The organism is Ruegeria sp. THAF33 (assembly GCF_009363615.1).
Taxonomy (GTDB): Bacteria; Pseudomonadota; Alphaproteobacteria; order Rhodobacterales; family Rhodobacteraceae; genus Ruegeria.
The window spans coordinates 2459846-2517329 of the sequence record NZ_CP045384.1; the positions used below are offsets into that span (position 1 = coordinate 2459846).

Sequence of the window (57484 nt, forward strand, 5' to 3'; positions counted from 1 at the left end):
GCAGATGTACTGAACACCTATGCCAATATTGCGGAAGCCAAATTTGAGGACAGCCTGATTTCAGCCAGGAAATTGCAGGATGCGGTCAACGCACTGATCGCCGATCCCTCGGACGCAACGTTGAACGCGGCGCGCGCGGCCTGGGTTGCTGCGCGTGTCCCCTATCAGCAGACGGAAGTCTATCGCTTCGGCAATGCCATCGTTGATGACTGGGAAGGCAAGGTGAACGCCTGGCCTTTGGACGAAGGTCTGATCGACTATGTCGACGCGGCCTATGGCGGCGCGACGGACGAAAACGAATTTGCCGTGCTGAACGTCATCGCCAACCCCAGCTTCCAACTGTCGGGCGAGACCATTGATGCCAGCGAAATCACCCCCGAACTGCTGAGCGACACCCTGCACGAAGCCGATGGTATCGAGGCGAATGTGGCAACCGGCTATCACGCCATCGAGTTCCTTCTGTGGGGTCAGGACATGAACGGCCATGGCGCCGGTGCCGGCAACCGACCAGCGACCGATTATGCGCAGGGCGAGAACTGTACCGGCGGCCATTGCGACCGTCGCGCGCAATATCTGAGCGCTGCGACCGAACTGCTGGTCAGCGATCTGGCCTGGATGGCGGATCAGTGGAAAGACGGCGGAGCGGCGCGCGCAGCCCTTATGGAGAACGAAGCAGCAGGCATCAGCGCGATCCTGACCGGCATGGGCTCTCTCTCGTATGGTGAGCAAGCCGGCGAACGGATGCGCCTTGGCCTGATGCTGAACGATCCTGAAGAAGAACATGACTGCTTTTCTGACAACACCCACAACAGCCATTACTATGACGGGTTGGGCATCCAGAACGTCTATCTGGGCAGCTATACCCGCATTGATGGCACCCCGGTCTCGGGCGCATCTCTGGCCGATCTGGTCATCGCCACGGATCCGGCGCTGGATACCGAGATGAAAGCGAAACTGGCCGCCACCATGCAGGCCCTGGGCAAGATCAAGACAACGGCCGAGGCGGGATTTGCTTATGACCAGATGCTTGAGCGCGGCAACGAAGGCGGCGAAGCCCTGATCATGGGCGGCGTCAACGGCCTGATCGATCAGACCAAAACGATCGAACGCATCGTAACTGCGCTGGAACTGGACGGGGTTGCGTTTGAAGGGTCAGACAGCCTGGATAACCCGGACGCCGTCTTCCATTAATCTTCAAGCGGGCCGGAGAGGGTTTCTTTCCGGCCCCTGCAAACCTTACTGATCGTCTGACAAGGCGGCGAAACGAGCCAAGACCAATGATTGTCTGCCACTGCACCAACATATCCGATCACGACATCCGTGCCACCATCGACTGGATGCGCACGGCGGATCCGCGGACCATCATCACCCCCGGTAAAATCTACCATGCCCTTGGCAAATCGGCGGATTGTGGCGGGTGCATGCCGTTGTTCCTAGACACGATGCGGGCCAGCGGTAATCTGGAAGTCCCCATGCAACTCCGCACTTTGCGTGCCGGAGCAACACAGGAGAAGGCTGATGAAAGGCGATCCGAAGGTCATCGAATATCTGAACAGGTCTCTGCGGCATGAGCTGACTGCCGTCAGTCAATACTGGCTGCATTACCGCCTGCAAGAAGATTGGGGCCTTGGCCATATGGCCAAGAAAAGCCGCGAGGAAAGCATCGAAGAGATGGGCCACGCGGACAAGCTGATCGAACGGATCATCTTTTTGGAAGGTCACCCCAACCTTCAGAAACTGGACCCGTTGCGGATCGGTCAGACGCCGAAGGAAACGCTGGAATGCGACCTGGCGGCCGAGATCGACGCCAGGGCACTTTACAAGGAAGCGCGCGAATATTGTCGGGAGGCCGGCGACTTTGTCTCCATGTCGCTGTTCGAAGAGTTGATGTCCGATGAAGAGGGACACATCGACTTCCTCGAAACGCAGCTCGACCTGTATGAAAGGATCGGCGAAGCCAATTATGCGCAACTCAACGCATCGAAAATGGACGAAGGCGAATAGCCTTCTTGCCTTGTCGGTGGTCGCCCTGGCGGCCACCCCCTCCCTGTCAGCCGAGCTGCGGGACCTGCATCTGAAATTCACCCCCCGCACCGACGAGGAACGCGCCCGCATTGCGGCCGTGACCGCGCGCCCGCAGGATTATGGCGTGTCGCAGCCGTTCGAAGAACTCTCTGCCGGGGCGGCGACTGTCCGGGTCCGCAACGACGCGGATGCGTTCTCGCAACCCTCGGGCAATCTGAGCTTCGAGCAGGAGCTGGATTTCAAGGTCGGCAACGGGTTGTTCAAGAAAATCTGGGTTTCATCACCATCATCCACATTGGCCTCTGACGGGTTGGGGCCGCTGTACAACGCGCGATCCTGCCAGCGTTGCCATATCAAGGATGGGCGGGGGCACACACCCAACGGCCCTGATGACAACGCGGTCTCGATGTTCCTTCGGGTCTCGATCCCCGGTGCGCCGGAAGACGGGTATGCCGGGATCGAAGACTACATCGCCACCCGGCCCGAACCCAACTATGGCGGGCAGATGCAGGATTTCGCGCTTGCGGGACATCCGGCGGAATATCGGCTGGATATCTCCTACGAAGAAGTCCCCGTTGAACTTTCTGACGGCGAGGCCGCGTCGCTGCGCCGCCCGTCTTACAGGGCCGCTGATCTGGGCTATGGCCCGCTGCACCCGGATGCGATGCTGAGCCCGCGGGTCGCACCGCAGATGATCGGGCTTGGCCTGCTGGAGGCGATCCCGGTCGAAGACCTGCTGGCCCGGGCTGATCCCGACGACGTGGATGGGGATGGCATCTCGGGCCGTCCAAACATCGTCTGGTCTGTTGAATACGGCGCCCCGATGATGGGCCGGTTCGGGCACAAGGCAGGCATGCCGACGGTCATGGAGCAATCCGCCGCAGCCTTTGCCGGGGATATCGGTATTTCAAGCCCGCTGTACCTGGCACCTCAGGGGGACTGCACGGACTTGCAGGTGAACTGCGTCGAGGCCCCGCATGGCGACACCGATACCCGCGCGTTCGAGATCGATCAGCAGGGTATGGACCTGGTGGATTTCTACAGCCGCAATCTGGGCGTGCCCGGCCGCCGTGATGTCGACGACCCCGAGGTGTTGCGCGGCAAAGAGGTGTTTCACACGATCGGCTGCGCATCCTGTCATACTCCGGCCCATGTCACCCACCGGCTGGAAGATCGGCCCGAGCACAGCTTTCAGCTGATCTGGCCCTATACCGACCTGCTGCTGCATGACATGGGCGAAGGTCTGGCGGATCACCGCCCCGAGGCCCGCGCGACGGGGCGCGAATGGCGGACGCCGCCTTTGTGGGGCATTGGTCTGACCGAACGCGTCTCGGGCCACACGCAGTTTCTGCATGACGGGCGGGCACGCAATCTGCTCGAGGCGATCCTGTGGCACGGCGGCGAAGCCCAGGCCGCGCGCGATGCGGTTGTGTCGATGCCGAAAACTGACCGCGACGCCCTGATCCGTTTTCTGGAGAGCCTCTGACCCATGCGTATTCTTACCTTTGTTGCCGCGTTGATGATGCCGCTTGCCGCACAGGCGCAGGACCGCGCACCGATCCTGATGGACGTTGCCGAGACACATATCCTGCCCAGGTTCGACAAGCTGCCGGAAACGACCGGGGCTCTGGTCAGTGCTTCGCGGGTGGATTGCGATCCGACCTCACCGGCGTTGCGCGCGGCTTATGATGCGGCCTTCGACAGCTGGATTTCCGCCAGTCACCTGCGATTCGGTCCGACCGAGGTCGATGATCGTGCGTTTGCCATGGCGTTCTGGCCCGACACGAAAGGGTTCACCACCAAAGCCCTGTCCCAGCATATCGCAACCGAGGATGACGCCGTGCAAGACCCGGAAGCCTATGCCGAGACATCCATAGCGGGGCGCGGGTTCTTTGCACTCGAACGGATGCTGTTCGATCCCGCCTTTGCAGAGCAGGGCAATGCGGATTACCGCTGCACGCTGATTCAGGCGATCGCGGCGGATATTGATGCCAACGCGCGGGCGATGGCCGATGACTGGCAAAGCTATGCCCCCAGCCTGACCCGGCCCGGCGAGAACGGCCGATACCGAACGCAGGACGAAGCGATGCAGGAACTGTTCAAGGCTTTGTCCACGGGTCTTGAATTCACGGCCGACACTCGGCTTGGTCGCCCGTTGGGCACGTTCGACCGCCCGCGCCCGAACCGCGCCGAAGCGTGGCGGTCGAAGCGATCCTTGCGCCATGTCGAACTTTCACTGATGGCCCTTCGTGATCTTGCATCGCGATTGGCCTTTGATCATCCCGATATCGCCGCGGATCTGGATGCTGCCTTTGCGCGCGCCATCGAGAATGCCCAGGCCATTGACGACCCGGCGTTGGCGGGCGTTTCGGATCCGCAGGCCCGGTTCCGTATCGAGGCCCTGCAACAGTCCATCCACGATATTCGCGCCATTGCGTCGACTGAACTTGGCCCGACCCTGGGCATCAGCGCAGGCTTCAATTCTCTGGACGGGGACTGACCCATGACATCGCGCCGCCGTTTCCTTGCAGGGCTTGCTGCAACCTCTCTGCCACCGATCCATGGATGGGCCTCGGTGGGCAGGCCGGAGTTTCTGGCCGCAGGGCTGTTTCCGGATGGTTCGTATCGACTGGCCGGGCTGGATGCACAGGGAACCCTTCTGTTTTCCGTGCCCCTGCCCGCGCGCGGTCATGCGGCGGCGGCGCATCCGGTCAAACCACAGGCCGTGGCCTTTGCGCGCCGTCCGGGCACCTTTGCCGTGGTGATTGATTGCGTGACGGGATCACCGATCGCGCGGCTGACGGCGCCGGAAGGTCGGCATTTCTATGGTCACGGAACTTTTTCAGCCGATGGCGCGATTTTCTTTGCCGCTGAAAACGATTACGAGGCCGGAGAAGGTATCATAGGCGTCTGGGACGCCGAAACATTTGCGCGCTTGGGCGAATTCCCGTCCGGCGGCGTCGGGCCGCATGACATGCGTCTGATGCCGGGTGGGAAAACGCTTGTGATTGCCAATGGCGGGATCGAAACCCATCCCGAAACCGGGCGCACGAAGCTGAACCTGCCGACGATGAAGCCCAATCTGACCTACCTTTCCCTGTCGGGCCTGGTTCAGGAACAGGTGTCGCTGGCGGCTGCCCTTCACAAGAACTCGATCCGCCATCTGGCGGTCCGTCGCGACGGGCTGGTGGGCTTTGCAATGCAGTGGCAGGGCAGCAAGGCCGAACATCCGCCCTTGCTGGGCCTGCACCGTCAGGGGGAAACCCCGCACCTTCTGTCAGCGCCTGAGCAGGATCAGAGCACGCTGCAAGGCTATGCCGGCAGCATCGCGTTTTCGGCGGATGGTGCAACCGTTGCCATAACCTGTCCGCGCGGCAATGCGCTGCATCGGTTCGACGTGGCCAGTGGCACTTTCAGCGATGCGTTCGAGCTTGAGGATGTCTGCGGGCTTGGATCGGGCCCAAGCGGTTTGGTTTTCACCACCGGAACCGGTGTGTTCGGCGCGTTGGCCACTGCGCACCCCGAGATCCGGACCCGCGCGAAGTGCCAGTGGGACAATCATCTCGTCCCGATCACCCCACCGGCATGAAATTCGGATTTTTCCGTCACATAGTTTAGGCTTGGAAGAATCAAACAGCTGCCGTATTGGCGGGCGCGAAACTGGCACCCCTACGTTAAGGACCGACTTGATTGAAACAGACGCCCGACGCACCGCATTCCATCTACGGAGTTGAGAAATGGGGCAAAGGCCTCATCGAGGTGACGGAGCAGGGCGAAATCGGTCTGCGCAATCCCTTGGCCCCCGAGGTTGGCGCGATCAGCCTGCCCGGTATTCTCAGCGATCTGGACGACCGAGGCATCAAGGCCCCGATGGTTCTGCGCGTGTCTTCCTATCTGGAACACGAGATCGCGCATCTGAACGAAAGCTTCCGCGACGCCATCGCCCGCGTCGGTTACAGGGGCAGCTATCGCGGTGTGTTTCCGATCAAGGTGAACCAGCAGGCCCAGGTCGTCGACCGGATCGTCGAATTCGGCAAGAAGTACAACTATGGGCTCGAGGCCGGGTCCAAACCCGAACTGGTGATCGCGCTGGCACATCGGCTGGCAAGCGAAGCGCTGATCGTCTGCAACGGCGTCAAGGATGCCGAGTTCATCCAGCTGGCCATCCTGTCCCGCAAGATCGGGTTCAACACGGTGATCGTTCTTGAAAGCCCGAAAGAGGCTGACACGGTGATCGAGGTCTACAAGGAATTGGAGGTCGAACCGCTTATTGGCGTGCGGGTGAAACTGACCAACCAGATCAGCGGCAAATGGGAAGAAAGCTCGGGGGACCGCTCGGCTTTCGGTATGAACACCGATCAACTGGTGGCCACGGTGGACAAGCTGCGCGACGCGGGCCTTCTGCATTGCCTGAAGTTGCAGCACTCGCATCTGGGCTCTCAGGTGCAGGACGTCAACGACGTGCGCCGCGCGGTGGGCGAGGCCTGCCGCTATTACACCGAACTGACGCGCGAGGGCGTGCCGCTGACCCATCTGGACCTCGGCGGTGGAATGGGTGTGGACTATACCGGTGAAAAGAAGGCGGCTGAAAACTCGATCAACTACACGGTCGAGGAATACTGCGCCAATGTGGTGGAAACCGTGGCCTATGCCATGGACGAGGCCGCGGTGGACCACCCGACGCTGGTCACCGAAAGCGGCCGCGCGGTGGTGGCGACGTCGTCGATGCTGGTGTTCAACGTGCTGGAAAGCACGCTCTATGATGCGCCCAACGGCCCCGAGGTTGAAGCCGACGATCACCACATGGTTTCAGACCTTGCCGCAGTGCACGGCTATCTCAGCAAAGACCGTCTTCAGGAATGCTGGAACGACGCCACCTTCTATCGCAACGAATTGCGCGCCCTGTTCCGCCGTGGATATGTAGACCTGCGCCAGATGGCCCGGGCGGAGCGGATCTACCTGTCGCTGATGGCCCGCCTCAAGGCGCTGGCGGCCAGTGACGATCTGGAAACCGACGTGGACGACCAGCTTGAGAAAGTGGCCGATATCTACCACTGCAACTTTTCTCTGTTTCAGTCCTTGCCAGACGTCTGGGCCATTGACCAACTGCATCCGATCGTGCCCTTGCAGGGCCTGAACCAGACACCCGACCGCCGCGCAGTCCTGTCCGACATCACCTGCGACAGCGACGGCAAGATCGACCGGTTCATCCTGGCCGACGGTGTTTCACCCAGTCTGCCGGTGCATACCCTGCCCGAAGATGATGAATATTTCATGGGCGTCTTTTTCGTCGGCGCCTATCAGGAAACGCTGGGCGATCTACACAATCTCTTTGGCGACACCAACGTCGTCACCATCGACCTGCGCGCTGACGGAGGGTTCGACTTGCTGCACGAACAAGAGGGCGACACGATCAGCCAGGTGTTGTCCTATGTCGAATTCGACCCCACCGACTGCGTCGCCGCTTTCCGCAAAATGGTGGACGAGGCGATCTCGACCGGTACTCTGAAGGCCAAGGACCGCAAAACCTTGATGAGCGCCTATCGCGACTCGATCAACGGCTACACCTATTACGAATAACCCCCTGTGAGAGGAGATTACCCCCATGGGTTCACTTAGTGGCAAAACACTGGTTGTCGGCGCGGGCGGCGTATCCCACGCCGCCGTGCACAAGATGGCGATGAATTCGGACATCTTCACCGAAATCACACTGGCCAGCCGGACCAAGTCAAAATGCGACACCATCGCCAAATCGGTAAAAGAGCGCGTGGGCGTTGACATCGCCACCGCCGAGCTTGACGCCTACAAGGTCGAAGACACGGTCAAGCTGATCAAGGAAACAGGCGCGGAAATCCTGGTGAACCTGGCCCTGCCCTATCAGGACCTGGTGCTGATGGACGCCTGCCTCGAGGCCGGGTGCCACTATCTCGACACTGCAAACTACGAGCCCGAGGACGAGGCCAAGTTCGAATATCACTGGCAATGGGCCTATCAGGACAGGTTCAAACAGGCCGGCCTGACCGCGATCCTCGGCTCGGGCTTCGATCCGGGTGTTACATCCGTCTTTGCCAAGTGGCTCAAGAAACACAAGCTGGACACGATCCGCCAGATCGACGTTCTGGACGCCAATGGCGGCCAGAACGATCAGGAATTCGCCACCAATTTCAACCCGGAAATCAACCTGCGCGAAGTCCTGGCCGAAGTGCGCCACTGGGAGAACGGCGAATGGAAGCACTCTCCCGCCATGACCCACAAGGTCGAGTTCGACTTCCCCGCCATCGGCCCCAAGAACATGTACCTGATGTATCACGAGGAACTGGAATCGCTCAGCACCCATTTCCCCGAGATCGAGCGCGCCCGCTTCTGGATGACATTCGGCGATGCCTACATCACCCATGCCAAAGTGCTGGAAAACGTCGGCATGACCCGCATCGACCCGGTGATGCATGACGGCAAGGAAATCATCCCGATCCAGTTCCTGAAAACCCTGCTGCCCGATCCCGGCGATCTGGGCGCCGAAACCAAGGGCAAGGCCTGCATCGGCGACATCGCCACGGGTCAGGCCAAGGACGGCTCGGGCGAGAAAACCTATTACATCTACAACATCTGCGACCACGAAGAATGCTATCGCGAGGTCGGCAGCCAGGCCGTCAGCTACACCACCGGCGTCCCCGCGATGATCGGCGCGGCACAATTGCTGAAAGGCAACTGGCGCGAACCGGGCGTGTGGAACATGGAACAGCTCGACCCGGACGATTTCATGGACATGCTGAACACCCACGGCCTTCCCTGGCAGGTCCACGAACTCGACGGGCCCGTCGACTTCTGATCCCTCGGGGCGGTCCGCGCGACCGCCCTGCTTCATCTGGCTGAAAATATCCCGGGGGGTCCGGGGGGCAGGCCCCCCGGCCTTTTCACAATCGGAGACGCCCGACATGTCCGACATGATGACCACACAGGCCGGAGACGCCGGCGCCTTCCGCCACTTCGACCTGACACGCGTGCCGTCACCCTGCTTCGTCGTCGACGAAAAGGCGGTGGAGCGAAATCTGGCGGTTCTGGCCGATATCGGTGAGCGCTCTGGCGCGCATGTCCTGTCGGCGCTCAAGGCCTTCTCGATGTTCGCTCTGGCCCCTCTGGTGCGACAGTATCTCGGCGGCACTTGCGCAAGCGGCATCTACGAGGCCCGGCTGGGCCGCGAGGAATATGGCGGCGAGGTCGCGACCTTCTGCGCGGGCTACAAGGATTCCGACATCGACGAGATCCTCGCGCTGTCGGATCACGTCATCTTCAACAGCCCCGCGCAGAAAGATCGCTTCTTAGCCAAGGCACAGGCCGCCGGGCGGCAGGTCGGGCTGCGCATCAACCCTGAACACTCCGAAGGCGAGGTTGCGAAATACGACCCCTGCGCCCCATGCTCGCGCCTTGGCACCCCGGTCAGCCAGCTGGACGCCAAGGCGCTGGAAGGCGTGGACGGGCTGCATATGCACACGCTTTGCGAACAGGGGTTCGAACCGCTGGCGCGCACCTGGGCCGCGGTCGAACCGAAGCTGGCACAATTCCTGAACGGCCTGAAATGGCTGAATTTCGGCGGCGGCCACCACATCACCCGCAGCGACTATGACCGCGACGGGCTGGTGGAGTTCATCAAACACATCCGTGCCAAATACGGCGTCGAGGTCTATCTGGAACCCGGCGAGGCGGTGGCGCTGGATGCGGGCATCCTTGTGGGCGAAATCCTCGACCTGCCGCACAACGGCATGGATCTGGCGATCACCGACATCTCGGCCACCTGCCACATGCCCGACGTGATCGAGGCCCCCTATCGCCCCGCCCTGATGGACGAGGCTGAAACCGGCCACACCTATCGCCTGGGCGGCCCCTCGTGCCTGGCGGGCGATGTGATCGGCGACTACACCTGGGCCGAACCGCTAAAAATCGGGCAGCGCTTTGCCTTCCTCGATCAGGCGCATTACTCGATGGTCAAGACCAACACGTTCAACGGCGTGCCCCTGCCCACCATCGCCCTGTGGAACAGCGAAACCGATGAGTTGAAGATCATCAGGGAATTCGGCTACGACGACTTTAAGGACAGACTTTCATGAGCATTTTCCTCGACAGCGAACTGACCGACGCCGAACGCAGCGAAGACGCCCGGTTCCGCGTGATCCCTGTGCCTCTGGAACGCACGGTCTCCTACGGCTCGGGCACGGCAAACGGCCCCGCCGCAATCATCGCGGCCAGCAATGAACTCGAACGCATCACCGGCCACGCCGAACCCTGCGTCGAAGGCATCTTTACCGAAGCCCCGCTGGATTGCGACGGCCCGCTGCCGGATGTCATGGAGCGCCTCGCCCAGCGCACCGAGGCCGCCATCCGCGCCGGCAAGGTGCCGGTCACGCTGGGCGGTGAACACTCGCTCAGCTATGGCGCGGTCATGGGGGTGACCCGCGCCCTGGGTCAGCCCGTCGGTATCGTGCAGATCGACGCCCATGCCGACCTGCGCAACGCCTACCAGGGGGAAAGGCACAGCCATGCCTCGGTCATGCACCTGCTGGCCGAGGAAGGTATCCCACTGGCCCAGTTCGGCGTGCGCGCCTTTTCCACCGAGGAAGCAAAAAGCCGCCTGAGGAATCGCGTCTTCCACGTGGATGCCGAAGAGTTGGTCACCGGCAACATCCATGCCGTCGACCTGCCCGAGGATTTCCCCGAACTGGTCTATGTCAGCTTTGACGTTGACGGACTGGACCCGGCGCAGATGCCCGCGACCGGTACGCCCGTTCCGGGCGGGCTGGGATACTATCAGGCGCTTCGCCTCGTCGAACACGCCCTGAAGGGCCGCCGCTGCGTCGGCTTCGACGTGGTCGAACTGGCCCCCGACGGCAATGCCGCCTGGGATTTCACCGCGGCGCAGATCGTCTATCGCCTGATGGCGAGCTGCTGAACAGGCAGGCGGGCCGGGCTGGCCCGCCTGATCCGGTTCCTAGCCGGTTTTGCCGTCATCGGCGGTTTCGTTCAGCTCCATATGGCCTTCGCCCCTGTTCAGGACGCGGCGCAACATGGGTTCAAAGAACTCCAGCGGCTTGGTCGGATAATTCGGGTCGAACGCCTTCTGATCGTATTCATGGCAGAAATAGCGACAATCTTCCCAATAAGGACTGTCGCGATATTTGTCGCGCGCGTTGCGGTCGCCGCCCAGATGGTGGTTGTAGTAATATCCCTGAAACACGCAATGATGCTTGAGAATCCAATACGTCTTTTCGCTGACGTAAGGCTTCATCATCGCCGCTGACAGCTCTCCGTGATTGTAGGGTGACAGGATATCGCCGGTATCGTGGATCAGCGCCGCCACCACCAGTTCCTCATCCGCACCGTCCTCGTAAGCACGTGTCGCGGCTTGCAGGCTGTGCTGGTAGCGGTTCACCGGATAGGGCGTCCATTCTTCGTCCAACGAGCGGATGGCATCGAGGATGCGATCTGGCAGGGCCGCATTATACGCCTCTTCGTACTCCATCACGGCGTCCCAGTCGGCTTTGGTGGCTGTCTCGAAACTGGTCCAGGTGGGTTTGTGGCTTTTGTCCAGCATGGCTGATCCTTTGGCATATGTCCTGAACGGAAGCGTAGTTCGAAACCAAGCTCCAAAAAAATGAATTGATTTTATCACAATGATCAAAAAATACTTTCGACATGCAATTCAAAGCTCTGGAAACCTTTCTCTGCGTGGCCGAAGCCGGTGGCTTTCATGCCGCCGCCCGCAAGTTGAATGTGACGCAGACCGCTGTCAGCGCGCGTATTCGCCTGATCGAGGAGGAAACCGGCAGGGCGCTGTTCACGCGCGGTGCCGGCGGAACGGTGCTGACCGAGTTCGGCCGGCAGTTCAAACCCTATGCGGAACAGATGTTGTCCCTTTGGGGCTTTGCATCGCGCGACCTGCCGGTACAGGCACAGAACCGCCCGGCGCTGCGGTTGGGGGGCCAGCTCAGCATCTGGGATCCGTTGCTGGTGGACCTGGCGGTTCGGTTTGAACAGCGCTTTGGCAAATTGCTTTTGACGCTCAACTATGACCACGACCTGAACATGGTAGAAGCGGTGGCAACCCATGTGCTGGACGCGGCGATCACACATGAAAAGCCGGCGGACCGGCGTGTCACATGGTACGCGCTTGAACCCGAGCTTTTGTCCCTGGTCCGGACGCCACAGGTTGACGGCACGGACGATGACATGATCTTCGTCAACCTTGAACTGGGCGAGGTCTATCAGGACCATGTCAGATCGGCTGCGCGACGGGCGTCGGGTCAGACAGTGTTTCTTGGCAATTGCATGATGGCGCTGCGATATGTTCTGCACCGAGGCGGAAACGGCTATTTCCCCGATTACGTCATTTCCGAACACTTGGCCTCGGGTGCTCTGGAGCGGGTCGAGGACAGTATCAGCTTGCCGCTGCCCATGTATCTGGTCACCCGCGGTGATCGCGAGGAATTTGACGACATTCACAGCTGTTTGGTGGATCTTCGCGGCTAGAACTCAGGCCGGCGTCGGCATGATCTGGGACGCGCGCTGCCGTTTTCGCATCAGCGGCCGACCAGCAACAAGCAGGAAAAGGCCCGAGATCAGCACCCCTATGATTGCGGGAAGGTACAGCAGAAACCAAAGCTCCGGGTCATCGATCACCACCGGGGAAACAAACCCGCGCACTCCTTCAAGCAGCACAAGAATGGTGAAGGCACCCAATATCTGCGGCCACAATCCAAACCGGGAAAAGCTGCCCAGCATCAGGGTTGAATACCCGGCCAGCGCCACGGCGATGCATATCGCGATCCACGAGAACCGCTGGTGCAGCTCTTCGATCAGCTTGCCTTGGCTGAACCCTTCCGTGGCTGAAACCTCATCCCGGTTGCGGATCAGGTCCGCCGTTGGAATAGCTTCGAGGCTGCGCCGGGCCATCGGATTTGTATTCGTCAGTTCCGAGATGTCGTAGGACGCGTCCTGGAACAGGGTCGATGACAACACTTTGCCTTCCTTGTTCAGGCGCAATGCAACCCCATCAACCATCACAAGGTGGATGCCCGCATCATTGTTGACCAGATAGGCGGTTACGCTTGAATAGCTGACCGCGTTTTCAGGATCGCGGCGGTCAGACACGAAAACTTCGTGGAGTGTGCCGTCCAGATCAATGCTGCCTATGTAAACCGTGACACCTTCGGCGGGGTGCAGAAACTCGCCTTCGTTCAGCAGTTGAGCCGTCACATCTCCGGCCACTTCGGCTTGCCGGATTTCCAGCTGTTCCACCGAGGCCGGGCGCAGGAACACGCTGATGATCGCCATCATCACCCCGGTAATCACACCGAACAGCAGCACCGCCCGGGCAAGCCGCCAAGGGCTGGATCCGGTGGCCAGCATAACCGTCAGCTCACTTTCGCGGCTCAGGCGATTTGTGGCATAGACGGCGGCGGCAAACACGGCCATGGGCATGACCGTGCGGATCAGGGTCGGCAAAGTCAGCGCGGTGAATTCCAGAAAGACCATTGCCGACTGCCCACCGCTGATGACCCTGTCAAACAGGCTGACAGACCGGGTGATCCAGAACACACCGACAAGCACCAAGGTGAAAAAGCCAAACAGAATCAGCAATTGCCGCAGGAAATATCCATCAAAACGCGACATGGGGCCTCGTGCGTGTGTTCGTTTGCAGCGGACACTAGGGCATTAAGTCGGCAGAGGAAACAGGCATTGGACGTCAGGATGCCCCTGTATGCAACCTTGGCGCATACCGGCTTCATCGCACATCCCCGTTTTGGCACCAGAAGGGCCGGGAGATTACGCTTTGTGAAAACGGCGGCTCATGGCACATTTTACGGATTGATTAGAATGGAGTTTGAATAATGGCACTGTTTTTTTCCCGCCGCACCTATAACGCGCAGAAGAAAAAGTTCACGTTTAAGCCGGCGGCAAAGACCAGATATGTTCACATCACCCAGCAAAGCCCCGGTGGAAAAATTCGTAAGGGAAGTATTGTCAAAAAAGCCAAATGGCTGGATCTCGTGCGACAGGAGGGCGGGGATTCGGCCGTCCTGATCTATGTTCACGGCTTCAACACCAGCCAGAAGGACATGCTGGACCGGCTGGGGAAAATAGAAACCAATCTCAGGGGCAACGGGTATCAGGGCGCGGTTGTTGCCTTTGACTGGCCCAGCGACGGATCGGTGCACACCTATGACTCGGACCGCTCCGATGCCAAGGCGGTGGCACCGCATCTGGTGGGGGACGGAATCTTGCCGCTGTTGGGAATGTCGCCGCGCCCCAAGGTGCATCTGATCGCTCATTCCATGGGAGCGTTGGTGGTACTGCGCGCATTCTCTGACTTCGGGGATTCGGCCGGGCCCGGCAACAAGATATGGTCGGCGGATCAGGTCATGTTCGCGTCAGCGGACATCGATTCAGAATGGCTGGAAAAGGGCGCATGGGGCGATCTGGTCCTGAAAAAACGGTGCAAGCGGTTCACCAATTACTACAGCCGGAAAGACAAGGTGCTGGCCCTGGCCGGCGGGATTGTTCACGGCGGTCGGCGTCGCGCCGGTCGTGTCGGGATGCCGAAGCTGACCTCGAAAGGTCATTGGGATATTTTCTGTGACCACCAATATCAACGAGACGTCCCCAAAGGACAGCGCAAGATGATGAAGTCGCATCGCTGGTGGTTCGACAGCGGCGGGTTTTATGAGGACCTCGCCCTGACGATCGACGGCCATTCGGTAAAAACGATGCCGACCCGGCACAAGACAAATATCGGGGATCTGGCGCTGCTGGCCTGACCGACCGGCCGCCACACGACTTTCTCTGGTGCAAAGCCCGATTTTGCGGGTTTTGCTCAAGCACCGGCTTTGGGCAGAATCTCTGCACGTTCTGATATCGTCAGTATGCGTTGCTGACCAGAAACGGAAAGGGCGCGCTCGACCTCAAGCGCGCCCCAGTCACAAGGGAGAAATTGAAAACCTGCGTTCTGTGCAGAACCTGAACGCCAACTCTTTGACATTCTCAGACAACCAGACTTTCCAACATCCGTCAGTGACGCTGTTCACACTCTGGGCCGGAATTTTTTGATGGCGTATAGGGTTTGGTTGCACTGCGGCTCACAATACCTGCACGCGTCCTGATTGCCGGTTCGCCCCGGCCATAGTCGAAAGCCGCACGCGCTGGAAACGCGCCAGGCACGATTGCCGATTGGTGTTTTGATGCGGATGGCAGGGGCAGCAGGGTTCGAACCCGCGACCTACGGTTTTGGAGACCGTCGCTCTACCAACTGAGCTATACCCCTGTGGTGAGCCCCAGATATGACAGCCGCGCGGCGGACTCAAGAGGCTTTTTCGAATTCCACACCACTATCTGAGCCGACAAACAAGTTGCGCAAAATGTGCAGTGCGCTAAGACAAGGTCCGGTCAGCAAAAGGAACCCCGTGTGAACCTCCGCAAGAAGATCGCAGACAGCGAAGCCGTGCTGAACTGGGTGGCCCGCCGGATTGCCACTTACATTCGATTGGTCAACCGAAACACACGCTGGCAGCGCATCGGATACGAAGAACTGGATCAGCTGGTCGAACAAGGTGAACCTGTCATCGTTGTGCTTTGGCACCAACGGTTGGCGCAGTCGCCCTATTTCTTCCCTCTGGACAAGGGGCGCATCTGTTCGATCACCTCCTCTGCCCGGGCGGGCAGCATGGTGGGCCGGGTACAAAAGCTGTTTGGCATGGACACGATCGCCATGGCCAGCAAGACACGCCACGTCGCCTTGTCACGTCAGGTTCTGGGCAAGATGAAGCAAGGTATCTCTATTGGGATCGCGGCAGACGGACCGCGCGGGCCGGAACGGGTTCTGTCGACGGTTCCGCTGGTATGGGCGCGCACCTCGGGCAAGCGCGTATTCGGTATCACCTTTTCCACGAAACATGGTCGCGAAGCGGGAACCTGGGATCACCTTCTGATGCCCCGCCCCTGGCGAAATGAAGGCGTGTTTCTGTGCCGGGAATGGACTGAAACAGTGCCCCGCAAGGCCAGCGAAGAAGAAATCGAGACCCTGCGCCTGAGCCTGGAGCAGCATATGAACGACATCACGGCAGAAGCTGACCGGATGGTCGGGCGCGAGCCCTGGTCACCTGACGCCTAACCGCCCCTGAGACGTTGCATCAGATAGACTTCGCTGCCTTCGGGAATCGGCTCGGTAAGCCCTGTGGCAATGACACGCCCGTCGATCGCGATGGAGACCCCCGCGTCAATGGGGGCCTGCAACTGCGGGTGGGCCCGGACCAGAGCCCGCAAAAGCTCTCCGGTGGTTTTGGCCTCGACCTCAACCACTTGCTGGCCCCCGGTCAGTGACCGGAGGCCGGACCAGAGGTGGACCTCAACCATTTTCCTTCAGGGCCGCCAGAATGCGCGGCGGAGACATCGGCAGTTGCTTCATCCGAACACCCGCCGCATTGGACACCGCATTGGCGATGGCGGCCAGGGGCGGCACGATGCCCGTCTCGCCCACGCCGCGCACCCCGAACGGGTGGCCCGGGTTGGGCACTTCGACGATCACCGTGTCAATCATCGGCAGGTCACTGGCAACGGGAATCCGGTAGTCAAGAAAGATCGAGTTCTGCAACCGGCCATCTTCGCCATAGATGTATTCCTCGTTCAGTGCCCAGCCGATGCCCTGCGCGGCGCCACCTTGGAACTGCCCTTCCACATAGGTCGGGTGGATCGCCTTTCCGGCGTCCTGAATGACCGTGTACCGGGTGATCGATGTCTTGCCGGTTTCCGGGTCGACCTCGGCATCGACGATATGGGTGCCAAAAGATACGCCCGCGCCTTCGGGGGTTGCTTCGAAATGGCCCGAAATCGGGCCTCCGGTTGATCCCATATCCGCCGTGATGTCGGCCAGAGGCATCGGGTCGAAATCCCCTGCATTGGGCCCCGAGGGCACCGCGCAGCCGTCTTCCCATTTCACCGCATCGACCGGGATGCCCCACTTGGCCGCCGCACGTTCGCACAGTTTCTCGACCGCGTGTCTTGCGGCCTTGATCGTCGCGAGGCCCGACGCGTAGGTCACGCGCGAACCATGGCTCACGTCGTTGTAACCCAGCGTCGCCGTGTCGGCGATGGTCACGCGGATGTTTTCATACGGAATGCCCAGAACCTCGGCCGCCATCAGAGCCATGGATGCGCGCGACCCGCCGATGTCGGGTGTGCCGACCATCAACTGCGCCGAACCATCCTCGGACAGTGCCAGTGAAACGCTGGTCTCGCCCCCGTGGTTGAACCAGAAACCGCAGGAAACCCCGCGCCCCTGCCCCGGCTTCAGCGGTGCCGAGTAATGGGGATGCGCTTTGGCAGCCTCAAGGGTTTCGACCAGACCGATGCGTTCGTAGGTCGGGCCATAGCTGGCCTTCGTGCCTTCATGCGCGGCATTTTTCAGACGCACATCAATAGGATCGAGGCCCAGCTTGTTGCAGAGCTCATCAATGACGGATTCAACGGCGAAGGCGCCCATGGGTGCACCCGGCGCGCGGTAGGCGGCCTGTTTCGGACGGTTCGACATCACGTCGTAACCGATCTGCTTGACGTTGGTCAGGTTGTAGGGCGCAAAGGCACACATGGCCGTCATATCGCCCGGGGCGCCGGGGAAGGCCCCGCCTTGCAGGCGGAAGACACCCTGCGCCGCCGTGATCGTGCCGTCTTTCTTCATGCCGATCTTCACGTCCATTGACGCAGAAGAGGTCGGCCCGGTGGCACGGAAAACCTCGGACCTGGTCATCACGATCTTGACCGGACGGTTGGCCTTGCGGCTGAGCGCCAGCGCGACGGGTTCGATGAAGACCGTGGTCTTGCCGCCAAAACCGCCGCCGATTTCAGACGCCGTGACGCGCAGCTGAGAGGTTTCGATTCCCAGCAGCGCCGCACAGGTCTTTTGCGCGATCCAGTGACCTTGGGTCGTGCACCACAACTCGCCCTTGCCGTCATTGCCCAGCATGCCCAGACAGGCATGCGGTTCGATGTACCCCTGATGGGTCGCCTCGGTCACAAAGCTGTCTTCGATGACCAGATCGGCCTCGGCAAACCCAGCCTCGACATCGCCGTGCCCGCTTTCGTGATAACGCACGACGTTCGGGTGCATCCCTTCCGGCACCGAATAATCCGCAGCACCTTCCCGGATCACCGGCGCATCCGGGGCCATCGCTTTGTCCACATCGGTGACGTGCGGCAGCACCTCGTATTCGACCTCGATCAGTTTCAGCGCGTCACGTGCCGCCAAGGCAGATGTGGCCGCCACCGCAGCAACCGCGTGCCCGTCATAGAGCGCCTTTTCCCCCGCCATGACGTTTTCCAGCACATTCCAGAATTCACCTTCGAGCCCGGGCTTGAATGGGACATCGGCGAAATCGGCACGGGTCACGACGGCTTTGACGTCCTTCGATGCCTCGGCTTTCGAGGTATCAATCCTGACGATCCGGGCATGGGCATGGGGTGAGCGCAGAATCGCGCCGTGCAACATGCCGGGGGCCGAGATATCCGCACCGAACTTGGCCCGGCCCGTCACCTTGTCCAGACCGTCAGGGCGATCGGGGCGGGTGCCAACGAAGGTGAAATCAGTTTTGCGATCGTCCAGAGCCATTATGACGCCTCCCGCATCTCAGCGGCCGTGTCCATCACGGCGCGAATGATCTTGTCATAGCCGGTGCAGCGGCACAGGTTGCCCGCCAGCCAATAGCGCGTTTCTTCCTCGGTCGGATTGGGGTTCTTCTCCAACAGCGACTTCGCCGCCACCAGAATGCCCGGGGTACAGATGCCGCATTGAAGCGCGGCATATTCGATCATCTTCTTCTGCAACGGGTGCAGGATGTCACCATCCGCAATCCCTTCGACGGTCTCGATCTGCTTGCCTTCGGCCTCGACACCCAGCATCAGGCACGAGCACACAAGGCGGCCATCGACGGTGACCGAACACGCGCCGCAATCGCCGGTGCCGCAGCCCTCTTTGGCGCCGGTCAGGTTCAGCTTGTCGCGCAGACAGTCCAGCAGGGTTTCCCGCGGGTCGCACAGGTATTCGACTGCGTCCCCGTTCACGGTGGTGGATACGTGGAGCTTGCTCATGCGTTTTCTCCCTTCGCGCGGGCATAGGCGATCTTTGCGGCACGCTTGGCCAGAACGCCAGCGACTTCGGTACGGAACGCGATCGTACCTCGTTTGTCGTCGATCGGATTGCAGGCGGCCGACGCGGCCGCGGCCAGTGCGTCAAGGGCGGCATCGTCCAAAGTGCTGCCGATGATCGCTTTGGCACAGTCTTCAACCAATAGAACGGTCGGTGCCACGGCACCCAGCGACACGCGCGCCTCGGTGATGACGTCACCATCCAGACGGAGGTTCACACCAACGCCCACCACCGCAATGTCCATTTCGGTACGGGGGATGAACCGCAGATAGGCGTCGCCCCCATTCTCGCCGCGTGCAGGGATGTTGACGGCCGAGATCAACTCGCCCTTGGCCAGCGAGGTCTTGCCGGGCCCGGTCGGGATGTCCTCGACCGCAACGTCACACGTGCCGTCGGGGCCAGTTACGGTGACGGTCACGCCTGCGGCCACCATGGCGGGCACGGAATCAGCCGCGGGTGAGCCATTGCACAGATTGCCCGTCAGCGTCGCGCGGCCCTGAACCTGAGTTGAACCGATCAGGTCCATCGCCTCGACCACACCGGGCCAGTCGCGGCCAAGCTCGGGGTGCTCGCTCATCTCGGCGCCGGTGACGGCCACGCCGATCGTCCAACTGCCGTCGGCATTGCGGGTGATGTCACGCACGCCGTCGATCTTCTTGATGTCGATGAGCGTATCGGGCGTCACCAGTTCCGAGCGCAGTTGCACAAGTACATCCGTACCGCCCGCCAGAAAACGTGTAATGCCCGTCGCGTTCGCGGCCAGAGCCGAAGCTTCGGCAAAGCTGGCGGGGCTGTGATAATCCATGAAGCTACCTCGTACCTGTTGGTCAGGAATATCTGGGTTCGCGGCGACGTTAATTCACCCCTCGTCCGGCGTCCATGGGCCGAGCGACCAAAATTCAACTTCCAAATGTCGCTTTTGGACAGGGTTCAGAGATCGATCTCGATCACACCATCAGGTTCCGCCGCGCGGCTTTGGCACAGGATCATGGCGCCTTCGCGCTGTTTGCGGGACAAAACGAAATCCCGATGCTCGACCTCGCCCGAAATGACACCGCATTTACAGACGCCGCAGATGCCGTCTGCGCATTTCACATCCACATGAATACCGGCTTCGTTCAGAACTTGCGCCGCGTCCTTGTCTGCGGGCACGGGAAGTGTCCGACCCGAACGCGCAAGCTTGAGCTCAAACGCGTGGTTTTCATATTCAGGCGTTTCAGGAACAGAGAAATATTCCAGATGACGCGCCTCTTCGGGAAAGCCCTGCTGCTCGGCCGCCTGAATCACGCCGTTCATGTAACGATCCGGCCCGCAGGTATAGACATGCCATCCATCCCGGTAGCCGGACAGAATCACATTCAGATCAGCGCGGGTGCCTTCATCCGAGAAATGGTAATGAACGCGATCCGCCCAGGGCATGGCGGCCAGGTCATCCAGATAACCCGCCCCGCCCCTTGTGCTGGCCGAATAGTGCAATTCGAAATCGCGGCCCAGCGCATGCAGGCGGTGGGCAAATGCGATCATCGGGGTGATTCCGATGCCGCCACCCATGAGGAATGTTCTGGTTGCCGTTTCATCCAATTCAAAGTGGTTGATCGGTTTGGATACGAAAACCTTTCGGCCCTCGGTAAAGATGCGATGCAACAGCGCGGACCCGCCACGCCCGTCATCTTCGCGCAGCACGCCGATCTGATAGGTCTTACGATCCGACGGGTCTCCGGACATGGAATATTGCCGCAGAAATTCAGGCGCGACCAGGACGTCCAGATGTGCGCCCGCTGTCCATCCCGGCAGGGGCGCACCGTCCAGCGATGCAAATTCGTATTTCGTGACATCCGCCGTCATCTTTTCAACCTTGGTCACGGCGACCCGCATCACAGGTGCATCACCGGCGATCTGATAGCGATGGATGATCGACATGTCCCCGCTTGCCTTGCGGGCCTTGTACTCGTCGGCCGTCACCATGGCCTCATAGGCTGCAATCCCGGCTTCTCGGTCCATTGCAAAGGGATAGGGCCAGGGGTGCGGAGCCAGATAAGCGGGATAGACGGCCAGGGTCTGATCCTCGTATTTCAGGTCCAGATCCTTTTGCAGATCGCGCCGGTTCAACGGGTGCGTCGTGGAGCGATAGGCGCCGTCGGGCTGCAACTCGATATCCCACCACCATTTCTTGATGTCGTTCAGCCCGCCATTGCCGACTGCATCGTCCAGCCTGGCCAGCGCGGGCGCGGCGGCGGGGATGTGCATCGCAGCCCAGCGGAACGGGCGTTCGGCGAAGATGCCTTCGAGGTTCCACGGGCAGGTCTTCATGCAGCGCCCGCACATCGCACCGCCCGGGGTCGTCACACGGTACGTGGCGCATTTCTGGCTGTCGGATTTCCAGATTTCGTAACCGTTGAACATCAGCTTAGGTCCGGCGGTGATCGCGCCCGAGGGACATTCGCGGGCGCATTTGTTGCAGGATGCGCAAAAGGTTTGCAGGCCGAAATCGATGGGTTTGTCATGCGCCATCGGCATGTCGGTCGTCACCACGCCTGATTTCAGGCGCGGGCCCAGATAGGGGTTCAGGATTACTTCTCCGATCCGGCTGACCTCGCCCAGGCCGGACAGCAACAAAAGCGGCGGTTGCAGCACCTCGCCATCCATCACCGTATGCGCCTTGGCCTTGTAGCCCAGGTTGCGGATCTGCTGGGCGATCACGCCGCCCAGCAGCGAAAAGCGTAGATAGGCGCGCATGGATTGGGCGACGCTGATCCAGTCGTCACCGCTGGCACCTTCCATCGTTTCATAGCCCTGATCGATGATCATGCTGATGGCCTGATCATGAGGCGGCACGATTTCTTCGCCCGTGGCGTCATGAGAATACCACGCCCATTCCGGGCAGCGGCTGAGGCCCACCGCATCGACCCCCAGGAAATAGGTCGCTGCCTTGATGTTCGCCGCATTGCGCTCGGCATCGGTGGGTCCGGCGACTTCGACGCTTTCACCATCCTGCAACAGAACGAATGCACCGAGCGCGCGACGCTGGGCAAAGCTGGGCGCGGCCTTGCGCACGTAGTACCCGCCTTTCGCGGCGTCCTGCAATGACTTGCCCATGTCGCCGAACTGGGCGCGGGCGAACATGTCGGCGCGCTTGGGAACGCGGGCAACATTCTCTTCGTCGATATAGGTTGTCGGAGCCTCGACCCGTTTGAGCTTTTCGAAGGGATGGGCCCCGTCCACATAGCGTCGTTTGGCATATGGGTCACGGTTGAGGGCGTTCTTGGCAAATCCCGTGCCCAGCCACCATGCCGGACCTTGGGTTCGAAACCACGGCTGTTGCGCCATGGGCCTCAGCGGCCGGTCATGCGCGATGGGCATCTCGGTCGTCACGGCTGCAAGGCCAAACCGGGTGCCCAGCCAAGGCGCAACCAGCTGGTCGCCCTCGACCGAGGCCAGACCGGCGGCCACGGCCAGCTTGCCCAGATCAACTTCGGACGACATCACGCTGTGCGTGCGGGCGTCAAAACCCAGCAGTCGGATATAGTTGGCGATGACCACGGCATTCTCGGTTGCCAGCAGGCAGGCACGATGATCCTGCGCGTCGATGATCCAGTCCGCACCGGGTTCGGAAGGGTCAGGGTCGCGATTGTGTTCGTAAAGAAAGACGATGGCGTGACGGTGGTCGTCAATCGGCTTGGGCGCGGCCTCCATACTGTCTTTCAGATCGGCCATGATGAGGTCGATTCCAGAGGCCAGCGTTTTGGTCTGGCGCGTGCGCAGCGCGTGGGCAAGCCGGTCGATATCGGGGTTGCGGCGTGGTTCGTCCAGCAGTGCATCCGACGGCAACGGCCCACAGCCTATCATCGATGCGTCGTTGAAATATCCAAATGCCTTCAGATGGTTTGCGCGCTCCTGCGGGTCTGAGGGGATCTCGGATGCAATCGGGTTCACCAACCCGTCGCGGATCGCGTCCAGCATCGCCTGAAACTCACCCATGGCGTTGACGATGCTGTCGGGCCGTTCCGGCCGGTGGAAACTCAATTCGCCCATGGTGGGCACGCGCGACAAATCCGGCATGGTATCTTGTCGTGTCAAACGCTCCAACGGGTATCGCCCCATGTGAACGGGCCGGTTCTTGTCCGAGAAAAAGCGGATTCCCATTGTACGCCTCCTGTTGCCATCCATCCCCTACCCCGTCATGGACAGCGAAACCATTCATGCATAATCATAAGCGGTATGAAGAAAATCGATTTCACTGATCTCGACGGCAAGGTTCTGCGCACCTTTCTGACCATTCTCGAGGAAAGCTCGGTTTCGAAAGCTGCGGATCGGCTGGGCGTCACGCAATCGGCCATCAGCCACACTCTGGCCAAGCTCCGGCTGGTGCTGGGCGACCCGTTGTTTGTCCGGTCCGGTCAGGGCCTGACCCCGACCGAGCGCGCCTTGTCCTTGAAGGAGCCCGCACAAAAGGTGCTGGACGGAATGCGGGCGCTGACCGAAGGGCGGCCGTTCGATCCGCAGTCCGAACAGATCAGGATCCGCATCGCCACCAATGACATGCCACGCGAGTTGATCTTTCCGCAGCTGCTTCGAGAAACACGTGCCGAAGACGCAGGTCTGCGGCTGGAATTCATTCCTTCAGGCGTTCCCGACCCCGAGCTTCTGCGCAGTGACAGATGCCAGTTGATGCTGACCCCGTTGCCACCGGATGGGCCGGATATCTTTCAAAAACGCCTGATGACCAGCCCGCTGATGCTGTTCTATGACGCCACACAGCGCACGCCACCGGACAGTTGGGACGCCTATTGCAACTGCGATCATGTCGAGGTTCGCTTTGCCGATGGCCGCAATGCCCGCGCCGTCATGCGTGGCGTCGATCAAAGCCAGATCAGGCCAGCGGTGGTGACCCTGCCTCATTTCAACGCCATCCCGGCCTTCATACTGGGCAGCGACCTGATCTCGACCGACACGGCGCTGATGAAACAGGGCCCGCTGGCCATGCTGGATTGCGCGCCACTGCCGTTCGAATGCGCGTCGGTGTCGATCTACATGGTCTGGCACCAGAGGTCGGCCAATGACCCGGCACATCGCTGGGTGCGGGCCCGGATCGAGGCGATCGCCGCGTCTCTTCAGACCTGAGACAACAGCCAGTCGCGCATGATCCTGACCAGTTGCGGCTGGCGCGGCTTGCGGGGCGCAACCACGTAAAACCCCAGATCTGCAACCAGAACATCCGCGAGCGGCTGAACAAGACGGCCCGAGGCCACCTCGGGCACGACAAGAGGCGCATTGGCCAATGCTATCCCCTGCCCCGAAACTGCCGCGTCGATCGCAAGACTGGTCTGGCTGAAGCTCATCATTCTGGGCTTTCCGCTTGCACCCACCCGTTCAAGAAACAAGGGCCACAATCCGTGGGTGTCGTTCAGCAATACCTGCTTCATCAAGTCAGAAGGTTTGTTGATTCCGCCCGCAACAGAAGGGCTGCATACCGGGATGAATTCGGTCGAGAACAAGGGCACCGCTTCCAGTTCCGCCGCAAACGGCGCTCGACCCTGCCTGACCGCAAGATCGACGCCATCCGAACTGAAATCCGCCAGACGCTCGCGCGCATCCACCTGAACCGAGATGTCCGGATACAGGTCCGTGAAGCCCGACAAACGCGGCACCAACCATTTCGAGGCAAAGCTGGGCGTTACCGACAATGTGATCCGCCGGTCCGGAGACAGGTCGGCGACGGCCTCTTCGATCAACCTGAAGGCACGACGCAGCGGCGCGTGAAACCGCCGCCCGGATTCGGTCAGTCGCAACCCACGCGACAGGCGATCGAACAGAACCTCGTCCAATCGTGCTTCAAGCCCGCGCACCTGCTGCGCGACGGCACCTTGTGTAACGCCGAGTTCCTCGGCGGCCAGTCGAAAGTTCAAGTGACGGCCAGAAGCCTCGAAAGCGCGCAAGGCGTTTAGGGGTGGAAGGGCGGTCATGCTGTTATCCTGTAGATTTTCTACAGAATAGAGGCAGCAGAACTGATTGGTCAAACCACTGTCCGACGGCCATCTTGGGATCAATTGAAAACGGAGATGTCAAATGGAAAAAGTAGCACTTATCACGGCGGGCGGCAGCGGCATGGGGGCGGATTCCGCCCGGAGGCTGGCGGCGGACGGGTTCAAGGTCGGCATTCTGTCCTCCTCGGGCAAAGGGGAAGCTTTGGCAAAGGAGCTGGGCGGCGTCGGCATTACCGGCTCGAACCAGTCCACCGAGGATTTGCAGAAACTTGTCGATGCCGCCATGGCCCATTGGGGGCGAATTGACGTTCTGGTCAATTCTGCCGGTCACGGCCCCCGCGCCCCGATCCTTGAACTGACGGATGAGGATTGGCACACCGGCATGGATGTCTATTTCCTGAACGCGGTGCGCCCAACCCGGCTTGTGACCCCGATCATGCAGGCGCAGGGGGGAGGCTCGATCATCAACATCTCGACCTTTGCCGCGTTCGAGCCGGATCCGGTTTTCCCGACGTCGGGCGTGTTCCGCGCCGGGTTGGCCGCCTTCACCAAGCTGTACTCGGACAAATATGCCGCCGCGAATATCCGCATGAACAACATTCTTCCGGGCTTCATTGACAGCCTGCCCGAGAAAGAAGAATTCCGCAACCGCATTCCGATGGGTCGTTATGGGCGCAGCTATGACGAGATCGCCTCGGTCGTCGCTCTGCTCGCCTCGGAGGGCGGCGGTTACATCACCGGACAGAATATCCGGGTGGACGGCGGTATCACCCGGTCTGTCTGAGCTTAGAACCGCGCCTTTACAAGATGCGTCAGCGCCGCGCCGGATTCAAAAAAGGCGCGGCGCACGCGCGTCCAGTTTTCGCGGTGTTCCGACACGGCGGGAACCGGCAGAAGCGAGGGATCACCGGCCAGAAGGCTTTCGGCCATCATGCGGCCGAACACCGTGCCCGGGCCGATGCCGCGACCGGAATACCCGTGTGCGGCCAAAGCGTTGGGGCCGATCTGCGTGATCTTTGGAATATGATCCGATGTCATTGCGATCCGCCCGTGCCACCCGTGTGCCAACGGCTGGTCGGCCAATTGCGGATAGAGCTCGGCCAGCTTGCGCCGGACCCAACCGGAATGTGCAACCCGGCCGGCATGTCCCAGATCCCCCATGCCGCCAATGATCATCCGACCCGCCTGATCCAGCCGGAATGACGTCATGATCAGCCCGGTATCCCAGCACCCTTCTTTCCTTGGCAGGATACTGGCGCGCAAATTGTCGGTCAGCGGGGCCGTGGCATACTGGAAATAGTAGACCGGCACATAGGCAGGCGCGGTATCCGGCAGCGCAAGATGATAGGCATTCGTCGCCTGAATGACCGATCTTGCCCGAACCGTCCCGCCCGGTGTCACCAGAACCCAGTGCCCGCCCTCATATGTCATGGTCTGCACGGGGCTTTGCGTGTGTATCCGCGCCCCGGCCTGTGACGCCGCGCGCGCCAAACCCACCGCATAGGCCAAAGGCTGAATGGTTCCTGCCCGTGGATCGAACAAGGCACCGTGAAAGGCCTGGCTGCCGGTGCGTTCACCCGCCTGGTCCGCCGACAATAGCTCAACCGGTGCTCCGGCTTCGCTCAACTGCGCATGACGCGTATGCAGGTCCTTCAAACCCGACGCGGAATGAGCGCAATGCAGGGTTCCGTTGCGCACGGGCTCACACGCAATGCCATATTCATCGATCCAGGCAAACACATCCGACGGCGCCTTGGCCAGCAAGTCGATCAAACGGTTCCCCGGTTCAGCACCGATATGCGTGCGGATGTCGTCCGGCGGAAGCCACAGCCCTGCATTGACCAGACCGACATTGCGCCCCGAACCGCCAAACCCGATCTCCTGCACCTCGAGCAGGCAGACCGACGCGCCGGCGCGGGCTGCGGTCAACGCCGCTGAACAGCCGGTGTAGCCACCTCCGATGACAGCCAGATCAACCGCGGCGTCAGCGGTCAGGGGCGGTGCGGTGACTGTCTCGGTGCAAGTGGTCTGCCAAAGTGATTGTTCGGGATCGTTCACGTCGGGCCTCTGAGTCTTGTCGGCGGATCATCATACCGATACCCCCCCTTTGCAAGCGGCCTTTTGACCCGTGCTGCGACAACGAAACAGACACCGCAGGCACGGGCTTTGCCCGGGCCTGCCGGGCCCAAGCAGAGGAGTCATTCCGTTAGGAATGATGACGACGGACGGGAGAGCCCGCGTGGTGGGCTCAGACGTCGAGCGATCGCGCGATCAGCTCTTTCATGACCTCGTTGGTGCCGCCATAGATCATCTGCACCCTGGCATCCGCGTAAAGACGCGCAATCGGGTATTCCATCATGAACCCGTAGCCGCCGAACAGTTGCAGGCATTCATGCATGATCTCGTTCTGCACCTCGGATCCCCAGTATTTGGCCATCGAAGCAGTTGCCGCGTCCAACTCGCCTGCTTCCAGTTTCCCGATACAATCATTGATGAAACTGCGCAGAACCTCGGCCTTGGTCTTGCATTCCGCCAGTTTGAACCGGGTATTCTGAAAATCCATCACCCGCTGCCCGAAGGCTTTGCGTTCCTGCACGTATTTCACGGTTTCGCCGATGGCGAAATCGATCGCGCCCAGCGCCATGATCGCGATATTCAGCCGTTCCCACGGCAGCTGTTTCATCAGTTGATAGAAACCCTGCCCTTCCTCGGGGCCTAACAGGTTTGTCATCGGCACTTTGACATCTTCGAAAAACAACTCGGCAGTGTCATTGCCCTTCATGCCCATTTTCTTGAGGTTCCGCCCCCGGCGAAAACCTTCACACCCGTCTGTTTCCACCACGATCAACGAAACGCCGCGTGCACCAGCGGTCTTGTCGGTCTTGGCGGCCACGATGATCAGATCCGCAGTCTGTCCGTTCGTGATGAAGATTTTAGACCCGTTCAACCGGTAAGAGTTGCCGTCCTTCTCGGCCGTCGTCCGCACCGCCTGCACGTCCGAACCGGTACTGGGTTCGGTCATTGCCAGCGCGCCGACCAATTCACCCGACGCCAGTTTGGGCAACCACTTCTTCTTCTGATCTTCGCTGCCATAAGCGGTGAGATAGTGGGTCACGATCGACTGAATGCCATAGCCCCAACCCGCATCACCCCGCGCGCCCTGTTCGTAGGCCGTGATGGCGTCAAAGCCCATGCCGCCGCCGACGCCGCCATATTCTTCAGGGATCGCACCCGCCATCAGCCCGGTTTCGCCGGCCTTTCGCCAGAAATCGCGATCCACAACGCCGTTTTCAACCCAGGTTTCGATATTGGGCGACAGTTCGTCATCCATGAACCGACCCGCCATATCCGCGAACATGCGGTGTTCATCAGTGACCCATGCCGCAGTCGAAGTGAAAAGTGACATTGAACGCCCTCCAATCGGTCTTTCCGAGAAGGCTAGCGCCGTGTTCGGTTCACGCCAATCCTTGTGACGCCGCGTCCCTTTGAGGAACAACGCAACGTCTCGGCCTGCGATGTCAGAGAATACCTTTTGACTGGCGGGGTTAAGCCAGTGCTTTGGCCAAAAGGTGCTTGGCCGCATCCTTGGCGTCTTCCGCCGGATCGCAGTTCTTGAGCAGGACGGCGGAAACGATGGCTCCTTCCTGCAACAACACGATCTGACTCGCGAGCTTCCGAGGATCATGCGCGCCGGCCTGTTGGGCTATGGCCGCGAAGTGTTCCAGCAAAAGCTGTTTGTGTTCGGCGGCCTGTTCATGGATCGGGTGATCCTTGTCCTGATACTCGGCCCCGGCCTTGATGAACATGCAGCCCCGGAACCCGTCCTCTTCGAACCACTCTTTCAGGGCATCAAAACTGACGATGATCTGATCGGCCGGTGTCTCCGCCATCTCGTCGATGCGCTGAAAGAACCAGTTGCGAAAGTTCTCATCCCGCAAGCGCAGCGCGGCGATGATCAGGTCTTCCTTGGTGCGGAAATGCTTGTACATCGACGTCTTGGACACGCCTGTTTCCACAACCAGCTTGTCCATGCCGGTTGCGTGAAACCCGTCGCGGTAAAAGACCTTCAGGGCCTTGCTGACCAACTCATCCCGTTTGTTTGGGCGCATGATTCGGCTCCATGGTGTACCGTTCTGTACATATTACCATGGAGCGTGAAGTACAATGACCTCAGGCCAAAGCATTGTTTTGAAATAGTTTTACCAGGCGCCTTGTCTCACCATGAAATTTCCACTTGAAAAAGTTTACAGATCGGTACACTTTACCTGTAAGTTAACTGATCTGTACACCCGAGGATTTGACCGATGAAACGTCGCGCCAGCATTTTTCCACCTCAGTACGTCCCCTTCCTTCTGACCATGGCTCTTCTTGCCGCCTCCCTCACCTGAAAGCCTTTGCGGAATGTCCAGACCCCCCTTGCCCCCCTTAACGTTGGAAACTGCCGCTCAAAAAGTGCGCGCGGCGGAAGATGCCTGGAACAGTCGCGATCCCGACCGCGTGACGCCCGCCTATACGGATGACAGTCAATGGCGGAATCGGGCTGAATTCCTGTCCGGCCACGCCGACATCCACGCCTTTCTGACCCGCAAATGGCGGAAGGAACTGGATTATCGTCTGATCAAGGAACTGTGGGCCTTTGCCGGAAATCGCATTGCCGTACGCTATGCCTATGAATGGCGCGACGACAGCGGTCAGTGGTTCCGATCCTATGGCAATGAAAACTGGGAATTCGCCGATGACGGGCGCATGTCACATCGCCATGCCTCGCTCAACGATCTTCCGATAGCTGAAGATGACAGGCTGTTCCATTGGCCCTTGGGCGAACGCCCTCATGACCACCCCGGGTTGTCCGAACTGGGTCTTTAGAAGGACGCTCCAATGCCCCGCGCTTTTTCCGAACTGACCTTCACACCCGCCGTCCGCGCCCATCAAGAAAGGATGGGATCGGCCAGAAGCTATGCCAAGTTCATTGCAGGTGGCCCGCGGCAAGGCCATCTGATCGGAGACCCCGAGAAAGAGTTCATTCAGGCGCGGGACGGGTTCTATCAATCCACCGTGTCCGAGACCGGCTGGCCCTATGTCCAGTATCGGGGCGGACCGGCAGGTTTTCTGAAGGTTCTGGGCCCCCAGACCATCGGATATGCGGATTTTTCGGGCAACAAACAGTATATCTCGCGCGGGAATCTGGACGGCAATGATCGTATTGCAATGATCCTGATGGATTACGCCAACCGACGCCGCCTTAAGATCCTTGGGCGCGTAGAGTTCACGGAAGGCGAAACAGCGGCCGCCACCCTTTACCCGGAAGAGGCCGAGGGACCGGCCGAACGGGCCGTGATCATCCGCGTCGAGGCATTGGACTGGAACTGCCCAAGCCACATCACGCCGCGCTTCACCGAAGCAGAGTTGCGCCCTCATCTGAACAGGCTGGGGCAGCAGTTGGCAGAGTTGCAGGCGGAAAACCAAAGGCTGAAACAGCAATTGGCAAAGTCAGGTTGACGTTTCAGCCCTCACAGAATTTACGGATTTCAAGAGAAGGGAGCGTCGCAATGGTTCGCTCGGTCTTTCACCTCTCGGCGGCTTGCCTTGCCGGTACTGCCCTGATCATTCTGATCATCATGTTCGGTTTTTTCGTCTCGCCCAGCGCCGTACGAACGTCGCCGCCATCGGTATTCAGCAAGATTTTGTTCGAACATTTGCAGCAAGAATGATGACCGAGCGTCACTGCGGCAGGAACCCGGCAAGCGCGCTTGTCGTTTCAAGCCAATGCCATCAACTCGGGCTCACGGGGCGCATAGGCTGAAAGACTGAAGAACCTGGCCTAAGAGCGGCCAGGTTCCAGGTCTGCTCTCACCACCAAGAATGGTGAGAGCATAAATAAGCCAGATCAGGCCGTGCTGCGCTTTTTCCGGCGCCCCATCACAAACAAACCGCTGATGCCGCCAAGAAGCAGCCAGCCAGCTGCGGGCAGCGGCACGGGGGCTACCGTGTATTCCCCATACAGCGTTGCGACGTTTTGCATGTTTTCCGTTGTGCTGAAGCCGTTCGAAATGGTGCTGCCGCCGTCCTGAGAGAAACCGAGGACCGAAAACACATAATTCTGTCCACGAAAATTAAAGCTCTGAGAGCCCAAATTGTTGGTAATGGTCACGATGTCATCACAAGGGGTAGAGTCCGCCGGACAGTTCGCTGGACGATTCAATGTCTCGTTATGCGTCAGGGCAAACGACGAAGACACCAAAGGGCCACCGCTGATCAGTATGTCAACAAGAAGGTCGACGGAGCTTAGGGTTGTTCCCGTGATCGGGAAATTCAGATGCGAGAACTGACCCAGAGCAAAAGCAGTTCCAGGCATCAGACCTGAAATTGGCGTGCCAGTTGGCGTGAAATCGTAACCACTCGAGCTGCTGCCACTTCCCCAGCGAAGAGAAATCGTAGAACCAGAGGTGCTTTCAGTAACGCCGGAACTTGGATTTACGTTTTGCCAAGAGGGCGAGATGCTGGAAATGGTCAGCGCCGACGCACCGCTTGCAGTCATCACACCTGCAACAGCGATCGCAGCTATGTTTCGTTTGAATGTCATGTGCCCACCTCACGTGTGAATACTCGTTACAAACCACTCCGGGAAAGAGTAGCACAACAGGATCATATTCCTAGCTCACGCGCCACATTGACGCCACGTTTTCACCTCAATCAGCGCGAATGACACCCAAAAGAGTGCCCAAAGGGACACAATAATCCAGCCTGCACCAATTGTTTAATTTTTGGAAACAGCCATTGTGGATACAAGGCGTCAACTGAACGATTGAATACGCAACCGGGCACGGCGTGAGGGCTCATTTGCGCCCGGATCGTACCATTGCTTCGATACCGGCGGCGCAAAAGTCCACCAGACGTTCCATGCCCGATACGTCACCGCCCTGCGACAGGGCTTTGACCCGCCATCCACTGTTGAGATGGGCCAGCATCGCCGAGACCGAATAAACCTGGCCACTTGCCAAAACCGCAGGATCGACATCCGGGTAAAGGGTGGCGATCTCGGTGATGAACAGCTGGGCGGTAGGATCGAAACATTCCGCTGCGATATCGCGCCACCTGGGGTCAACCGATACGTGGGCCACCAACCGCCCATATGCCATCCATCCGGGCCCACCCGTTTCAGCCAGGTCCACATAGGGTCGGATAAAGCTGTCCAGAATGCTGTGAAGCGTCAGCGGAGCGACGGCCTTGGCCTTGTTCAACGCGTCGATCCGAAGCTGCGCCAACGCGTCCGCGCGCCGCGCCACGGTTTTGTAAAACAACTCCTCCTTGCCACCACCATGATGGTGCACAAGACCAATCTGAACCCCCGCCAAGGCCGCGATATCCCGGATCGACGCACCCTCGAATCCCCGTTCGGCAAAGACGGTTTCAGCCGCATCCATGATCCGCGCCTTGGTTTCAAGCGATCGCTTGGACGGTGCTCTTTGCCTTGGTTTTTCGATGTTTTTTGGACTCATGAATTTCATCTTGCCTTATTTTGGTCGTTCGTTCAAGTTAAGCATCACGAACTTCGGGAGGGTTCATGACACAGACGCGCAACGCATTCGCCCTGATCGGGGCGGGGCCGATGGGTTTGGCCGCAGCCAAGGTGCTGAAGGAACAGGGCATCGCCTTTCAGGGGTTCGAATTGCATTCGGATGTGGGCGGTCTGTGGGATATCGATGCCCCCAGATCAACCATGTATGAATCGGCGCATCTGATCTCTTCAAAACGCATGACTGAATTCGAGGATTTCCCGATGGATGAGGCTGTGGCCGAGTACCCCTCGCACCGGGCGATGCGCGACTATTTCCGGTCCTTTGCCGATCGTTTCGGCCTGCGTGAAAGCTACAGGTTCAATGCAGAAGTCACCCGGATCACTCCGCTGGGCAAATCCGGTGACGGTTGGCGTGTTGGCTGGCGGGACGCCGAAGGTGAGCATCAGGCCGAATTCGCAGGGGTTCTGATTGCAAACGGCACCTTGTCGGAACCGAATATGCCCAGCTTTCCCGGCACGTTTGACGGCGAGTTAATCCATGCCTCGCAATATCGGTACCCCAGTCAGTTCGACGGCAAGCGCGTGTTGGTCGTGGGCGCGGGCAATTCCGGCTGTGACATTGCGGTTGACGCAATCCATCACGCAGAACGCTGCGATCTGTCCATGCGGCGCGGCTATTACTTCGTGCCGAAATACGTTTTCGGCAAACCGGCCGACACGATGGGCGGCAAGATCCGCCTGCCGATGTGGTTGAAGCGCAAGCTGGACAGCCTCATCCTCAGTTGGTTTGTCGGTGATCCGCAGAAATACGGCTTTCCCAAGCCCGATTACCAGCTGTACGAAAGCCACCCGGTGGTCAATTCGCTGGTCCTGTATCACGCGGGCCATGGCGACCTGCGCATTCGCCCCGATATCGACCGCCTGGAAGGCAAAACCGTGCATTTCAAGGACGGCACGCGCGCAGACTATGACATGATTCTCGCCGCGACCGGATACAAGCTGCACTATCCGTTCATCGACCGGGGCCTGCTGAACTGGCAGGGCGATGCCCCACATCTGTACCTGAACGCGATGCACCCCGAACGGGACGATCTTTTTGTGCTGGGCATGGTCGAGGCCACGGGTCTGGGCTGGCAGGGCAGGCACGAGCAGGCCGAAATGGTGGCGCGCTATATCAAAGGTCTTCAGAAGGGCTGCCCGGTGGCGGCCGATCTGAAATCCGAAAAACAAAAAGACTATAAGCGCGCCACCGGAGGCATGAGCTATATCGATCTGCCGCGAATGGCTTACTACGTGGACAAGGCCACTTACAGAAAGGCTGTCACCGGGTGGATCGAACGGCTGCGGAAAGCCGCCGTATGAGTGGTATCGACGAAATTACGCTGAATTTCAGCCCGGCCTCTCTGACGCTGTTGAATGCGATACTGGCGATCGTGATGTTCTCGATTGCCATCGATCTGACACCAAGGGATTTTGATCGCCTCAGGCGTGCGCCGAAGCCAGTGATCGTCGGGCTGGTATCCCAATTCCTGGTCCTGCCGGCGCTGACTTTTGCGCTTGTGTGGGTGACGGCCCCGCGACCGTCAATTGCGCTTGGGCTGATCCTTGTCGCAGCCTGTCCGGGGGGCAATATCTCGAACTTCATTACGCACCGCGCCGGTGGCAATGCGGCGCTGTCGGTGTCGATGACCGCCTTTGCCACCATTGGCGCGATTTTCATGACGCCCTTCAACATTGCGCTTTGGGGCGGGTTGTATCCGCCGACACGCGCGATCCTGCAACAGACCCAGATTGACCCGGTGCAAATCGCAATCCTTGTCGGGTTGATGCTGATCCTGCCTCTGGTCCTGGGCATCGCTCTGAACCAGCGCCGCCCGGCCCTGACCGCACGGATGCGTGCGCCGCTGCAATACCTGTCGATGGGTATTTTTGCGGCTTTCATCTTACTTGCCCTGGGCGCGAACTGGGGGTTCTTCCTCAGCTTTGCCGGGGCTGTTGCCGGGCTTGTGATCCTTCACAACGCCCTGGCGCTGGGGGGCGGTTGGGTTGTGGCCACTCTGACCCGGCTGTCCCCTTTCGATCGCCGTGCCATCACCATCGAAACCGGCATTCAGAATTCCGGCCTTGGGCTGGTTCTGATCTTTGCCTTTTTCCACGGGCTGGGCGGCATGGCCGTCGTGGCGGCGTTCTGGGGCATCTGGCACGCGATCTCGGGGATTGCCCTGGCGTCGGTCATGGCCCGAACCGAGGCCGCGCGATGAGCCGTATCCTGATCACGGGCGCCGCCGGTATGGTCGGGCAGGCACTGTTGCCCGAACTCAAGGGGCACGATGTTTTTGCAACGGATATCAAACGCCCCGACAGCATGCCGGAAAACGTCCACTATCTGCCCTTGGATGTAACGACCGACGCGCCCGCGCGCGCGATCTCCAACGTGAAGCCTGAAGTCATAGTGCATCTGGCCTCCATCGTGACGCCTCCGCCAAAAATGGAACGGGCAGCGGCATATGCGGTTGATGTCGAGGGCACCCGCAAGGTGGTGAACGCGGCCCTTGCAAACGGAGTGCGAAGATTGGTGGTCACATCCTCGGGTGCGGCCTACGGCTATCACCCGGACAACCCCGTGCCCCTGCGCGAGGATGATCCGTTGCGCGGCAACCCAGAGTTCCCGTATTCCGATCACAAAAGGCAGGTCGAAGAGATGCTGGCCGAGGTTCGCAAAGCCGCCCCCGATCTGGAACAGGTCGTGCTGCGCGTGGGCACGGTTCTGGGGGCCGGGTCCGAAAACCAGATCACCGCCCTGTTTCACAAACCCCGCCTGCTGGCCGTGGTCGGCAGCGAAAGCCCGTTTGTGTTCATTTGGACGCATGATCTGGCACGCATCCTGAAGCGCGCGGCAACCGACGGGCCGGACGGCGTTTACAACGTCGCCGGGGACGGCGCGATGGGCGTGACCGATCTGGCGCGTGCGATGGGAAAACCGGTTCTGCGCCTGCCCGCTTGGGCGCTGAAATCGGCTTTGGCCGCTGCACGTCCGCTAGGTCTGTCCCGCTATGGGCCGGAACAGGTGCGATTTCTGCAATATCGACCGGTTCTGGACAACACCGCCCTGAAATCCGACTTCGGTTACACGCCGGAAAAAACCAGCGCCCAGGTATTCGCGCTCTGGCAAAAGCAAGCGGGGCTATGAAGACGGCTGTCATATCCGGCGGGGCGGGCGGTTTGGGGCGGGCCCTCAGCCATGCTCTGCAAAGTCGCGGGTGGCGGGTGGTGCTGCTGGATCTCGATGTTTCAGGCCTGGACACCGGGTCGAACCAGTTGCCTGTTGGCTGCGACCTGACGGATCCCGACCAGCTTGCCATGGCAACTCAAAAGGTGATCGCGACCTGCGACAGTATAGATCTGGTCATCTACAACGCCGGCGTCACGCAAATCCGGGCCTTTGAAAAGTCCGACGCGGCCAGCCACCGAACTCTGTTTGACATCAACTATTTTGCGGCCGTTGAAATGGCCCGCGCGTTCTTGCACCCGGTTCGGACGTCAAAGGGGACACATCTGGCCATCTCATCGGTGGCCGGGTTTGCACCGCTTTACCATCGGACGGCCTATGCTGCCTCGAAACACGCGCTGGAGGGGTTCTTCAAATCGCTGCGCTCGGAAGAAGCCCCTCATGGCGTTGAGGTTCTGATCGCTGCGCCGTCCTTTGTGGCCACCAACCCCGGCAACGCGCAAGAGCAGGCGAATGGCACAGTGCGGCCCGGATCGGCGAAGGACGGGATGGACGAGATGAGCCCCGAGGCCGCCGCTGAAACGATCCTGCGCGGGCTGGACAAATCGCAGCCCATGATCCCGGTTGGCCGCGTGGCGCGCCTGTCCTGGTGGCTCAACCGTCTGTCACCGCGCCTCTATCAGCGCATGATGGAACGAAACGTGCGCGGCTCGGGGCATTAAAAAACTGCCCCAGGCCCTTGACCTTCCTGTCACTGGAACCCCCATCTGGTGAGTAAGGAAACTTCATGGGCGAGTCGCATGGCGCAAAAAGCACTGACAGAGCTGAAAATCACGGGCATGGGATGCGCATCCTGCGTGGGACGCGTTGAAGAGGCGCTGCGTGATGTGCCCGGGGTTGAAACGGCCTCGGTCAACTTTGCAACCAAGTCCGCACAGGTGGCTTTTGACGGGCCGGTTTCGGCGCTGACCAAGGCATTGGACGCGGCAGGGTATCCGGCCGAGACCAGCCGGGCGGATCTGATCATTGAAGGTATGAACTGCGCCTCGTGCGTGGCCAAGATCGAGCGCGCGCTGGCGGCCAGCCCCGGTGTGATCGAAGCGCAGGTCAATCTGGCGACACAAACTGCCGCGGTGACTTACGCTGCTGGGACAACGACGCCACAGGCGCTGGCACAGGTGGTCACCGACACCGGATACCCGGCGCGGCCTCAAGCCGCTGCGACACCCGAAGACCGCGCAGACACTGAAACAGCAGGGCTGACCCGGGCCACTTTGCTGGCGGCCGCTCTTGCCCTGCCGGTGTTCATACTTGAGATGGGCGGGCACATGATCCCCGCCTTCCACCATTGGGTACACGCCACCATCGGCACGCAGACCAGCCAGTTGATTCAGTTCGCCCTGACAACGGCCCTGTTGCTGGGACCCGGTCGGGTGTTCTATCGCAAGGGCATCCCGTCGTTGCTGAGGGGCACGCCGGATATGAACGCGCTGGTCGCGCTGGGAACCGGCGCGGCCTATCTGTATTCGGTCGTGGCCACATTCGCCCCCGGCGCTTTACCGGTGGGAACTGCCAACGTCTATTACGAGGCGGCGGCTGTGATTGTCGTTCTGATCCTTCTGGGCCGGCTGATGGAGGCGCGCGCCAAGGGCAAAACCGGGGCCGCGATCCGTAAATTGGCCGGCCTTCAACCCAAAAGCGCGCGGGTCGAAATCGATGGCCGGATAGAAGACCGCCCTATCGCCGAGATTGCGGTGGGCGACATCCTGCACATCCGCCCGGGCGAACGTGTGCCGGTGGATGCCGAAGTGCTCGAGGGCACCTCTTACGTCGATGAAAGCATGATCACGGGCGAGCCGATACCGGTTGGAAAATCAGCCGGCGCGGCTGTTGTCGGAGGAACCGTGAATGGCACCGGCGCCTTGCGGGTTCGGGCGACGCGCGTGGGAGGCGACACGGTGCTGGCCCAGGTCGTTCGCATGGTGCAGCAGGCGCAGGGGGCCAAGCTGCCGATCCAGGGCCTGGTCGATCGGATTACATATCGCTTTGTCCCGGCGGTCATCCTGGTCGCCGTGATCACCGTCGCGGCCTGGCTGATCTTCGGCCCAAGCCCCGCCCTGCCGCTGGCGCTTGTCGCCGGGGTTTCGGTGCTGATCATAGCCTGCCCCTGCGCCATGGGTCTGGCCACTCCGACCTCGATCATGGTCGGCACCGGGCGCGCGGCCGAACTGGGGGTGCTGTTCCGCAAGGGCGATGCCTTACAGCAGCTTCAGCAGGCACGCATCATCGCGCTGGACAAGACCGGGACCCTGACACTGGGCCGCCCGGAACTGGACAATGTTCTGACGGCGAACGGGTTTGACAGGGATGAGGTTGTGCGGCTGGCCGCCGCCCTCGAGGCGCGCTCGGAACACCCGATCGCTTCGGCGATCACCCGGGCCGGGCCTGCGACGCTGCCACAGGCGACGGACGTCCTGTCGATTACCGGGCTTGGCATGCAGGGGCTGGTTGAAGGCCGCAACGTGTTGATCGGGTCGCACCGGCTTATGCAACAACGCGGGATCGACCTTGGCCCCCTCGCAAGCGAGGCAGAGGCCCGCGCCGCCGAAGGGGCTACACCATTGTTCGTCGCATTGGATGGGCAGGCCGCAGCCACGTTGTCTGTGTCCGACCCGGTCAAACCCGGCACCGAAGAGGCGCTGGAGCGGCTCCACCAAATGGGTCTGACCGTGGCCATGGTCACCGGAGACAACGCGCGCACCGCGCAGGCCTTGGCTGATCGGCTGGGGATCGATCACGTCACCGCCGAAGTGCTGCCCGACGGCAAGGTGGATGCGATCACCGCCTTGCGGGACCAGTTCGGAACGCTGGCCTTCGTCGGCGACGGCATAAACGACGCCCCGGCGCTGGCAACGGCTGACATCGGCATCGCCATCGGAACGGGCACCGATGTGGCCATCGAAACGGCTGATGTCGTTCTGATGTCCGGCGATCTGCGCGGGGTTGCAAATGCAACCGAGATCAGCCGCAGAACGATGCGGAACATTCGCCAGAACCTGGGATGGGCATTCGGTTACAATGTCCTGCTGATCCCGGTCGCCGCTGGTGCGCTGTACCCGTTCGGAGGCCATCTTTTGTCTCCGGCGCTGGCCGCGGGCGCGATGGCGCTTTCGAGCGTCTTTGTCGTCTCGAACGCGCTGCGTCTGCGTCGCGTTCAAGCCAGCGTGCCGGAAACCCCGATACCGCCCGCCAAGGAGGTGCACGCATGAATATCGGAGATGTATCCGCCCGAACCGGCCTGCCTGCAAAGACGATCCGGTACTATGAAGACATCGACCTGATCAAACCGTTGCGCGACGACAACGGCTATCGCCGATTTCGCGATCAGGATGTGCACAAGCTGAACTTTCTGGGCCGTGCCCGGGCTCTGGGATTCACCATAGGGGATTGCCGGACATTGCTGGCGCTTTACGAGGATGAAACCCGCGCCAGCGCAGATGTGAAACAGGTCGCGCGGGATCACCTGACGCAGATCGAAGCCAAGATCGCCGACCTGAACGCGATGCGCGAGACGCTGAGCCACCTGATCGACGCCTGCGCCGGGGATGACAGGCCGGATTGCCCGATCTTGCAGGATCTGGGCGGGAAGGGCTGACTTGGGGTTGCCCTTTGGGCGCAGCTTTGCTTTGTCTTCGCCAAACATTTCGGCCAGGCACGCACCGCTGAAGCCGACCGAACAGCGGAGAGGATCACAAAATGGCAAAAGTCGCGTTCCTTGGCCTGGGCGTCATGGGCTATCCCATGGCTGGGCATCTTCAGGCCGCAGGTCATGATGTCACCGTCTACAACCGCACGACCGCCAAGGCCGAAGCCTGGGTAAAGCAGCATGGCGGATCGATGGCGGCCACCCCGAAAGACGCGGCGGAAGGCGCCGAGTTCGTGATGGCCTGCGTCGGAAATGACGACGATCTGCGCATGGTTTGCACGGGCGAGGACGGCGCATTTCGCGGCATGTCCAACGGGGCTGTTTTCGTCGATCACACCACGGTTTCTGCAAAGGTCACGCGGGAATTGTACGCGGCCGGCCAATCACTAGGTATCGCCTTCGTGGACGCGCCGATCTCGGGCGGCCAGGCAGGCGCCGAAAACGGTGTTCTGTCAATCATGTGCGGCGGAGATCAGGCGGCGTATGATGCGGCTGAACCGGTGATGCAGGTCTATGCGAAGATCTGCCGCCGCATCGGCGACAGCGGCGCGGGCCAGATGACCAAGATGTGCAACCAGATCGCCATCGCAGGGTTGGTTCAGGGCCTGAGCGAAGCGCTGCACTTTGCCGAGAAGGCCGGGCTGGACGGAAGGGCCGTGGTCGAGGTGATCAGCCAGGGCGCGGCGGGCAGCTGGCAGATGGCAAACCGGTATGAGACCATGCTGGATGATCAGTTCGAACATGGCTTTGCCGTCGACTGGATGCGCAAGGATCTGGGTATCTGTCTGGATACCGCCAATGAAACCGGTGCGTCCCTGCCCGTCACCGCTCTGGTCGATCAGTTTTACAAGGAAGTGCAGAAACTGGGCGGTGGTCGCTGGGACACCTCGTCGTTGATCAAGCGCCTGCGGGCCATGGGGTAACGCGGGGGGCTGTCTGCCCCCCATCGCGCCAGGGCCCGATTCCCCCCGGGGATATTTTTGGCCAGATGAAGAGGGCTCCGGCGCGACCGGAGCGGAGACGGGAATGGACGATTTGAGTGCTTTTTGGACGGCCGCACTGCGGCAGCTCTGGGGGCTGGACGCCCGTTTGACGCGGTTGGATGGTGAATATGATCTGAACTTTCGGGTGCACGCCACCAATGGTCAGGATTATGTGCTGAAGGCCATGCGGGCCGGATGCGATGCGGATCTGGTTGATCTGCAAATAAAGGCGCTGGCGCATATCGCTTCTGAGGCACCGGGGTTGCCGTTTCCCAAGGTGTTCCCTGATCTGACCGGCGCAATGCTGCCCGAGATTGCCGATTCTGAAGGACAGCGCAGGCTGGTTTGGCTGTTGGAGTGCCTGCCGGGCCAGTGTTACGCGAAGGCCGCTCCAAAATCCGAAGAGCTGATCCTGAAACTGGGCCGTGTATTGGGGGCAACCGACCGGGCCCTGGAAGGGTTTGAGCATGAAGGGTTGCACCGGGCCGGTTTCAAATGGGACCTGATGCAGGCGGGCTGGATTGCTGACAAGTTAAACGCGATCTCTGACCCCGCGCGGCGGGCACTGCTGACGGAAATCTGTGAGGGGTTCGCTGCAATCGCGGATGTCCTTGCGGATCTGCCGAAACAGGCCATCCACAATGACGCCAATGACTACAACATTCTGGTCGAAGGAGAGCTGAGCGAGCGGCGGCGGATCTCGGGCCTGATCGATCTGGGCGACATGTGCGCCGCGCCGCGCATCTGCGATCTGGCGATTGCCGGCGCGTATGTCGTGCTGGATCACCCCAAGCCGGAACGGGCGCTGGCTGCATTGGTAAAGGGCTATCACGCGGCCAATCGGCTGCGGGCGGATGAGGTTGACCTGATCTGGCCGTTGCTGAGGATGCGGCTTGCCGTGTCGGTCGTCAACTCGACCCTGATGGCGGCCGAGAATCCGGATGATCCCTATGTGACGATCTCTCAGGCGCCTGCTTGGCGGTTCCTTGAGAACACGTCAGTCAATGGCGGGCTGATGTCGGCGCGGTTGCGGGCGACTTGCGGCTTGCCCGTGGTTGATGGGGCTGAACGCATCCACGCCTATCTTCAGGAACACCGGGGACATTTTGCCGACATGTTCGGCCAGGACCTGGGCGATGTGCCCATGGGCTCGCTTTCGGTCGAAAACTGCGTCTGGCCCCAAGACCCATTCCACATGCCTTTGGCCGAGGCCGCGCGCGTTGGCGAGCAATACGGGCAGGACCTGTGGCTGGGTTACTATAACGAGCCCCGCCTGATCTATGCCGAGCCGGGGTTCCGCAAGGGCCCCTGGAAAGCCTCGGACAGGCGGACGGTTCATCTGGCCGTGGATGTGTTCGCGCCTGCCGGGACGGTTCTGCATGCACCGATGAGCGGGCGGGTCGAAGTGGTCGAAAACCGCGACCAGCACCTTGATTACGGCGGGGTGATCATCCTGCATCACGAAACGCCCGAAGGCGACCCGTTCTATACGCTCTATGGCCATCTGGATCCGGAATGCTGTGACCGGCTGAAACCCGGCGACCCGGTGGCACAGGGGGCCGCGTTTGCGCGGTTGGGCGATGCCGACCAGAATGGCGGATGGGCCCCGCATGTGCATTTCCAGCTGGCCCTGACCACCGATGGCATGGAAGCGGACTGGCCCGGTGTCGGAGACCCGGACGAACTGGAGCTGTGGCACGCGGTCTGCCCGAATCCGGCGGCGTTGCTGAACCTGCCGGATGACAAGGTGTTCTATCACCCCACTGACAAAGCGGACATCCTGAACAAACGGCGGGCGCATTTCGGGGGCAACCTGTCCCTGACCTATGACGATCCGGTCATGCTGGTGCGCGGCTGGAAACATCACCTGTTCGACGAATGGGGACGCCCCTATCTGGATGCCTACAACAACGTCCCGCATGTGGGCCATGCCCATCCACGCATTCAGGCCGTGGCGGCGGATCAGCTGAAGCGGATGAACTCGAACACCCGCTATCTGCATCCGGCACAGGTGGAATTTGCCGACAAGATCCTGTGGAAGATGCCGGATTACCTACAGGTCTGCTTCTTCGTCAATTCGGGAACCGAGGCAAACGAACTGGCCCTGCGGCTGGCCCGCGCCCATACCGGCGCGAAGGGGATCGTGACGCCGGATCACGGCTATCACGGGAACACGAACGCTGCGGTGGCGATCTCGGCTTACAAATTCAACAAACCGGGCGGCATCGGGAAAGCCGACTGGGTTGAACTGGTCGAGGTTGCCGATGACTATCGCGGGTCATTCAGGCGTGACGATGCGGACCGGGCACAGAAATTTGCTGATCTTGTCGATCCGGCGATTGCCGCCCTTCGGGATCGAGGGCAGGGCGTGGCCGGGTTCATCGCGGAAACCTTCCCGTCGGTCGGCGGCCAGATCATTCCACCCAAAGGCTATCTGCCTGCGGTTTACGAAAAAATACGTGCTGCGGGGGGTGTTTGCATCGCCGATGAGGTGCAGACAGGTCTGGGACGGCTGGGCGAATACTACTTTGGCTTCGAACATCAGGGCGCGGTTCCGGATATCGTAGTGATGGGCAAGCCAATCGGAAACGGGCACCCGCTGGGCGTGCTGGTGACAACCCGCGAGATCGCGGACAGCTTCAACAACGGGATCGAGTTCTTTTCGACCTTTGGCGGTTCAACCCTGTCCTGCCGGATCGGCAAAGAGGTGCTGGATATCGTCGATGACGAAGGGTTGCAGGACAACGCTCGCCAGATGGGGGATCGTCTGATGGCGGGGCTGCGCCAGATCGAAGCCGACTTTGGTTGCGTTGGCGACGTGCGGGGTATGGGGCTGTTTCTCGGCGTGGAACTGATCAACCCCGATGGAAGCGAAGGCACCGAGATTTGCAGCTATGTCAAAAACCGGATGCGCGATCATCGCATCCTGATCGGCAGCGAAGGGCCCAAGGACAACATCCTGAAAATCCGCCCGCCCCTGACCATCGAGGCCGAGGATGTTGACATGATCCTGTGGGCGCTGCGGGATGTGTTGTCCGAGGTGGGCGACTTTACCCCTGCCCCTGTTTGCGATCATGACCTTCACCATGCCGGATGCGGGTGCTGCTGAACGAAAAAACCCCGGCGCATCGCCGGGGTTCAACCGTTTCACACACAGGGTCAGTGGAGCACGGCCGAGGGGGTCTGGTGGCCGGTGGTCGGCATTTTGAAACCTGCGGTCATACGTTTGAGAGTCAGCCCCAGTTCTTCCGACAGGGATGCCAGCGCGGGGGCAAAATCCGGACGTACGATCAAAGACGCCAGCATCATCGCATCTTCACGCGCCCCTTCGGACGCTGCCGCGATCATCTGTGCAAAGCAATTCTCATCCGCGCCAAGGCACGAACATCCAAGACCATGCCGGATCAGGGGGCGGCGGCCATGGGTGGCGCATAGCGAGCACAAGCGATCCAAAGTCAGCATTGCCGCACGCCCGCAATCCGCGCCCAGCGCGACTTGGAAATCGCTGGCAGCGTCGGCACGACCGCCCTCGCCTTCGCTCCACATCCGCAGATACATCACGGCACCCGCTTCGATGGGATCGAGATCGGCAAGGCGGCCAACCGCTGCGCCGCCGCGCTTGAAAGGCGCGCTCATTTCGTCAGGATCAGTTTGCCTGCACGGGTGATGCGCAGGGTGTAAAGTTGATCGCCAAGCTCTATATGGGCCAGGTTGCCGCCCTTGGTCAGATCCTCGGCCTTGTGCGCGGGAAGCATCGAGACAGCGTAACCTTGGGTTGGGGTCGGGTTCTGTACGTTCATCGGGACATCTCCAGAGCGTTTCGGCATGGTGCCATATCTATCGCGTTTCAATTGATTTGGCTGACCCCGAAAGGGCTGGCTTTCTGTTCCTGTCGCTTAATCTGATTATTTTAGTAAGGATTGTCAAGCATCGTTTTGAAACAGGCGATTGCCCCCCGGTACAGGGCGGGTTAGGTCTTGGGTCGGGCGATGAAGGGCAAGCAAACATGACCGCAGCAGTTGTATTCGATCTGGACGGAACGCTGGTGGACAGCCTGGGCGATCTGGCGGCGGCGGCCAACCGCACGCTGAGCGACGTTGGGCATGATCCATTGGCAACGGACATCATCAAAGGATTCGTCGGCAACGGTTTACCCAAGCTGGTCGAACGCATGATCCGGCATTGCGGGCTGCCGCTGGATCGCCACGCGGAACTGACCCAACTGACCCTCAAACACTACAATTCCGCGGCCAGCGAAACGACTGTTCCCTACCCCGGCATCCCAGAGGCATTGGCCAAATTGCAGCAAATGGGATGCGTTCTGGGCGTCTGCACCAACAAACCCGAAACACCGGCGCGGCATGTGCTGGAAGCACTGAACCTGTCCCGGTATTTCGACGCGGTTCTGGGTGGCGACAGCCTTTCGACGCGAAAACCGGACCCCAACCATCTGTTCGCAAGCTTCGATGCGCTTAGGGCGTCCGGCCCGCGTCTGTTCGTCGGCGACAGCGAAGTTGACGCGGAAACGGCTGCGCGTGCGAAGATCCCGTTTTTGCTGTTTACAGAAGGATACCGCAAAACACCGGTCGCCGAAATTCCACACACCGTGGCCTATGGCGCATCACAGGATTTGCCCGCCCTCGTCGCCGAATTGATCAAAAGCTGACGCCGGGCGCAAAGATCATCGCGCCCTTCGACGCCCGTAACGATCCGCATGGCCACTGACCCCGACTGCCATGCCCCCCAAAAGTTAAGAGGGGCCGGCCGAGGGGGTGTGGCCAGCCCCTCATCGGGGAAAGTTAATACCGTGTGTGTTTGTGTGGTAAGTACGGTAAGTTATGTTTACCCCTGTTTGTTGCGGCGCGAAATTGGGGGTTTCCCGTAGTTCCCCAAAAAACGCGAAAAATAAGGGATAAATGGCGTTTTTCCGGCCCCGGTCATCTGCAAATTTCCGCATGCAAGACGGGCTTCTGGCCCGCAGCTTCGCAGGGATGATCTGCAAGCCGATTGCAAGCCAAGGGTAACCCTAGGAAAACCTGTCAGAAATCACGCGACCCTGAAAATTGCCTGAACAGAACGGTGCTCTGTCAATTGACCGCATGAACCCGTCGGTTCAAATCCCGGACAGCCTGACAAATGCGTGTTTGTGATACTCAAAACCAAACGGCTTGCGTCAAACGCGGCTGAATTCCGCGTCTCTACGCGAGATTCCTTGCCGAGTCCGACGACCCCGACTGCGCTGTCCGAATCTTCCCTATTCCTGACAAGCGACGTTCATTCGGTTCTGGCAGCCTTCTGCGCGGCAGATGCTTGCGGGGTTGTGCTCAGGATATCAGACAGTCGGGCACCAACACCCTTTTCATCAGAACCCGACGAATCTGTCGGCCGTTTTCACAGCACCCTGCCGCGCCGGAAACCCGGTTATTGGTAATTCTTCGCCTTGGACATTTTGCCGATACCCGGATTGAACGAGTTGGTCGGGTCACAGCATTTGTAATGTGCCGCCAGGTCCGGCTTGGCCTTGTAAAGGTGCCCCACGTTATGTTCAGCAGGGTATTCCGCGCCGCGTTCGTCAAACAGTTTCAACATTGCGGCCTTCAGAGCTTTTGGGTCAGCCCCTTTTTTGACTATGTAGTCCTGATGCATCACGTGGCACATGAAGTGCCCGTAATAGAGTTTGTGAACCAACTGGTCTTCGATCTCAGGCGGCAGCTTCTCCAGCCAGTCCTGGTCGTTGCGGCGCAGTGCGACGTCAAGTGCGATGATATCTTCGACGTCGTCCGAATGGATCGCCATGTAACGTACCGCCGCGCCTGCCGCCGCAAAACGATGAAGGCCTGCGATCCTGGCCTCGCGCGCATCACATTCGAAAAATCCGCCATCCCGCCCACTCAGAAATCGCGGCAACCACTCAGCGGCCTCGGACACACCTTCATCCTTCATTTTCAGGATCAGGTGATGTTCGTATTTGTCGCGAAAATCCGTCATCCGTTTGGGCAGGACACGGGGCCACAAAGCTATTGCTGCCTGCATGAAACGATCAGTGAAATTTCGCAAAAACGGAATGCGCCGCAGGCGTGCATCCACGGCGCCTTTCATCGCAAAGAACATCGGCAGACGGTCCGTGCCAAGCTTGTCGATCATCACGACCGTGTCCTTGCCATAGCGTGCTGCAATATCGAACGCTTCGCGATGCATGTATTCGGCCGAAACCGGCAGCGATTTGAACTCTGACAATATGTGGCGCCGCAGGTCCGCCAGATCGTCGGGATTGTTGGTGCCCACATAGAACACCTTCTCGACCTCGTTCTTGGGAAAGGTGTCAAGGCGCACGGCAAAAACGGCCAGCTTCCCGGCCGAGCCCGAAGATTCGAAAAGCTTGGCCTTGTCCGCATTGAACCGCGCAGGCGTTTCCGCATTCACATCCCGCACGATCTGTGCGTAGTCGCTGGCCGATGCACGTTTGTTGGTTGCCCCGGGATTGCGTTCGAACCTGCCTGCATCGAGGTTTGCAAGGATCTCTTCCGGCGTGCTGCCCAGATCGATGCCCAGATGGTTGACCAGTTCCAATTCACCCTGTTCGGTGATTTGCGCATAGACGGAAAGTTCCGTGTAAACCGGACCGCGCTCTACCAGAGAACCGCCGGAATTGTTGCATACCCCACCCACGATCGACGCGCCGATGCAGGACGAACCGATCACCGAATGCGGCTCGCGTCCGAACGGGGCCAACAGTTTTTCCAACGCAAAAAGCGTGGCGCCCGGAAAGCTGACGATCTGCTCTGCGTCGTTCAAGGGCACCAGAGTATCCATCCGGCGCGTGTTGATCAGAACTACGTCACGGTCATAGGTGCCGGACGGCGTAGACCCTTCGGTCAGGCCAGTATTGGCCGCCTGCATGATGACGATCTTGTCGGCTGCAACGCAGGCTTGCAGGATCTTCCATTGCTCCAGCAGGGTCCCCGGCTGAACGACGCACAGCGCCTCACCCTCGCCCGAGCGGAAACCGCGCCGAAAGCGCTCTGTCGCGCGCTCTCCAATCAGCACGTGACGCGTACCGACGATAGAGCGGAAATGTTTGATCAACGCGCCATTGGTCATATCGGCCCCCGTTTCGGGTTAGGGATTGCGGAAACGAATATTTTCGCGGCTGAGCTGGCCAACACTGGTGACACCCATCAGCTTCATGTCGCGCTCGATCTCGGCACGCATCAGCCCAAGGGCCCGTTCGACCCCAGCCTGCCCCGCGGCAGCGAGAGGATACAGGTAGTGCCGCCCGATACCCACGGCTTTGGCCCCGATCGAAAGCGCCTTGAGCACATGGGTGCCACGCTGAATGCCGCTGTCCATCATCACGTCCAGCTTGTCGCCGACGGCATCGACAATCTCGGCCAGTTGATCGAACGGCGTGCGCGATCCGTCCAGTTGGCGGCCACCGTGGTTCGACAGGATGATGCCGGTGCAACCGATCTCAGCCGCGCGTTTGGCATCCTCGACGGTCATGATCCCCTTCAAGCAGAACTGACCATCCCAGTCGCGCACCATCTGCGCCACGTCATCCCAGTTCATCGACGGATCCAGCATGTCGGTGAAATACCCACCGATGGAACTGGCCCCACCGCCCATATCCACATGTTCCTCAAGCTGAGGCAGCCGGAACTTTTCATGGGTGACATAGTTGATGCCCCACATCGGCTTGATCGCAAACTGTATCATGCCGCCCAGCGTCAAGCGGAACGGGATCGAGAACCCCGTGCGCAGATCACGCTCGCGGTTGCCGCCGGTGATGCTGTCGACGGTCAGCATCATGACCTCGACACCGGCCTCTTTGGCGCGCTGCATCATGGCGGCGTTCAACCCGCGATCCTTGTGGAAGTAGAATTGATAGACCTGCGGGTTCTTGTGTTTTTGGCGCAGCTCCTCCAGCGAGACGGTTCCCAGAGAGGATACTCCGAACATGGTGCCGTATTTCTCGGCCGCCGCCGCGACGGCGCGCTCGCCCTGATGGTGGAACAGGCGCTGCAACGCGGTGGGTGAGCAATAGACCGGCATGTCCAGTTTCTGCCCCATCACCGTGACGGACATGTCCACGTCCGAAACCCCGCGCAGGACCGAAGGCAACAGATCGCAGCGGTCGAACGCCTTGGTGTTTTCCCGATACGTCACCTCATCATCCGCGCCACCGTCGATGTAATTGAAGATCGGCGCCGGCAGCCGATGTTTGGCCAGCCGCCGGAAGTCGTGGAAGTTATGACATTGGCTCAGACGCATCCGATAAGCTCCTTAGTAGGCGACCGAGGGCAACCAGGTGGCGAGGGTCGGCCACAGGAACACTAGCGCCAATCCGGTCAATTGCAGCAGGACAAATGGGATGATGCCCTTATAGATATGCGTCAGCTTGATCTCGGGCGGGCAAACACCTTTGAGATAGAACAATGCAAATCCTACTGGCGGCGTCAGGAAGCTGGTTTGCAGCGTCACCGCAACCAGGATCACGAACCAGACCAGCGCCGGTTCATCCAGTACGCCAAAGCCGGGGATGTCGATGCCCAGACCGTTCACGATGGGGCGCATCAGGGGCAGCACGATCAGCGTGATCTCGATCCAGTCCAGTACGAAGCCCAGCAGGAAGACGATGAACAGGATGAACAGAATTGTTCCGTTGGCGCCAAAGCCGGTGGATTGCACCACATGTTCGATCAGCTCATCCCCGCCCAGTTCGCGCAGGACATAGGAAAACACAGTCGCGCCGAGGAAGATCGCAAAGATATAGGCGGTGGTGTTGAAGGTCGACACCAACACGTTCCACAGCTTGGCAAAGGTCAGCTTGCGATAGCCCAGCGCCAGCAGGGTCGCACCCAAGGCACCGATGCCGGACGCTTCGGTTGGCGTGGTCAGACCGGCAAAGATCGACCCCAGCACGGCGAGGATCAGCATCAGCGTCGGGATTACGGCGATCAGCACGTCCTTCACGGCTGCCCAGTCGGGGGCTTTCGCGCCTTCGGGCACGGGAGCCGCGTCGCGTTTCACCAGAGCCAGAATGAAGATGTAGGTCAGATACAAGGCGCCGATGATCACGCCCGGGAAAACCGCGGCCATGAACAGGTCACCGACTGACAGGGCCATTTGATCGGCCATGATCACCAGCATGATCGAGGGCGGGATAAGGATGCCCAATGTCCCCGAGGCCGAAACCACGCCCGCCGCCAGCGTCGGCTGGTACTTCTGCTGCATCATCGACGGCAGCGACAGCACGCCCAGCAGAACAACCGAGGCACCAATGATGCCGGTCGAGGCCGCCAGAATGATCCCGATCAGGGTCACGGTGATGGCCAGTCCTCCGCGCACCGTCCCGAACAGGCGCTGCATCGAGGACATCAGACGCTCGGCCACTCCGGATTCGTCCAGCATCAGCCCCATGAAGATGAACATCGGCAGGGCAACCAGAACCGCGTTGGACATGGTCGCGTAGACCCGGTTCACCACCGCGCCCAGGGTCAGGTAATCAAGCCCGGTAAAGGTGCTTTCCAACCCGGTCCACAGCATCAGATCGTTGTCGAACAGATAAGCCAGACCGCAATAGGCGACGCCGACACCGGCCAGCACCCACGCCACCGGGTAACCGGTGAACAAAAGCGCGATGAAGGTCAGGAACATCGCGATGACCAGCTTTTCCTCGGTCGTTTCGACCAGGAAGGTCAGGCCAACACAGACGGCAGCGAATACCGCCAGTACCAGAAGAATACGGCGCAGCGGCGCGCCTTCACGTTCCGAGGCCGGCCCGTAGATCAGCGCGTGCCCGTCATGGATCAACCGTGCCAACGCGGCCAGCGCCAACAGCACAAAGCTGATCGGAATCACCGCCTTGAAAGCCCAACGCGCAGGCAGGCCGGTTGGGCTGTCCGAGCGTTCGTTGACGCGGAAGCTTTCGTAGAAATAATCATAGCCCTGATCGACCATCAGATAGATGAACGGGGTCAGCAGGGTCAGGATGCCGATCACCTCGATGATCCGCTGCGCGCGGCGCGAAAGCTGCATATGCAGGACGTCCACACGCACATGGCTGTCGGTGATCAAGGCATACGAGATGCCGATCATCGTGACGATTCCATAGAAATGCCACTGGATCTCATCCAGTTTCGGGTAGTTCTGGCTGAGCAGGTAGCGCAACGAGACCTGTGCGAAGATCGCGCCCATCAGCAGGACATTGGCCCACATGACGACATGACCTACAGCCTTTACCCCGGCATCGATCGCGACGGCGATTTTCTGGCGGTCGGAATCGGGGTGTTCCAGGATGCCTTCATAGGCTTCGACCGGATCGTTGAGGTTCTTTTGGGTGGTCATGGTCATTCCTCGCTCAGCAACCCGGAATACGGGTAGTGAAAGGTTAGAAAGTCCGAAGATCGAAAAGCAGGAACCGGAGCGGCGGATCGGGCCGCCCCGGCAACGTCAGTGAGGGAGAGATTACTGACGTGGGAGGAAGGCGTTCGTCTTCCAGAGGTTATAGCCGTCACGGAATTCGTTCATGTCGGCCAAAACCTTGGCAAAGAAGGCATCATTGGCGGCTTCTTCTGCGGCAACCTCTTCCCAGGTCGCGCGGAAGGTATCCAGCATCTCGGGCGACCACTGCTTGATGGTGACGCCGTTGTTTTCAACGTTGTCGATCAGGGCCGCGTGCTGGATGGCTTCGCCTTCGGCAAAGCTGTCCGCCATCGAAGCCTTGCAGGCGCTTTCGATGATTGCCTTGTGCTGATCGCTGGTTTCGTTCCAGACGTCCTTGTTGATAAGCAGTTCAAACACGGTCGCCTGCTGATGCCAGCCGGGGAAATAGTTGAACTTGACCAGCTTGTGGAAGCCCAGGCGCGCGTCGATGGCAGGCATTGAAAACTCGGTCGCGTCAATCGCGCCTTTTTCCAATGCGGGGAAGATCTCGCCACCTGGCAGCAGCGAGGTCGCCACACCCAGTTTCTGCATCACCTTGCCGCCCAGACCAAAGAAACGCATCTTCAGCCCGTTCAGGTCCTCGGGCGAATTGATTTCGGACGCGAACCAGCCCGAGGTTTCCGGCGCGATGATGGCGCAGGGCAGTACTTTGACGTTGTAACCGGCCTGATCATACATCTCCTGATACAGGGTCATGCCGTTGCCATAATACAGCCAAGCCATGTATTCGCCCGCCTCGGGGCCGAACGGCACGGCCGAGAACAGCGGCGCAGCCGGGATTTTTCCGGCCCAGTAACCGGCCGTAGTGTAACCCGAGTTGATCTTGCCGGTGGACACGGCGTCCAGAATTTCGAAGGGCGGCACCAGTTTTCCCGGCTCGTACACCTTCATCTTCAGCGTGCCGCCGGACATCAGTTCCAGCTGATCAGCCACACGTGGAATAGGCGAACCCAGGCCCGGCAGTTCGGTCGAAAAGGCAATCGGTGTTTTCAGCAGCAGCTTGTCCGCCGCAACTGCGGGTGCCGCCAGCAGGCTGGCGGCCACGGCCAGGCTTGTCAGGGTCTTCTTCATGAAATCTCCTCCAGGGTTGGTCGGGTTTTCTCCGATCAGTGGCGCAGGCTCTTCCAGCGCCGCTCCGGTGGTAAACTAACTTTACCAGCTTAAACCAGTCAATAACTTTGTTTACCACTGGCGCTAACCGAAACTGGAATCTCGCCTTCTACAAGCCCTGCAAAATCCCGATACGACTGCATCAAAGAACAACAGATTCTCCAAAAATCATTCAGAAACAGACACGTAATTCACGTCCGGGAAGAACAGCCTCGCGCTTGAAATCTGAACGGATATGGTTATCTTTGTTTACCAGTTATTCTGGTTATTTCAGCGTCACACGGGGCAATATCTCATGAACACCACGGCGATTTTTGAACCGGTTGGACACGAATCGCTGGCTGATGCGGTGGTTTCACAGGTCGAGGACCTGATCGCTTCGGGCATCCTGAAGCAGGGCCGAAAACTGCCTTCCGAGCGCGATCTGGCCGAGATGTTGCGCGTGTCGCGCCCGAAGTTGCGCGAGGCCCTTCAGGTGCTGGAAGAACGCGGGCTGGTCACAACGCAACACGGTGAGGGAACATTCGTCGCGGCCCTGACCGGACAAGCCATGATGCCCGCGCTTCTTGCTTTGTACGAACGCCACGAGCCGGCTTTCTTCGACTATCTGGAGTATCGCCGCGAGCAGGAAGGTTTCGCGGCCCGGCTTGCCGCACGTCGCGCCACCAAGGCAGACAAGGAACGGATTTCCGAGATCCTTGATGAAAACGAGCGTGCCTGGCAGGAGCAGGACGCCAAGGCTTCGCAAGAGGCGGACTTTGCGCTGCATTCCGCGATTGTGGATGCCAGCCAGAACGCGACCCTGATCCACATGATGGCGTCGATCTACGAACTCACCCGCAAGGGCGTTTTCTACAATCGCGACTTCTTGCGCACGATTGACGGGACCGGCGAAAAGCTGCTGCAACAACATCTCGAACTTGGTCGCGCGGTGATCGAAGGGGATGAGAAGCGGGCCGAAAAAGCGGCAAAGGATCACATCGACTTTGTTGAAGAATCATTCAAACTCGGGATCGAACAGCGGCGACGCGAAGCCATGGCCGAAAAGCGCCGGATACTGTCACGCTGACGGCTTTGCCACCCATTTGCCCTTCTGATTACGGGGCCAAAGTCCCCGAGGTGGCCGCGAACGGCACCTGTTTGGCGATTTCGCCCGGCGTCCAAACTTGCCCGATCCGGCTGTCAGATATCTTCTCCGGGCGGCTCCAGAAGGCCGCCTGGCTCCAACAAGGCCCGCTCGGACAGCCACGGGTTGAGCTCAAGCGCCTCGGACAGTGCTGCACGCGCGTCTTCCAGGCGTCTCAACCCCATCAGGGACAAAGCTCGCCCACTCAGCGCACCGATATGGTTTGGCGACATTTCGATCGTGACATTCAGGTCGCGCAATGCCGCGTCAAAATCCTGCCTCAGATAGTTTACGAAAGCCCGCTGATTATAGCCTTCGGCATAATCCGGGCAATATTCGACAAGTTGGTTGAAATCGTCCAATGCGCCCGACAAATCCCACGCCTCTCGTCGCGCCATTCCCCGATCCAGCAATGTCTGCGACCGGGCATCCGGCGCGTCTGTCCAAAGTTCCCACATTTGATTCGAGATGACCCGGGCGTCGCTTTGCGATTGCGCCTTTTGGACCTGCTTGATCAGCGCATCCACACCTTCGATATGATCCGGAGCCGTGGGGCATGTCTCGGCCATGGCCGAGCATGAACACGCGATCAAAAAAAACGTTGCAGCATAGGTTCGCATCACGAAGCAAGGGTGGGCCATAATTCCACCGCGTCAAGGCTGATGTTCAAAACCGCCCAGCATACCGGTTTCCTTCACGGCCTCCATCGCAACAAAAGTTGAGGTATTGGCGACATGCGGCAGAGACGAGATCTTCTCGGCCAATACACGGCGGTATTCCGACATCGTGGCGGTGCGCACTTTCAGAAGATAGTCAAAATTGGACGCGATCATATGCGCCTGCTCGACCTCGGCGGTTTTGCGGACGGCTGCGTTGAACTCGGCCAGCGCCTTTTCGCGGGTATCGGTCAAACGCACCTCGACAAACGCGACGTGATCCAGCCCCAGCCGGATCGGATCCAGCATCGCCCGATAGCCCGTGATCACTCCGCTCGCCTCCAGCCGTTTGAGCCGCGCCTGCGTCGGAGATTTCGACAGCCCGATCTCGCGCGCAAGATCGGCCACCGAGATACGGCCGTCCTCGGCCAGAATTCTTAGAATCGACCGGTCAAACCGATCAAGATCAGGAAAACTCATTTGAACTGTCCGCTACCAAAAATTCAGATCATTCTCCTTCAATTATATCAAACTCAGTCCGTTGTCCTGATTTTTCCGCATTATATTATCGCAAAGACCGGAGGACATATGTCACACAGCCTGCGCACCCTCATCGATACTTCCACCTATGCCGATCAGTCGGCTGTTCTTGAGACACTGATCTCTCAGGCCAGCCTGACGGACACGGATCGCAGCGCTATTGGCGCCGCGGCTGCGCAGCTTGTGCGCGACATCCGGTCCAGCACTTCTCCGGGGCTGATGGAGGTGTTTCTGGCCGAATATGGCCTATCCACCGACGAAGGCATCGCCCTGATGTGTCTGGCCGAAGCGTTGCTGCGCGTGCCGGATGCCGACACAATTGATGCGCTGATCGAAGACAAGATCGCGCCCTCCGATTGGGGCAAGCATCTGGGGCAATCCTCGTCCTCGCTGGTGAACGCCTCGACATGGGCGCTGATGTTGACCGGAAAGGTGCTGGACGAGGGCAAGGCGTCTCCAGTCGGGGCGCTGCGCGGTGCGATCAAGCGGCTGGGCGAGCCGGTAATCCGCACTGCCGTGGCACGCGCGATGAAAGAGATGGGCCGACAGTTCGTTCTGGGGGAAACCATTCAGTCCGCCATGGATCGCGCACGCGGGATGGAGGAGAAAGGCTATACCTATTCCTACGACATGCTGGGCGAAGCAGCCCGAACCGAAGCGGACGCGGCGCGCTATCACCTGTCCTATTCCCGCGCCATCTCGGCCATTGCCGAGGCCTGCATCCATGACGACATCCGCGCCAACCCGGGCATTTCGGTAAAACTGTCCGCCCTGCACCCCCGTTATGAGCTGGCACAGGAACAGCGTGTGATGGACGAGCTGGTGCCGCGGCTGCGGGCGCTGGCCCTGCTGGCCAAGGCGGCCGGAATGGGCCTGAACGTCGATGCAGAAGAGGCGGATCGCCTGTCGCTGTCGTTGCAGGTGATAGAGGCGGTGATGTCCGACCCGGCCCTTGCCGGCTGGCACGGGTTTGGCATCGTGGTTCAGGCCTATGGCCCGCGCGCAGGCCTGGTCCTGGATACGCTGCATGGCATGGCCGAACGTCACGATCGCCAGATTATGGTGCGATTGGTCAAAGGCGCCTATTGGGATACCGAGATCAAACGCGCGCAGGTCGAGGGGGTGGATGGCTTTCCCGTCTTCACGCACAAGGCGGCAACCGACGTCTCCTATATCGCCAATGCACGCAAACTGCTGGGCATGACCGATCGGATCTATCCGCAATTTGCCACGCACAACGCGCACACGGTCAGCGCCATCCTTCACATGGCCAAGGATCAACCGTTCGAGTTTCAGCGCCTGCACGGCATGGGCGAGACCTTGCATCAGATCGTGATGGACAAGCAGAACACCCGGTGCCGCATCTATGCACCTGTGGGGGCGCATCGCGACTTGCTGGCTTATCTGGTTCGGCGCTTGTTGGAGAACGGTGCGAATTCATCCTTCGTCAACCAGATTGTGGACGAGGATGTGCCACCGGAAGTGGTCGCCGCCGATCCGTTTGTTGCGATCCGGACCCCTCCGCCCGCACTGCCGACCGGGCCGGAATTGTTCCAGCCTGAAAGACCGAATTCCAGGGGTTTTGACCTGCATCACACACCAACCCTGGATCAGATTGATGCGGCACGGGATCAGTTCCGCGCCCATCACTGGTATGCGCAACCCTTGCTGGCCGACGCGGCCAAACCCGATGCGGATGAGCCGGTGATCAATCCGGCACGGCCGCAGGACAGGCCCGGCGCGGTGGCCCCAGCCAGCGCGGCGGATGTGGAAATGGCACTGGCCTCGGCCAACCCCTGGGATGCCCCAGCTGCCGAACGCGCCCGCATCCTCAATGCCGCAGCCGATCTTTACGAAGCCCATTATGGCGAGTTGTTTGCCCTGCTGGCGCGTGAGGCCGGGAAGTCGCTGCTTGATGCGGTGGCCGAACTGCGCGAGGCGGTGGATTTCCTGCGTTACTATGCAGCCAACATGCCCGATGCCGAACCCGCGGGGATTTTCACCTGCATCAGCCCGTGGAACTTCCCGCTGGCGATTTTCTCTGGGCAGATCTCTGCTGCGCTGGCAACCGGAAACGCAGTTCTGGCCAAGCCTGCGCCCCAGACGCCCCTGATCGCACATCGTGCCATTCAGCTTATGCACGAGGCGGGGGTACCACGCGATGTGCTGCAACTGTTGCCAGGTGGGCCCGCCGTGGGTGCGGCGCTGACGTCGGATCCGCGCGTCTCGGGCGTGGCCTTCACCGGGTCAACAGCCACCGCGCTGAAAATCCGTGCGGCGATGGCCGGATCCATGCGCCCCGGTACGCCGCTGATTGCGGAAACCGGCGGTCTGAATGCAATGATCGTCGACAGCACCGCCCTTCCCGAACAGGCCGTGCAGTCGATCATCGAAAGCGCCTTTCAGTCGGCGGGCCAGCGCTGTTCCGCCCTGCGCTGCCTGTATTTGCAGGAAGACATCGCCGATGACGTTCTGACCATGCTCAAAGGGGCGATGGATGCGCTGTCGGTCGGCGACCCCTGGCTTTTGTCGACGGATTGCGGACCGGTGATCGACGAACAGGCCCGCCAGGGCATCGCCGAGCATGTGACCAAGGCGCGCCACGAAGGGCGGGTGCTGAAAGAGCTTCCGTTGCCGCCCGAAGGTATCTTTGTTGCTCCGACACTGATCGAGATCCCCGGCATCGCCGCGCTGGAACGCGAGGTGTTCGGCCCGGTGCTGCACGTCGCCCGGTTCAAGTCGCAAGAGATCGACAAGATCATCGCCGATATCAACGCCACCGGATACGGCCTGACCTTCGGCCTGCACACCCGCATCGACGACCGCGTGCAGCATGTGACCGAGGCGATCCATGCGGGCAACATCTATGTGAACCGCAACCAGATCGGCGCCATCGTCGGGTCTCAGCCCTTTGGTGGCGAAGGATTGTCAGGCACGGGCCCCAAGGCGGGCGGGCCGAACTACATGATCCGGTT

General features: G+C 60.3%; 50 protein-coding genes and 1 tRNA gene (2 of these 51 cut by a window edge). 29 read left to right on the plus strand and 22 right to left on the minus strand.

Translation table 11 applies throughout. From position 1 onward, the window contains the following. From FIU92_RS12290 to speB, 10 genes are all read left to right on the plus strand, one after another. Positions 1-1191, plus strand: the 3' portion of a protein-coding gene (locus FIU92_RS12290) for an imelysin family protein (protein WP_152458890.1). The gene continues 81 nt to the left of window position 1, outside the view; the window shows 1191 of its 1272 coding nt (coding positions 82-1272); its start codon lies off the left edge, out of view; it ends in the stop codon at positions 1189-1191. An 86-nt stretch (positions 1192-1277) separates the two neighbouring features. Then, on the plus strand, positions 1278-1571 hold the full coding sequence (locus FIU92_RS12295) for a bacterioferritin-associated ferredoxin (protein ID WP_152458891.1): 294 nt from the start codon (positions 1278-1280) through the stop codon (positions 1569-1571). Beyond that, on the plus strand, positions 1519-2004 hold the full coding sequence (gene bfr, locus FIU92_RS12300) for a bacterioferritin (RefSeq protein WP_152458892.1): 486 nt from the start codon (positions 1519-1521) through the stop codon (positions 2002-2004). The genes FIU92_RS12295 and bfr overlap by 53 nt, the downstream gene beginning before the upstream one ends. 16 nt (positions 2005-2020) lie before the next feature. Further along, positions 2021-3511 (plus strand): di-heme oxidoredictase family protein, encoded by a 1491-nt coding sequence (locus FIU92_RS12305; RefSeq protein WP_152459909.1) that lies wholly within the window; start codon positions 2021-2023, stop codon positions 3509-3511. A gap of 3 nt (positions 3512-3514) precedes the next feature. Then, positions 3515-4525: an imelysin family protein gene (locus tag FIU92_RS12310; protein WP_152458893.1), complete on the plus strand. Its 1011-nt coding sequence runs from the start codon at positions 3515-3517 to the stop codon at positions 4523-4525. 3 nt (positions 4526-4528) lie between these two features. After that, positions 4529-5614: a DUF1513 domain-containing protein gene (locus FIU92_RS12315; RefSeq protein ID WP_152458894.1), complete on the plus strand. Its 1086-nt coding sequence runs from the start codon at positions 4529-4531 to the stop codon at positions 5612-5614. A 101-nt stretch (positions 5615-5715) separates the two neighbouring features. Beyond that, positions 5716-7605: a biosynthetic arginine decarboxylase gene (gene speA, locus FIU92_RS12320; RefSeq protein WP_152458895.1), complete on the plus strand. Its 1890-nt coding sequence runs from the start codon at positions 5716-5718 to the stop codon at positions 7603-7605. 25 nt (positions 7606-7630) lie between these two features. Next, positions 7631-8854, plus strand: a complete 1224-nt coding sequence (locus tag FIU92_RS12325) for a saccharopine dehydrogenase family protein (protein ID WP_152458896.1) — start codon at positions 7631-7633, stop codon at positions 8852-8854. A gap of 106 nt (positions 8855-8960) precedes the next feature. Beyond that, positions 8961-10130 carry a carboxynorspermidine decarboxylase gene (nspC, locus tag FIU92_RS12330; protein ID WP_152458897.1) on the plus strand — a complete coding sequence of 390 codons (1170 nt, stop codon included), beginning with the start codon at positions 8961-8963 and terminating at the stop codon, positions 10128-10130. Continuing rightward, on the plus strand, positions 10127-10969 hold the full coding sequence (gene speB, locus FIU92_RS12335) for an agmatinase (protein WP_152458898.1): 843 nt from the start codon (positions 10127-10129) through the stop codon (positions 10967-10969). The genes nspC and speB overlap by 4 nt, the downstream gene beginning before the upstream one ends. Positions 10970-11008: 39 nt before the next feature. Here speB and FIU92_RS12340 read toward each other — a convergent pair whose 3' ends face one another. Then, positions 11009-11611 (minus strand): HD domain-containing protein, encoded by a 603-nt coding sequence (locus tag FIU92_RS12340; RefSeq protein ID WP_152458899.1) that lies wholly within the window; start codon positions 11609-11611, stop codon positions 11009-11011. 101 nt (positions 11612-11712) lie between these two features. On the opposite strand from FIU92_RS12340, the gene FIU92_RS12345 reads away from it, so the two are divergent. After that, positions 11713-12546 (plus strand): LysR family transcriptional regulator, encoded by an 834-nt coding sequence (locus FIU92_RS12345; protein ID WP_152458900.1) that lies wholly within the window; start codon positions 11713-11715, stop codon positions 12544-12546. 3 nt (positions 12547-12549) lie between these two features. Here the strand turns inward: FIU92_RS12345 and lptF are convergent, their stop codons facing one another. Beyond that, positions 12550-13689, minus strand: a complete 1140-nt coding sequence (gene lptF, locus FIU92_RS12350; protein ID WP_152458901.1) for an LPS export ABC transporter permease LptF — start codon at positions 13687-13689, stop codon at positions 12550-12552. A 218-nt stretch (positions 13690-13907) separates the two neighbouring features. Between lptF and FIU92_RS12355 the strand changes: the two genes are divergently transcribed. Next, positions 13908-14834, plus strand: a complete 927-nt coding sequence (locus FIU92_RS12355; protein WP_152458902.1) for an alpha/beta fold hydrolase — start codon at positions 13908-13910, stop codon at positions 14832-14834. Between the two features lie 427 nt (positions 14835-15261). Here the strand turns inward: FIU92_RS12355 and FIU92_RS12360 are convergent. After that, a tRNA-Trp gene (locus FIU92_RS12360) sits at positions 15262-15337 on the minus strand. 141 nt (positions 15338-15478) lie between these two features. Here FIU92_RS12360 and FIU92_RS12365 point away from each other — a divergent pair. Further along, positions 15479-16183 carry a lysophospholipid acyltransferase family protein gene (locus FIU92_RS12365; RefSeq protein WP_152458903.1) on the plus strand — a complete coding sequence of 235 codons (705 nt, stop codon included), beginning with the start codon at positions 15479-15481 and terminating at the stop codon, positions 16181-16183. On the opposite strand, the gene FIU92_RS12370 is transcribed toward FIU92_RS12365, so the two are convergent. From FIU92_RS12370 to FIU92_RS12390, 5 genes are all read right to left on the minus strand, one after another. After that, positions 16180-16425 carry a MoaD/ThiS family protein gene (locus FIU92_RS12370; protein WP_152458904.1) on the minus strand — a complete coding sequence of 82 codons (246 nt, stop codon included), beginning with the start codon at positions 16423-16425 and terminating at the stop codon, positions 16180-16182. The two genes, FIU92_RS12365 and FIU92_RS12370, sit on opposite strands and share 4 nt — an antisense overlap. Continuing rightward, a complete protein-coding gene (locus tag FIU92_RS12375; protein WP_152458905.1) occupies positions 16418-18673 on the minus strand; it encodes a xanthine dehydrogenase family protein molybdopterin-binding subunit in 2256 nt (751 codons plus the stop codon). Before FIU92_RS12375 ends, FIU92_RS12370 begins: the two co-directional genes overlap by 8 nt. After that, positions 18673-19152 carry a (2Fe-2S)-binding protein gene (locus FIU92_RS12380; protein ID WP_152458906.1) on the minus strand — a complete coding sequence of 160 codons (480 nt, stop codon included), beginning with the start codon at positions 19150-19152 and terminating at the stop codon, positions 18673-18675. The genes FIU92_RS12375 and FIU92_RS12380 overlap by 1 nt, the downstream gene beginning before the upstream one ends. After that, the gene (locus FIU92_RS12385) at positions 19149-20015 is read right to left on the minus strand and encodes a xanthine dehydrogenase family protein subunit M (protein WP_152458907.1); all 867 of its coding nucleotides are present in this window, start codon (positions 20013-20015) and stop codon (positions 19149-19151) included. The genes FIU92_RS12380 and FIU92_RS12385 overlap by 4 nt, the downstream gene beginning before the upstream one ends. Positions 20016-20140: 125 nt before the next feature. After that, complete coding sequence (locus tag FIU92_RS12390) at positions 20141-23353, minus strand: reductive dehalogenase (RefSeq protein WP_152458908.1); 3213 nt, start codon at positions 23351-23353, stop codon at positions 20141-20143. Between the two features lie 75 nt (positions 23354-23428). Here FIU92_RS12390 and FIU92_RS12395 point away from each other — a divergent pair, with 75 nt between their 5' ends. After that, positions 23429-24331: a LysR family transcriptional regulator gene (locus FIU92_RS12395; protein WP_152458909.1), complete on the plus strand. Its 903-nt coding sequence runs from the start codon at positions 23429-23431 to the stop codon at positions 24329-24331. Here the strand turns inward: FIU92_RS12395 and FIU92_RS12400 are convergent. Then, the gene (locus FIU92_RS12400) at positions 24322-25173 is read right to left on the minus strand and encodes a LysR substrate-binding domain-containing protein (RefSeq protein WP_152458910.1); all 852 of its coding nucleotides are present in this window, start codon (positions 25171-25173) and stop codon (positions 24322-24324) included. The two genes, FIU92_RS12395 and FIU92_RS12400, sit on opposite strands and share 10 nt — an antisense overlap. A 103-nt stretch (positions 25174-25276) precedes the next feature. Between FIU92_RS12400 and FIU92_RS12405 the strand changes: the two genes are divergently transcribed. After that, a complete protein-coding gene (locus tag FIU92_RS12405) occupies positions 25277-25978 on the plus strand; it encodes an SDR family oxidoreductase (RefSeq protein ID WP_152458911.1) in 702 nt (233 codons plus the stop codon). 2 nt (positions 25979-25980) lie between these two features. On the opposite strand, the gene FIU92_RS12410 is transcribed toward FIU92_RS12405, so the two are convergent. From FIU92_RS12410 to FIU92_RS12420, 3 genes are all read right to left on the minus strand, one after another. Continuing rightward, positions 25981-27252, minus strand: a complete 1272-nt coding sequence (locus FIU92_RS12410; protein WP_152458912.1) for an FAD-binding oxidoreductase — start codon at positions 27250-27252, stop codon at positions 25981-25983. Positions 27253-27442: 190 nt separating this feature from the next. Beyond that, complete coding sequence (locus FIU92_RS12415) at positions 27443-28600, minus strand: acyl-CoA dehydrogenase family protein (RefSeq protein ID WP_152458913.1); 1158 nt, start codon at positions 28598-28600, stop codon at positions 27443-27445. A 139-nt stretch (positions 28601-28739) separates the two neighbouring features. Beyond that, complete coding sequence (locus tag FIU92_RS12420; RefSeq protein WP_152458914.1) at positions 28740-29303, minus strand: TetR/AcrR family transcriptional regulator; 564 nt, start codon at positions 29301-29303, stop codon at positions 28740-28742. A gap of 292 nt (positions 29304-29595) precedes the next feature. Between FIU92_RS12420 and FIU92_RS12425 the strand changes: the two genes are divergently transcribed. Genes FIU92_RS12425 through FIU92_RS22805 form a run of 3 tightly spaced genes read left to right on the plus strand, consistent with a single transcriptional unit; the run spans position 29596 to position 30905 of the window. Then, positions 29596-30060 carry a nuclear transport factor 2 family protein gene (locus FIU92_RS12425; protein ID WP_152458915.1) on the plus strand — a complete coding sequence of 155 codons (465 nt, stop codon included), beginning with the start codon at positions 29596-29598 and terminating at the stop codon, positions 30058-30060. 12 nt (positions 30061-30072) lie between these two features. Then, complete coding sequence (locus FIU92_RS12430; RefSeq protein WP_152458916.1) at positions 30073-30693, plus strand: pyridoxamine 5'-phosphate oxidase family protein; 621 nt, start codon at positions 30073-30075, stop codon at positions 30691-30693. A gap of 50 nt (positions 30694-30743) precedes the next feature. After that, positions 30744-30905, plus strand: a complete 162-nt coding sequence (locus FIU92_RS22805) for a hypothetical protein (RefSeq protein WP_162896721.1) — start codon at positions 30744-30746, stop codon at positions 30903-30905. A 176-nt stretch (positions 30906-31081) separates the two neighbouring features. On the opposite strand, the gene FIU92_RS12435 is transcribed toward FIU92_RS22805, so the two are convergent. Together FIU92_RS12435 and FIU92_RS12440 are read right to left on the minus strand one after the other, a co-directional pair. Then, on the minus strand, positions 31082-31777 hold the full coding sequence (locus tag FIU92_RS12435; protein WP_152458917.1) for a THxN family PEP-CTERM protein: 696 nt from the start codon (positions 31775-31777) through the stop codon (positions 31082-31084). A 253-nt stretch (positions 31778-32030) separates the two neighbouring features. Further along, positions 32031-32693 carry a TetR/AcrR family transcriptional regulator gene (locus tag FIU92_RS12440; protein WP_152458918.1) on the minus strand — a complete coding sequence of 221 codons (663 nt, stop codon included), beginning with the start codon at positions 32691-32693 and terminating at the stop codon, positions 32031-32033. A 65-nt stretch (positions 32694-32758) separates the two neighbouring features. Here FIU92_RS12440 and FIU92_RS12445 point away from each other — a divergent pair, with 65 nt between their 5' ends. From FIU92_RS12445 to FIU92_RS12480, 8 genes are all read left to right on the plus strand, one after another. Next, positions 32759-34075: an NAD(P)/FAD-dependent oxidoreductase gene (locus FIU92_RS12445; protein ID WP_152458919.1), complete on the plus strand. Its 1317-nt coding sequence runs from the start codon at positions 32759-32761 to the stop codon at positions 34073-34075. After that, entirely contained in the window at positions 34072-34974 is a 903-nt protein-coding gene (locus FIU92_RS12450) for a bile acid:sodium symporter family protein (RefSeq protein WP_152458920.1), read from the plus strand. Before FIU92_RS12445 ends, FIU92_RS12450 begins: the two co-directional genes overlap by 4 nt. Next, complete coding sequence (locus FIU92_RS12455; RefSeq protein WP_152458921.1) at positions 34971-35903, plus strand: SDR family oxidoreductase; 933 nt, start codon at positions 34971-34973, stop codon at positions 35901-35903. Before FIU92_RS12450 ends, FIU92_RS12455 begins: the two co-directional genes overlap by 4 nt. After that, positions 35900-36664, plus strand: coding sequence for an SDR family oxidoreductase (locus tag FIU92_RS12460; RefSeq protein WP_152458922.1), 765 nt, complete (start codon positions 35900-35902; stop codon positions 36662-36664). Before FIU92_RS12455 ends, FIU92_RS12460 begins: the two co-directional genes overlap by 4 nt. A gap of 78 nt (positions 36665-36742) precedes the next feature. Beyond that, positions 36743-39211, plus strand: a complete 2469-nt coding sequence (locus FIU92_RS12465) for a heavy metal translocating P-type ATPase (RefSeq protein WP_152458923.1) — start codon at positions 36743-36745, stop codon at positions 39209-39211. Continuing rightward, positions 39208-39597: a Cu(I)-responsive transcriptional regulator gene (gene cueR, locus FIU92_RS12470; RefSeq protein ID WP_152458924.1), complete on the plus strand. Its 390-nt coding sequence runs from the start codon at positions 39208-39210 to the stop codon at positions 39595-39597. Before FIU92_RS12465 ends, cueR begins: the two co-directional genes overlap by 4 nt. Before the next feature lie 101 nt (positions 39598-39698). After that, positions 39699-40571 (plus strand): NAD(P)-dependent oxidoreductase, encoded by an 873-nt coding sequence (locus FIU92_RS12475; RefSeq protein WP_152458925.1) that lies wholly within the window; start codon positions 39699-39701, stop codon positions 40569-40571. 103 nt (positions 40572-40674) lie between these two features. Then, a complete protein-coding gene (locus FIU92_RS12480) occupies positions 40675-43740 on the plus strand; it encodes an aminotransferase class III-fold pyridoxal phosphate-dependent enzyme (RefSeq protein ID WP_152458926.1) in 3066 nt (1021 codons plus the stop codon). A gap of 50 nt (positions 43741-43790) precedes the next feature. Here FIU92_RS12480 and FIU92_RS12485 read toward each other — a convergent pair whose 3' ends face one another. Together FIU92_RS12485 and hemP are read right to left on the minus strand one after the other, a co-directional pair. Further along, positions 43791-44267, minus strand: a complete 477-nt coding sequence (locus FIU92_RS12485) for a hypothetical protein (protein ID WP_152458927.1) — start codon at positions 44265-44267, stop codon at positions 43791-43793. Then, complete coding sequence (gene hemP, locus FIU92_RS12490; RefSeq protein ID WP_083445319.1) at positions 44264-44431, minus strand: hemin uptake protein HemP; 168 nt, start codon at positions 44429-44431, stop codon at positions 44264-44266. The genes FIU92_RS12485 and hemP overlap by 4 nt, the downstream gene beginning before the upstream one ends. Positions 44432-44637: 206 nt before the next feature. On the opposite strand from hemP, the gene gph reads away from it, so the two are divergent. Then, complete coding sequence (gene gph / locus FIU92_RS12495; protein WP_152458928.1) at positions 44638-45297, plus strand: phosphoglycolate phosphatase; 660 nt, start codon at positions 44638-44640, stop codon at positions 45295-45297. 755 nt (positions 45298-46052) lie between these two features. On the opposite strand, the gene dld is transcribed toward gph, so the two are convergent. The 4 genes from dld to FIU92_RS12515 form a co-directional block, all read right to left on the minus strand. Beyond that, on the minus strand, positions 46053-47732 hold the full coding sequence (dld, locus tag FIU92_RS12500) for a D-lactate dehydrogenase (protein ID WP_152458929.1): 1680 nt from the start codon (positions 47730-47732) through the stop codon (positions 46053-46055). A gap of 18 nt (positions 47733-47750) precedes the next feature. Further along, on the minus strand, positions 47751-48902 hold the full coding sequence (locus tag FIU92_RS12505; protein ID WP_152458930.1) for an alpha-hydroxy acid oxidase: 1152 nt from the start codon (positions 48900-48902) through the stop codon (positions 47751-47753). 12 nt (positions 48903-48914) lie between these two features. Then, positions 48915-50978, minus strand: a complete 2064-nt coding sequence (locus FIU92_RS12510) for a TRAP transporter large permease subunit (protein ID WP_152458931.1) — start codon at positions 50976-50978, stop codon at positions 48915-48917. Between the two features lie 120 nt (positions 50979-51098). Next, the gene (locus FIU92_RS12515) at positions 51099-52148 is read right to left on the minus strand and encodes a TRAP transporter substrate-binding protein (RefSeq protein ID WP_152458932.1); all 1050 of its coding nucleotides are present in this window, start codon (positions 52146-52148) and stop codon (positions 51099-51101) included. A 334-nt stretch (positions 52149-52482) separates the two neighbouring features. On the opposite strand from FIU92_RS12515, the gene FIU92_RS12520 reads away from it, so the two are divergent. After that, entirely contained in the window at positions 52483-53256 is a 774-nt protein-coding gene (locus FIU92_RS12520) for a FadR/GntR family transcriptional regulator (RefSeq protein WP_152458933.1), read from the plus strand. 113 nt (positions 53257-53369) lie between these two features. Here FIU92_RS12520 and FIU92_RS12525 read toward each other — a convergent pair whose 3' ends face one another. Both FIU92_RS12525 and FIU92_RS12530 read right to left on the minus strand, forming a co-directional pair. Further along, positions 53370-53882 (minus strand): hypothetical protein, encoded by a 513-nt coding sequence (locus FIU92_RS12525; protein WP_254705377.1) that lies wholly within the window; start codon positions 53880-53882, stop codon positions 53370-53372. An 84-nt stretch (positions 53883-53966) separates the two neighbouring features. Further along, a complete protein-coding gene (locus FIU92_RS12530; protein WP_152458934.1) occupies positions 53967-54449 on the minus strand; it encodes an Lrp/AsnC family transcriptional regulator in 483 nt (160 codons plus the stop codon). Positions 54450-54557: 108 nt separating this feature from the next. Between FIU92_RS12530 and putA the strand changes: the two genes are divergently transcribed. Continuing rightward, positions 54558-57484 carry the 5' portion of a bifunctional proline dehydrogenase/L-glutamate gamma-semialdehyde dehydrogenase PutA gene (gene putA, locus FIU92_RS12535; protein ID WP_152458935.1) on the plus strand. The gene runs 472 nt beyond the window's last position, so the window shows 2927 of its 3399 coding nt (coding positions 1-2927); its start codon is at positions 54558-54560; the stop codon falls past the right edge of the window.

What these genes read in the sequence shown, in the direction of transcription:
- FIU92_RS12390 (WP_152458908.1), bottom strand. Translation starts at nt 23,353, where the DNA reads ATGGGAATCCGCTTTTTCTCGGACAAGAACCGGCCCGTTCACATGGGG.
- FIU92_RS12385 (WP_152458907.1), bottom strand. Translation starts at nt 20,015, where the DNA reads ATGGATTATCACAGCCCCGCCAGCTTTGCCGAAGCTTCGGCTCTGGCC.
- FIU92_RS12325 (WP_152458896.1), top strand. Translation starts at nt 7,631, where the DNA reads ATGGGTTCACTTAGTGGCAAAACACTGGTTGTCGGCGCGGGCGGCGTA.
- FIU92_RS12515 (WP_152458932.1), bottom strand. Translation starts at nt 52,148, where the DNA reads ATGAAGAAGACCCTGACAAGCCTGGCCGTGGCCGCCAGCCTGCTGGCG.
- FIU92_RS12530 (WP_152458934.1), bottom strand. Translation starts at nt 54,449, where the DNA reads ATGAGTTTTCCTGATCTTGATCGGTTTGACCGGTCGATTCTAAGAATT.
- FIU92_RS12450 (WP_152458920.1), top strand. Translation starts at nt 34,072, where the DNA reads ATGAGTGGTATCGACGAAATTACGCTGAATTTCAGCCCGGCCTCTCTG.
- dld (WP_152458929.1), bottom strand. Translation starts at nt 47,732, where the DNA reads ATGACCAATGGCGCGTTGATCAAACATTTCCGCTCTATCGTCGGTACG.
- FIU92_RS12520 (WP_152458933.1), top strand. Translation starts at nt 52,483, where the DNA reads ATGAACACCACGGCGATTTTTGAACCGGTTGGACACGAATCGCTGGCT.
- gph (WP_152458928.1), top strand. Translation starts at nt 44,638, where the DNA reads ATGACCGCAGCAGTTGTATTCGATCTGGACGGAACGCTGGTGGACAGC.
- lptF (WP_152458901.1), bottom strand. Translation starts at nt 13,689, where the DNA reads ATGTCGCGTTTTGATGGATATTTCCTGCGGCAATTGCTGATTCTGTTT.
- FIU92_RS12400 (WP_152458910.1), bottom strand. Translation starts at nt 25,173, where the DNA reads ATGACCGCCCTTCCACCCCTAAACGCCTTGCGCGCTTTCGAGGCTTCT.
- nspC (WP_152458897.1), top strand. Translation starts at nt 8,961, where the DNA reads ATGTCCGACATGATGACCACACAGGCCGGAGACGCCGGCGCCTTCCGC.
- FIU92_RS12405 (WP_152458911.1), top strand. Translation starts at nt 25,277, where the DNA reads ATGGAAAAAGTAGCACTTATCACGGCGGGCGGCAGCGGCATGGGGGCG.
- FIU92_RS12315 (WP_152458894.1), top strand. Translation starts at nt 4,529, where the DNA reads ATGACATCGCGCCGCCGTTTCCTTGCAGGGCTTGCTGCAACCTCTCTG.
- FIU92_RS12345 (WP_152458900.1), top strand. Translation starts at nt 11,713, where the DNA reads ATGCAATTCAAAGCTCTGGAAACCTTTCTCTGCGTGGCCGAAGCCGGT.
- FIU92_RS12460 (WP_152458922.1), top strand. Translation starts at nt 35,900, where the DNA reads ATGAAGACGGCTGTCATATCCGGCGGGGCGGGCGGTTTGGGGCGGGCC.
- FIU92_RS12480 (WP_152458926.1), top strand. Translation starts at nt 40,675, where the DNA reads ATGGACGATTTGAGTGCTTTTTGGACGGCCGCACTGCGGCAGCTCTGG.
- bfr (WP_152458892.1), top strand. Translation starts at nt 1,519, where the DNA reads ATGAAAGGCGATCCGAAGGTCATCGAATATCTGAACAGGTCTCTGCGG.
- FIU92_RS12465 (WP_152458923.1), top strand. Translation starts at nt 36,743, where the DNA reads ATGGCGCAAAAAGCACTGACAGAGCTGAAAATCACGGGCATGGGATGC.
- FIU92_RS12435 (WP_152458917.1), bottom strand. Translation starts at nt 31,777, where the DNA reads ATGACATTCAAACGAAACATAGCTGCGATCGCTGTTGCAGGTGTGATG.
- FIU92_RS12370 (WP_152458904.1), bottom strand. Translation starts at nt 16,425, where the DNA reads ATGGTTGAGGTCCACCTCTGGTCCGGCCTCCGGTCACTGACCGGGGGC.
- FIU92_RS12455 (WP_152458921.1), top strand. Translation starts at nt 34,971, where the DNA reads ATGAGCCGTATCCTGATCACGGGCGCCGCCGGTATGGTCGGGCAGGCA.
- hemP (WP_083445319.1), bottom strand. Translation starts at nt 44,431, where the DNA reads ATGAACGTACAGAACCCGACCCCAACCCAAGGTTACGCTGTCTCGATG.
- FIU92_RS12440 (WP_152458918.1), bottom strand. Translation starts at nt 32,693, where the DNA reads ATGAGTCCAAAAAACATCGAAAAACCAAGGCAAAGAGCACCGTCCAAG.
- FIU92_RS12355 (WP_152458902.1), top strand. Translation starts at nt 13,908, where the DNA reads ATGGCACTGTTTTTTTCCCGCCGCACCTATAACGCGCAGAAGAAAAAG.
- FIU92_RS12310 (WP_152458893.1), top strand. Translation starts at nt 3,515, where the DNA reads ATGCGTATTCTTACCTTTGTTGCCGCGTTGATGATGCCGCTTGCCGCA.
- FIU92_RS12420 (WP_152458914.1), bottom strand. Translation starts at nt 29,303, where the DNA reads ATGCGCCCAAACAAACGGGATGAGTTGGTCAGCAAGGCCCTGAAGGTC.
- FIU92_RS12505 (WP_152458930.1), bottom strand. Translation starts at nt 48,902, where the DNA reads ATGCGTCTGAGCCAATGTCATAACTTCCACGACTTCCGGCGGCTGGCC.
- FIU92_RS12525 (WP_254705377.1), bottom strand. Translation starts at nt 53,882, where the DNA reads ATGGCCGAGACATGCCCCACGGCTCCGGATCATATCGAAGGTGTGGAT.
- speB (WP_152458898.1), top strand. Translation starts at nt 10,127, where the DNA reads ATGAGCATTTTCCTCGACAGCGAACTGACCGACGCCGAACGCAGCGAA.
- cueR (WP_152458924.1), top strand. Translation starts at nt 39,208, where the DNA reads ATGAATATCGGAGATGTATCCGCCCGAACCGGCCTGCCTGCAAAGACG.
- FIU92_RS12430 (WP_152458916.1), top strand. Translation starts at nt 30,073, where the DNA reads ATGCCCCGCGCTTTTTCCGAACTGACCTTCACACCCGCCGTCCGCGCC.
- FIU92_RS12375 (WP_152458905.1), bottom strand. Translation starts at nt 18,673, where the DNA reads ATGGCTCTGGACGATCGCAAAACTGATTTCACCTTCGTTGGCACCCGC.
- FIU92_RS12380 (WP_152458906.1), bottom strand. Translation starts at nt 19,152, where the DNA reads ATGAGCAAGCTCCACGTATCCACCACCGTGAACGGGGACGCAGTCGAA.
- FIU92_RS12425 (WP_152458915.1), top strand. Translation starts at nt 29,596, where the DNA reads ATGTCCAGACCCCCCTTGCCCCCCTTAACGTTGGAAACTGCCGCTCAA.
- FIU92_RS22805 (WP_162896721.1), top strand. Translation starts at nt 30,744, where the DNA reads ATGGTTCGCTCGGTCTTTCACCTCTCGGCGGCTTGCCTTGCCGGTACT.
- FIU92_RS12445 (WP_152458919.1), top strand. Translation starts at nt 32,759, where the DNA reads ATGACACAGACGCGCAACGCATTCGCCCTGATCGGGGCGGGGCCGATG.
- FIU92_RS12485 (WP_152458927.1), bottom strand. Translation starts at nt 44,267, where the DNA reads ATGAGCGCGCCTTTCAAGCGCGGCGGCGCAGCGGTTGGCCGCCTTGCC.
- FIU92_RS12340 (WP_152458899.1), bottom strand. Translation starts at nt 11,611, where the DNA reads ATGCTGGACAAAAGCCACAAACCCACCTGGACCAGTTTCGAGACAGCC.
- FIU92_RS12510 (WP_152458931.1), bottom strand. Translation starts at nt 50,978, where the DNA reads ATGACCACCCAAAAGAACCTCAACGATCCGGTCGAAGCCTATGAAGGC.
- FIU92_RS12475 (WP_152458925.1), top strand. Translation starts at nt 39,699, where the DNA reads ATGGCAAAAGTCGCGTTCCTTGGCCTGGGCGTCATGGGCTATCCCATG.
- FIU92_RS12395 (WP_152458909.1), top strand. Translation starts at nt 23,429, where the DNA reads ATGAAGAAAATCGATTTCACTGATCTCGACGGCAAGGTTCTGCGCACC.
- FIU92_RS12295 (WP_152458891.1), top strand. Translation starts at nt 1,278, where the DNA reads ATGATTGTCTGCCACTGCACCAACATATCCGATCACGACATCCGTGCC.
- FIU92_RS12415 (WP_152458913.1), bottom strand. Translation starts at nt 28,600, where the DNA reads ATGTCACTTTTCACTTCGACTGCGGCATGGGTCACTGATGAACACCGC.